The following is a 57,410-nucleotide window of genomic DNA, read 5'->3' on the forward strand; positions in this document are numbered from 1 at the left end:
TAATGATACGGCGACCACCGAGATCTACACCTCTCTATTCGTCGGCAGCGTCAGATGTGTATAAGAGACAGCCCCCATCCCCTCCCGCTTGCGGGAGGGGCGTGCTTGGTGGCAGCGACAGGCCACCGTCGCGATGGTGGGAAACGCTCTTCCGGTAACGCACCCCTCCCGCAAGCGGGAGGGGATGGGGGAGGGCAGGGCCGCAAGGGCCGCCGCCCGAGAGGATCACCCCAACTGAACGATCGCATCCACCTCGACCGCCGCACCGAGCGGCAGCACCGGCACGCCGACCGCCGAGCGCGCATGACGCCCGGCATCGCCGAACAGCGACACCATCAGCTCCGACGCGCCATTGGCGACCTTGGGCTGGTCGGTGAAGTCACCGGCCGAGTTCACGAACACGCCCAGCTTCACGATCCGCTTCACGCGGGCGAGGTCGCCGCCCAGATATTTCTTGATCTGCGCGACCAGCATCAGGCCGCACGCCTGCGCCGCCTTCTGCCCATCCTCCAGCGAGACGCCGTCGCCCAGCCGCCCGGTGACGAGCTGGCCGTCGATAAAGGGCAGCTGCCCCGAAATGTGGAGAAGCCCGCCCGCCTCGACGACGGGGACATAGGCGGCGACGGGGGCGGCAGCCTCCGGCAGGGTGAGGCCGAGCTGCTCGAGCGCGCGATCGATATGCGTGGTCATGGCGCGAGACATGGCGCGCCCGCCCCGTTTCCGTCAAGCCGTCGGATCAGGCGTCGGCAAGCTGCCCTTCGGCAAAGCGGGCGGCGATCCAGCGTTCCGCCATCCGCCAGTCGTCGATCCGGGCATGGGCATCGGGCGCGGGCGGCACATGCGGTGCCATTTCCGGCTCCGATACCATGTGCAGCCGGTGGACCTGCGGCGCATGTTCGGCGACCGAGGCGTGATGCTGCGGGAGGTCGTCGACGAAGACGGTGACGGGGTTGCCGTGCTCGGCGACCAGCTTCGCCACCGGCTCGCCCTTGCCGCCCGAATTGCACTGGACGCGGTGATGGATGCCGAATCGCGCCAGCTGCTCGATGCGCGGGCTGCGGCATTCCTCGATCAGATTGGTCAGGATGACGATGTCGGCGGTTTCGGCCAGCACTCCCAGCGCTTCGGCGGCATGGGGAACGAGCGTCTGGCGCTCCATCTGGCCGGGGAAGAAGCCGTGGAGCAGGTCCCAGGTCTCGGCATGGCTCAATTCCGGCCCGCCGCTCCGCCGGGTCATCGCGCCGAAAAAGTCATGCCGGTCGAGCGCGAAGTCGATGTCGTGCGATTCGTCCAGCCAGGTGCGGAAATGGCGGACCATATGGACGAGCACCTCGTCGCAGTCGCAGATCAGCAGCGGCTTCATGCGGCCTCCAGCGTCCGGCGCGCGGCGACCAGCGCCTCGGGGCGGACGCCCAGCGAATCGGCGCATTCGATCAGGTCGGCCTCATGCCCCTCCAGGAACGACAGGATCGCGGCCAGCACGCCCGGCTCGCCCGCCCCGCCGCGCAGTTCCTCGACCGACAGGCCGGTCAGCGCCAGCAGCCGCTCGGCCCGCGACGGGCTTTGCAGCGTCCAGACCAGTGCCTGAAGCGCCAGCGGCATCGCGCGCTCGATTGTATCCGGTCCGGGCATTGCCTATCGTCCCCTCGCTAAATGGTGGAGCCCGCGTGACAAGAAAGGTGCTCGTTGTCGAGGACAACGAACTCAATCTGAAACTCTTCTGCGACCTGCTGCGCGCCCACGGCTTCATCGCCGAGCCGGTGCGCGACGGGCGCGAGGCCGTCGCGCGCGCGCGCGAGGTGCAGCCCGACCTGATCATCATGGACATCCAGATGCCGCATGTGACCGGATACGAGCTGATCCTGGAGCTGAAGGCCGACGAGGACCTGCGCCGCATCCCGGTGATGGCGGTGACCGCTTATGCCGGCCGCGACGACGAGGACCGGATCCGCGCGGCGGGGGCGGATTCCTATGTGTCCAAGCCGATTAGTCTGATGCGCTTCATGGAGGCGGTGAACGGTTTGTTGTGAGGGGCCCCCACTGCGCCTGTCTCACTCCCACCGCCCGTTCGCACTGAGCGAAGTCGAAGTGCACGCCCCGAACCTATGCCGCGCGCGTCATCCCATGGCCTTCGACTTCGCTCAGGCTGAACGGGGGGTGGGGCGAGCAAAATGCCCGCTATGGTGGTTAGCGGGCATAAAGCGGCCGACGAACAACCGTGCCCAAGATTGCCAATAGAATTACAAGGACTGCACATGAGATAATGTACGGTCTTGGATGTGACGAGTTCGTCAAGAAGCCGATCACCATGTACGAAATTGCCAAGCTTAGAGGCGGGAGAACGCGAGAGCGGGTGAGGATTAAAGACGAAAGGCTGCCCACGGAGCCTAAAGCAAAGATAGCGCGCAATGTTGGGATTTTTCCGTCATTGAACGGCCAGACATTTGTGAGCTCGAACGCCAACCAGCCGGCAAAGAGGAGCGCGAGGGCTAAAGCGATGCAGATCAGGCGCGCCATGCCCCACTTTGCCCTCAGTGCGATAAGTCCGCAACTGGGCGATTGTGTTGAAAAACTCCACCGGGGATCGACCATCGTCGATGGTGCACAATTATGCTGTGCCAACGACAATGTCACCGCAGTTAGATTGCGCTTCGCGGCCGTTCGATAATCGATAGTTTTGCTGTGGGGCTCACCATCCGGACCGCGGGAGTTTTTCAACACAATCGGGCGAAAGCGGACCCCGCCGCCCCACCCTCAGTCCTCCGAATCATCCTCGACCACCGCCGCCTTCCGCCCCTTGAACCCCTGCGCCACGACGAACCATTCCACCGAGCCCTTGCGGCTCGACGGCGGCTTGGCGTGCTTCACGGTCGCGAAGTGGCGCTTCATTTCGGCGACGAGTTGCGAGTCGGCGCCACCCGCGAACACCTTCGACACGAACACCCCGCCGGGCGCCAGCACGTCGCAGGCAAAGGCGAAGGCCGTCTCGACCAGGCCCATGGTGCGCAAAGCATCGGTCTGCGGATGGCCGACGGTGTTGGCCGCCATGTCCGACATCACCAGATCGGGCGTCCCCCCCAGCGCTTCCATCAGCTTGCCCGGCGCGGCATCGTCCATGAAGTCCATCTCGAAGATGGTGACGCCGTCGATCGGGTCGACCGGCAACAGGTCGATGCCGACCACGCTGGCGTTGGGCAGCTTGCGTCGCACCACCTGGCTCCAGCCGCCCGGCGCGATGCCGAGGTCGATGATCCGCTTCTTGCCGCGCAGGAAGCCGAATCGTTCGTCCAGTTCGATCAGCTTGTACGCCGCACGGCTGCGATACCCCTCCGCCTTGGCACGGCGGACATAGGGGTCGTTCAGCTGGCGCTCGAGCCAGCGGGTCGATTGGGCGGTCCGCTTCCGGGCGGTGCGCACGCGCTGGTGCAGCCCTGCATTGCCTCTGCTCACGGTCTGGCGATTCCCATCAAACGGCGCAGGATTCCCTCGCGAATCCCACGGTCGGCGATCCCTAGCCGCTCGGCGGGCCAGAGGTCCAATATCGTCTCCAGGATGGCGCAGCCCGCCACCACCAGATCGGCGCGTTCGGGGCCGATGCACGCCACCTTGCCGCGCGCGGCCAGGCTCTTCTTCGACAGGTCGGCGCTGATCTCGCGCATCGCGGAGGTCGGCACGATCAGCCCGTCGACCGCGTTACGGTCATAATGGCTGAGCCCCAGATGCACGCTGCCCAGCGTCGTCACCGTGCCGCTGGTGCCGAGTAGCCGCGGCCGCTTCAGATTCTTCGGCAGCCGCGCGGCGAAATCGGCGAAGCTGTCCGCAACGATCCCGCGCATCCGCCCATAGGCGGCCAGTCGCCCCGCCTCGCCCTCGCCGCCGCCCGCGCTTTCGGTCAGCGAGACGACGCCCCAGGGCGCCGAATGCCAGTCGAGGATACGCGGCACTGCCCCGCGCGTGTCGACCAGCACCAGTTCGGTCGACCCGCCGCCGATGTCGAAGACCAGGGCCGGATCCTCGCCCGGCTCGATCAGCGCGTGGCAGCCGAGCACCGCCAGCCGCGCCTCTTCCTCGGCGGAGATGATGTCCAGATGGATGCCCGTCTCCGCCAGCGCGCGCGCGATGAAGGCCGGGCCGTTGGCGGCGCGGCGGCACGCCTCGGTCGCAACCGCGCGTGACAAGGTGACGTTGCGGCGCTTCAGTTTGTCGGCGCAGACGCGAAGCGCGGCGATGGTCCGGTCGATCGCCGCGTCGGACAGCCGGCCGGTCGTCGCCAGCCCTTCGCCTAGCCGTACGATCCGCGAAAAGGCGTCGACGACGGCAAAGCCGCCGCCCTGCGGCCGCGCGATCAGCAGGCGGCAATTATTGGTGCCCAGGTCGAGCGCGGCATAGGCCTGCGCATCCGACCACCGGCCACGCTGGGGCCGGGGAGGCGGTGCCGAACGGGCAGGGGGCTTGGCCTGCCGGTACGGCCTTCGGGTGGGAACATCCCCCATCGCCGTATCTCGCTTATTCTGTTCTATCCGTCACGAACATGAGCGTTCGCCGGTGCTTGGTCCCCAAGGTAGCGAGTCGGCACCGCCGCGACAAGACGGGTGGAGCCCCAAGCCCCGCAAATCGGGTTGACATCCCCGATTCGCCCGCCTAGAGGCACGCCCCTGTCCGATGCCCCGTCGTCTAAAGGTAAGACCACGGACTCTGACTCCGTTAATTGAGGTTCGAATCCTCACGGGGCATCCAGATCCTTCCGAAAAATCCAGATCGCATCTTGCTCTGATCCAGGGCAGCCGATCCGTGCGTCGGTCAGATGGTGCGGCATTGTTCCCGCGGGTCGCTATCGTATCTAGGGATCGCGATCCGGGCCGAATGAAAGCCGGGAGCGAAAATCGGTTCGCCACGGGCAAGCCGTCTTCCGCGAGAGCCGCTATGGCGATCCTGCCCCCCATAAGAATTTGTGACCCGGTCGACGCGCGCTGCCAAGACGATGCGCCTGCGTGATTCGACAAAGGACAGGACCTGCGCAGTCCTTGGGCCGTGTTCCGAAAGCAACGCGACAAACACGTGTCGGCGGCTGTCTTTCGACAGCCGCCTCACATTTTCCACCAATGTTGGAAAGTGGTGCCCAGAAGAGGACTCGAACCTCCACGACCTTGCGATCGCCAGCACCTGAAGCTGGTGCGTCTACCAATTCCGCCATCTGGGCACGGGGTAGGCCCGCGCCTTTAGGGTAGGGTTCGAATCCTTGTCAACGGCTTTTTTGCGGGGCAAAGGGGCGGGGCACAAAAAATTTGGCGAATAAGGACGGGCATGACGAACAAGCTGGTGACGTTGATCGGCGGCGGGGGGTTCCTGGGTCGCTATGTCGCACGCGAACTGATGCGCGATGGAACCCGGGTGCGGGTGGCGCAGCGCGATCCGCGCCAGGCCTATTTCCTGCGCACCCAGGGCGGGCTGGGCCAGACCCAGTTCGTCGCCGTCGATATCGCCCGGCCGGATACGGTCGCGCGCGCGGTCGAGGGCGCGGATGCGGTCGTCAATCTGGTCGGCGTGATGGGCGGCAATATGCAGGCCATCCATGTCGAGGGCGCGCGCACCGTGGCCGAGGCGGCGTACAAGGCGGGCGCGCAGGCGCTGGTCCATGTCTCGGCGATCGGCGCGGACGAGCATGGCGCGGCCGCCTATGCGCGGTCCAAGGGGCAGGGTGAGGCCGCCGTGCGCCAGGCCTTTCCGAACGCCACCATCCTGCGCCCCTCGATCGTGTTCGGGCGCGAGGATCAGTTCGTGAACCGGTTCGCGGGTATGGTCTCGGCGCCGATCGTGCCGATCCTGCGCCCGGGCGTGAAATTCCAGCCGGTGTTCGCCGGCGATGTCGGCGAGGCGGTGGCGAATGCGCTGCGCGATCCCGAATCGCATGGCGGCAAGACCTATGAGCTGGGCGGGCCGGACGTGATTTCGATGGGCGAGCTGGTCCGCTGGATCGCCAAGACGCTGGGTCGCAAGCCGAACTTCGTCGAGCTGCCGGACGTTGCGGGCGCGCTGCTCGCCCGGCTGCCGGGCTCGCCGATCAGCCGGGACCAGTGGCTGATGCTGCAGGCGGACAATGTCGTGTCCGCCGGTCAGCCGGGCCTGGCCGAGCTGGGCGTGACGGCGGAGCCGCTGGCGACCGTGGCGCCCGAATATCTGATCCGTTTCCGCAAGGCGGGTCGGTTCGGGCGACGGGCCGAGACGCTGGCGGCCTGAACCGTCCCACCTTAACAGTCTTTATCATTTCGCTGACAGCCCCGTCGCCTTATGGCGGCGGGGCTTTATTGCTGGGGGACCCCTCGTGAACGACCTGATAGCCGCCATCATCCTCGGGATCGTCGAGGGTGTCACCGAATTCCTGCCGGTGTCCTCCACCGGCCACCTCATCCTGGCGGGCGCGCTGCTCGGCTATGACGATGCGCGGTGGCAGATGTTCAACATCGTCATCCAGCTGGGCGCGATCCTGGCGGTCGTCGTCCTCTACTGGCGGACCTTCTGGACGGTCATGGTGGGGCTCGCCAAGGGTGATCCCGGCTCGATCCGCTTCGTGCGCAACCTGCTGATCGCCTTCATTCCCGCCGCGGTCATCGGCGTGCTGGCGAAGAAACATATCGAGGCGCTGCTGCTCCAGCCCAAGGTGGTCGCGATCGCGCTGATCGTCGGCGGCATCGCGATCCTGGTGATCGAGCGGCTGGTCAAGCCCGGCAATACGCGCGGCATCGCGGCGGTCCCGGCGAAGACCGCGCTGGGCGTCGGTTTCCTTCAGTGCCTGGCGATGATCCCGGGCGTCAGCCGTTCGGGCGCGACGATCCTGGGTGCGCTGACCCTGGGGGTCGAGCGGCGCACGGCGGCCGAGTTCAGCTTCTTCCTCGCCATCCCCACCATGCTGGGCGCGAGCGTGGTCGAGACGGCGGGACATCTCGACCAGATGCGGGCTGGGAACAGCGTCGGGCCGCTGGAGATCGCGATCGGCTTCGTCGTGGCGTTCATCGTCGCCTTGCTGGTCGTGCGCTGGTTCGTCGGGATCGTCGGCAAGCATGGCTTCGGGCCCTTTGCCTGGTATCGAATCGTCGCGGGCAGCATCGCTCTCGCCCTGCTGACGCTGCATTGATGCCGAAGCGGCCCTAGTTTATTGCGTTCCACTCGCAATAAGGGGGTGGCTGGTCCAAAATGCTAGTTAAATAGGGCATATAGACTGTCTCATATGTCGATTTGCCGGTGACATAGGGTCGTTCGCGCAATATCCGCATCTTCGGAGGCGCATATGGCGAACGATTCTATGCTGAAGTTTGTAGGCCGTGATCAGGCTTATCCTGCGAAGCGGGCTGCGACGGTTCGTGCGGAGGATTTCCGCGAGATCGCCGAACGCTATGCGCCCCCGGCGGCGGAGGATCAGGCCGGGCGCTGCTCGCAATGCGGCGTACCTTACTGCTCGGTCCATTGCCCGCTGCACAACCATATCCCCGACTGGCTGCGCCTGACGGCCGAGGGGCGGCTCCGCGAAGCCTATGAACTCTCGAACAGCACCTCGACCATGCCCGAGATCTGCGGCCGCATCTGCCCGCAGGACCGGCTGTGCGAGGGCAATTGCGTCATCGAATTTTCGGGCCACGGCGCGGTCACGATCGGCTCGGTCGAGAAGTTCATCACCGACACCGCCTGGGAAGAGGGCTGGGTCGAGCCGCTGGTGCCCGGACCCGCGCGCGGCCAGTCGGTCGCGGTGATCGGCGCGGGGCCTGCCGGCCTGACCGCGGCCGAATATCTGCGCGTGTCGGGTTATGAGGTCCATGTCTATGACCGGCACGACCGGGCGGGCGGGCTGCTGACCTATGGCATCCCCGGCTTCAAGCTGGAAAAGCCCGTCGTCATGCGCCGGGTCGAGCGGCTGAAGGCGGGCGGCATCGTCTTCCATGAGGGCTTCTCGGTCGGTGAGGACGCGACGCTGGAGGAGCTGCGCCGCCGTCATGACGCGGTGCTGATCGCGACCGGCGTGTACAAGGCGCGCAATGTCGATGTGGACGGTGCGGGCGCGAACGGCGTGATCGCCGCGCTCGACTATCTGACCGCGTCCAACCGCAAGAGCTTCGGCGATACGGTCGAGGCGTTCGAGAATGGCTCGCTCAACGCCGAGGGCAAGAATGTCGTCGTGATCGGCGGTGGCGACACCGCGATGGACTGTGTCCGCACCGCGATCCGCCAGGGCGCCAAGTCGGTGAAGTGCCTCTATCGCCGTGACCGCGCCAACATGCCGGGCTCGCAGCGCGAAGTCGCCAATGCCGAGGAAGAGGGCGCCGAGTTCGTCTGGCTCTCCGCCCCGCTCGGCTTCGAGGGTGGCGAGACGGTGACGGGCGTGCGCGCGGCCAAGATGCGCCTGGGTGCCCCCGACGCCAGCGGCCGCCGCGCGCCGGAGGCCGAGCCGGGTGCCGACCATCTGCTGGAAGCGGACATGGTCATCAAGGCGCTGGGCTTCGATGCCGAGGATCTGCCCAGCCTGTTCGGCACCGCCGAACTGGGCGTCAGCCGCTGGGGCACGGTGCTGGTCGATGGCCGCACGCTGATGACCAGCCTGGACGGCGTGTTCGCGGCGGGCGACATCGTGCGCGGCGCCTCGCTGGTCGTCTGGGCGATCCGCGACGGCCGCGACGTGGCGCAGGCGATGCACAAGTGGCTGAAGGCGCGGGCGAAGACCGCCGCGCGCGAGAAGGTGGCAGCATGATGCGCGACGCCACGATGCAGGACGTTCCAGCAGGACAAGACATGATGACCGACCAGCGCCAATATCTCGCCGAGCATGGCATGTACCGCCCCGAGTTCGAGGGCGATGCGTGCGGCGTCGGCATGGTCGCGGCCACCGATGGCCGGCCCTCGCGCCGGGTCGTCCAGTCGGCGATCGACGCGCTGAAGGCCGTATGGCATCGCGGCGCGGTCGATGCGGACGGCAAGACCGGTGATGGCGCAGGGCTCCATGTCGACCTGCCGCACCGCTTCTTCGACGATGCGATCGCCGCATCGGGGCACAAGGTGCTGCCCAACCGCCTGGCGGTCGGCATGATCTTCATGCCGCGCACCGATCTGGGCGCGCAGGAGACCTGCCGCACCATCGTCGAGAGCGTCATCATCGAGGCGGGCTATACCATCTATGGCTGGCGCCAGGTGCCGGTCGACGTGTCGGTCATCGGCCTGAAGGCGCAGGCGACCCGGCCCGAGATCGAGCAGATCATGATCGCCGGGCCGATGCCCGACGAGGTCGACGCGGCCGAGTTCGAGAAGAATCTGTACCTGATCCGCCGTCGCATCGAAAAGCGGGTGATCGCGGCGCAGATCAGCGGCTTCTATATCTGTTCGCTGTCCTGCCGCTCGATCATCTACAAGGGGCTGTTCCTCGCCGAGAGCCTGTCGGTCTTCTATCCCGACCTGCAGGACCACCGGTTCGAGAGCCGCGTCGCGATCTTCCACCAGCGTTATTCGACCAACACCTTCCCGCAATGGTGGCTGGCGCAGCCCTTTCGCTGCCTGGCGCATAACGGGGAGATCAACACGATCCGTGGCAACAAGAACTGGATGCTCAGCCACGAGATCCGCATGGCCTCGATCGCGTTCGGCGACAATTCGGAGGACATCAAGCCGGTGATACCGGCGGGCGCGTCCGATACCGCCGCGCTGGATGCCGTGTTCGAGGCGATCTGCCGCTCCGGCCGCGACGCGCCGACCGCCAAGCTGATGCTGGTGCCCGAGGCGTGGCAGAAGGACCTCGACGCGCCCAAGGCGCATGCCGACATGTACCAGTATCTCGCCTCCGTCATGGAGCCGTGGGACGGTCCCGCCGCGCTCGCCATGACCGATGGCCGCTGGGCGGTGGCGGGCATGGACCGCAACGCGCTGCGTCCGCTACGCTATACGCTGACCGCCGACGGCCTGCTGATCGTGGGTTCGGAGAGCGGCATGGTCGTGGTGCCGGAATCGACCGTCACCGCCAAGGGCCGTCTGGGGCCGGGGCAGATGATCGCGGTCGATCTGGCGCAGGGCAAGCTGTACGACGACCGCGCGATCAAGGACAAGATCTCGGGCGAGCAGGACTATGCCGCGATGATCGGCGAGTTCCTGACCATGGACCAGCTGCCCCAGCCTTCCGAGGAAGAAGCGCTGGTGCGGATGCCGCGCGCGGAAATGCTGCGCCGCCAGGTCGCCGCCGGCCAGACCATGGAGGATATGGAGCTGATCCTGTCGCCCATGGCCGAGGGCGGCAAGGAAGCGATCGGATCGATGGGTGACGACACGCCGCTGGCCGTCATCTCCGACAAGCCGCGCCTGATCAGCCAGTTCTTCCGCCAGAATTTCAGCCAGGTGACGAACCCACCGATCGACTCGCTTCGCGAGCGCTATGTGATGTCGCTCAAGACCCGGTTCGGCAATCTCGCCAACATCCTCGACACCGAGGATCGGCGTGAGCGCGTGCTGGTCCTGCCGTCCCCGGTCCTGACCGGCGCGGACTGGCACCGCCTGAAGACGCATTTCGGACGTTCGGCCGCCGAGATCGACTGCACCTTCGAGGCGGATGGCGGCCCAGACCGTCTGCGCGCCGCGATCCAGCGTATCCGCAACCAGGCCGAACAGGCGGTGCGTGAGGGCCGGTCGGAGCTGTTCCTGACCGACGAGCATGTCTCCGAGGGCCGCGTCGCGATCGCGGGCGTGCTGGCGGCGGCGGCGGTGCACACGCATCTCGTCCGGCGGGGCCTGCGCAGCTATGCGTCGATCAACGTCCGCTCGGCCGAGTGCCTCGACACCCATTATTATGCGGTGCTGATCGGCGTCGGTGCGACCACGGTGAACGCCTATCTGGCCGAGGCTGCGATCGTCGACCGTCATGGCCGTGGGCTGTTCGGCGACCTGACCATCGACCAGTGCCTGACCAACCATCGTACCGCGATCGAGGACGGGCTGCTCAAGATCATGGCCAAAATGGGGATCGCGGTGATCTCCAGCTATCGCGGCGGCTATAATTTCGAGGCGGTCGGCCTGTCGCGCGCGCTGGTCAACGACCTGTTCCCCGGTATGCCCGCCAAGATTTCGGGCGAGGGCTACAACTCGCTCCATTACTCGGCGATGCTGCGCCACGAAGCGGCCTGGGACCAGCATGTCGCGACGCTGCCGATCGGCGGCTTCTATCGCCAGCGCGACGGTGGCGAGACCCATGCCTATTCGGCGCAGCTGATGCACCTGCTCCAGACGGCGGTGGCGACCGACAGCTATTCGACCTATCTGCAATTCGCACGCGGGGTCGGCGACCTGCCGCCGGTCTATTTGCGCGACCTGCTCCAGTTCAACTTCCCGAACGAGGGCGTGCCCGTCGATCAGGTCGAGGCGATCACCGAAATCCGCAAGCGCTTCGTGACGCCGGGCATGTCGCTGGGCGCGCTGTCGCCGGAAGCGCATGAGACGCTAGCGATCGCGATGAACCGGATCGGCGCCAAGGCCGTGTCGGGCGAGGGCGGCGAGGACAAGCTGCGCTATCAGCCCTATGACAATGGCGACAACGCCAACTCGACGATCAAGCAGATCGCGTCGGGTCGTTTCGGCGTGACGGCGGAATATCTGAACGCCTGTGACGAGATCGAGATCAAGGTCGCCCAAGGTGCCAAGCCGGGCGAGGGCGGGCAGCTGCCCGGCTTCAAGGTGACCGAGTTCATCGCCAAGCTGCGCCATGCGACGCCGGGCGTGACGCTGATCTCGCCGCCGCCGCACCACGACATCTACTCGATCGAGGATCTCGCGCAGCTCATCTATGACTGCAAGCAGATCAACCCGCGTGCGCGCGTCTGCGTGAAGCTGGTGTCCTCGGCAGGCATCGGCACGGTCGCGGCGGGCGTGGCCAAGGCCCATGCCGACGTCATCCTGGTGTCGGGCCATGTCGGCGGTACGGGTGCCTCGCCCCAGACCTCGATCAAATATGCCGGCACGCCCTGGGAAATGGGCCTGTCGGAGGTCAACCAGACGCTGACCCTGAACGGTCTGCGCGGGCGCATCCGCCTGCGTGCGGACGGCGGCCTCAAGACCGGGCGCGACATCGTGATCGCGGCGATCCTGGGCGCCGAGGAGTTCGGTATCGGCACGCTCAGCCTCGTCGCGATGGGCTGCATCATGGTGCGCCAGTGCCATAGCAACACCTGCCCGGTCGGCGTCTGCGTGCAGGACGAGCGGCTTCGCGCCAAGTTCACCGGCACGCCGGAAAAGGTCATCAATCTGATGACCTTCATCGCCGAGGAAGTCCGCGACATCCTGGCGCGCCTGGGCGTGCGCTCGCTGGACGAGGTGATCGGGCGGACCGAGTTGCTGCGCCAGGTCAGCCGTGGCGCCGAGCATCTCGACGATCTCGACCTCAACCCGGTGCTGGCCAAGGTCGATGCGACCGATGCCGAGCGGCGGTTCAGCCTGTCGACCTTCCGCAACGAAGTGCCCGACAGCCTGGATGCGCAGATCATCAAGGACGCGGCCGCGGTCTTCTCGCGCGGTGAGAAGATGCAGCTGACCTATTCGGTGCGCAACACGCACCGCGCGGTCGGCACCCGCCTGTCGTCGGAGATCACGCGCAAGTTCGGCATGAGCAAGCTGGCCGACGGGCACGTCACCGTGCGGCTGCGGGGGAGCGCGGGCCAGTCGCTGGGCGCGTTCCTGTGCAAGGGCGTGACGCTGGAAGTGTTCGGCGATGCCAACGACTATGTCGGCAAGGGCCTGTCGGGCGGCACCATCATCGTGCGCCCGGCGGTCAGCTCGCCGCTGGCCAGCCAGAAGAACACGATCATCGGCAACACCGTCCTGTACGGCGCGACCTCCGGCAAGCTGTTCGCGGCGGGCCAGGCGGGCGAGCGCTTCGCGGTCCGCAATTCGGGCGCGACGGTGGTGGTCGAGGGCTGCGGCGCGAATGGCTGCGAATACATGACCGGCGGCACCGCGGTGGTGCTGGGCGAGGTCGGCGCGAACTTCGGTGCGGGCATGACCGGCGGCATGGCGTTCATCTACGACCCCGAGGAACGCTTCCCCCGCCGTGCCAACCCCGAGAATATCGTGTGGCAGCGCATCGCCTCGGCGCATTGGGAAGGTGTTTTGCGTGGCCTGGTCGAGGACCATGCGGCGCGCACCGACAGCAAATGGTCGAAGGGCCTGCTGGAGGACTGGGACCGGGTCGCGGGGCATTTCTGGCAGGTGTGCCCGAAGGAAATGCTGACCCGCTTGGCGCATCCGCTGGACGACTCGGTCGAGGCGGTCGCGGCGGAGTAAGGTGCCCTTTCCTCCCCTGTAAGGGGAGGTGGCAGGTCGAAGACCTGACGGAGGGGTGTCGCGGTTGGTGCGTGAGGGATTTCCTCGCGACCGGCGACACCCCTCCACCAGCTTCGCTGGTCCCCCTCCCCTTGCAGGGGAGGAATTTCTCCTAACCTCCGTTCAGCCTGAGCGAAGTCGAAGGCCAAGGGGCTCCCTTGCCACAGGGATGGGGGAGAGGTTCTGGCGTGGCCTTCGACTGCGATCAGGCTGAACGGAGGGTGGGGCAGCTGGACTTCCGCATGACATCCCCGTCATCCCATGAACCGCCCTCACGGAACCGTTGCGTGACCGTGACGGTTACGCCGCGATGCAGAAAGGGGAGGGGCCAGTGACCATCGACCGCCAGAAAATCGAACGCGGAGGATTCATCCTCTTCCTCGCGCTCATCACCATCGGGTTGATCGCGGTCGTTTCCAGCTTCCTGGTCGCGCTGCTCTGGGCGGCCCTTGCGGCGATCCTGTTCCGGTCGCTGTTCCAGTGGCTGCTCACCAAGACCGGCGGGCGGCGCAATCTGGCGGCCGGGCTGACCATGCTCATCATCACCTTTGCGGTGGTGGTGCCGACCCTGCTGATCGGCAGCATGGTCGTCGACCAGGCCTCCGGCGTCTATCTGAAGATGCGCAGCGGCCAGATCGACTTCGCGCAATATTTCCAGCAGGTGCGCGACGCTTTGCCCCAGCGGCTGCGCCAGGCGATGGACAATTCGGGCATCGGCAGTTTCGAGGGGCTGCAACAGCGCGTCTCGCGCACGCTCAGCAGCAGCGTCAGCCAGATCGCCTCCCAGGCCCTGTCGATCGGCCGCAATGCCTTTGCCTTTGCGCTGGCGTTCGGCGTCGGGCTCTATGTCGCCTTCTTCCTGATCCGTGACGGCGAGCGGCTGGGGCCTGTCTTTGTCCGCGCCTTGCCGCTGGAGCAGGGCGTCGCCGCCCGGCTGGCCGACACCTTCGTCGCGGTGGTGCGCGCGACCATCAAGGGGTCGGTGATCGTCGGGCTGGTGCAGGGCGCGCTGGGGGCGATCACCTTCTGGATCGTCGGCGTGCCCGCCGCGCTGCTCTGGGGCGTGCTGATGGCGATCGCGGCGCTGCTGCCCGCGATCGGCCCGGCGATCATCTGGGGGCCGGTCGCCATCTATCTGCTGGCGACCGGCGCGGTGTGGCAGGGGGCGGTGGTCGTCGCTTCGGGCGTGCTGGTCATCGGTCTTGCCGACAATATCCTGCGCCCTATTCTGGTCGGGCGCGATACCGGCCTGCCCGACTGGATCGTGCTGCTGGCCACGCTGGGCGGGATCGAGCTGCTGGGGCTGAGCGGGATCGTCGTCGGCCCGGTGGTCGCCGCGCTCTTCCTGGCGGGCTGGCGGATCCTGAGCGAGGAGCGCGGCGTCACGCTGCCGCCGGTCGACCCGGCCTGATCCGCCCCTTCGGCCATGCCTGCGCCCCATTATGGGGAGGTGGGGCGCAAAGCCGATTTGCAGTGCAGCAATCGGCTCCCTAAGGTCCGCGCCCGGGCGGGTGGCCGGATCGTGGCCGGGCAGGGGGGAAGCGAATGCGGATGCGATCGGGGACTGGGGCGACGACGATCGCGCTCGCCTTGATGCTGGTCGGGTGCGACAAGGGCGACGGGGTGGTCGCGCGCGCGGCGGGTACGAACGGCGCGACGATCGAGATGCCGGTCCCCGATCCTTCGCCCTCATCCGGCGGCAAGCCCGGCCTGGCCGCCGCATCTCCCCCGGCCGACACGATGCCCGGCGCGATCGCCGCGCATCCGGGGGCGACCCTCGCGACGATCGGCTTTCCGGACGGCGGCGCGGTGCTGAACGGCGCGGCGAAGGCGATGCTCGACCGGCTGGCCAGTGATGCGACGGTCAAGAAGGCCGGCCTGGTCCTGCGGGGCAATTCGGACAGCGAGGGTGATGACGCGGCCAATCGCATCACGTCGCGCAAACGGGCGGAGGCGGTGCGCGACTATCTGGCCCGCAAGGGGCTGTCGCGCGACCGGATGAAGGTCATCGCGCTGGGCGAGACGCGCCCCATTGCCCCCAACGCCAAACCCGACGGCAGCGACGACAAAGCGGGTCGCGCTCGTAACCGCCGGGTGGAGATCGAGTTGCTGCCCGCAGCGTGAGGGCGTGCGTCGAGCGGCGATTGCCGACCCGGCCTTCCCCGTCCTATGGCACGGCCATGGCCAAGGGTGATCGACTGGCGCGGCTCGACGCGCTCCGCGAGGACATGGAACGCGATTATCGCGTGGCACTGATCGCGGCGCTGCGGACGACGGCGGCAGGCAGATGGGGACTGTTCGACCACCGCAAGGACCGGATCGCGCGCGCTGCGGCCCAGCCGATCGTGTCGGCTCTGACCGAGATGGGCGAGGAGATCGACGCGGCCCGCGCCCAGCTGGGCCTGCCGCCATTCGATCTGCATGCCGAATTCCTCGCCTCGCGCGGGCCCGTGGGGCCCGAAGCCGTCGGCGAACCCAAACAGGCGCAGGCCTGGCTGGATCGCCTGGCTGTAACGACGCCCGACGCCTAGGTCGGATCGACATTCGGCCATACCCATCCTTCCCTCGCCCCTCTCTGAGGGGAGAGGGGTGCGCAGACTTAGGCTTTGCAAAAGCAAAGGCTTAGTCGGAGCTGGGTGAGGGGTGGGCGCTCGGGAACCGAGCGCGCGAGCCCTTCGGGCTCGCTCAACCCCTCACCCAAGCTGCGCTAGCCAGTAAACTGGCAAGCTCCGCTAACCCTCTCCCCTGTCCAGGGGCGAGGGAAAGAAAAAGCGTTATGAATGTCGATCGGCCTTACGCCGCCTGCGCCGCGCCCGCAGCGACGGCAGCGATGTCGTCGCCCAGCTGGTCGACCCGCGCCGGGTCGGCGTCCCAGGCGAACATGAAGCGCGCGCCGCCGCCGATGAAGGTATAGAAGCGCCAGCCCCGCGCGCGCAGGCCATCCAGCACCGCCGCCGGGGCGCTCAGGAACACGGCATTCGCTTCGACCGGGAACATCGGTTCGATACCGGGCAGCCCGGCAACCCGCGCCGCCAACGCTCGCGCACAGGCATTGGCGTGGGCCGCGTTGGACAGCCAGGCGCCGCTGTCGAGCATCCCGATCCAGGGCGCGGCCAGATAGCGCATCTTGGACGCCAGCTGCCCCGCCTGTTTGCAGCGATAGTCGAAATCCTGCGCCAGCACGGGGTCGAAGAACAGGATAGCCTCGCCGACCGCCATGCCGTTCTTGGTGCCGCCGAAGCACAGCACGTCGACGCCCGCGCGCCACGTCATGTCGGCGGGCGAGCAGCCCAACGCCGCGCAGGCATTGGCGAAGCGCGCCCCGTCCATGTGCAGGCGCAGGCCCAGCTCGCGGCACACTGCCGACAGTGCGTGGATCTCGGCCAGGCTATAGACCTGGCCCGTCTCGGTCGGCTGGGTGATCGTCACCGCGCGCGGCTTGGGGAAGTGGATGTCCGAGCGGCCCGTAGCCAGCGCACGCACCGCGTCGGGGGTCAGCTTGCCGTCCTCGGTCTGCGCGACGAGCAGCTTGGACCCATTGGAGAAGAATTCGGGCGCGCCGCACTCGTCGGTCTCGACATGGGCGGAGGCCGAGCAGATCACGCTGTGATAGCTCTGGCAGAGCGCCGCCAGCGCCAGCGAGTTGGCCGCCGTGCCATTGAAGGCGAAGAACACCTCGCACTTGGTCTGGAACAGCGTGCGGAAGGCGTCGGCGGCGCGCTCGGTATAGGGGTCCTCGCCATAAGCGGGCACGTAACCGCGATTGGCCTCGTCCATCGCAGCCCAGGCTTCGGGACAGATGCCGGCGTAATTGTCGCTTGCGAACTGCTGGGGTGCGGGCGTTTCCATCACAAATCCTTCGTCCATTCGGGCGAGTCGGATGAGGAAAGTGGCGGTTCGTCCCGTTATTGCCGGTTCGGCCACATCCCCCTCCATGGAGGGGCACCACCTTGCCGGGAGGCAGGTTGGTGCCGGGCAATGGCCCGACTCTTGATGCTGGCGCGGGCGTTAGCGCCCCGTACCGGGATTCGCAAGCGCCGTGACCGCAGTGCACCGACTTTCGGCCCGCAAAGCATTGCGTATCGGCCGTGAAAGGTGGAAGCGTAGGGGACATGACTATCAGGACTTCGCGCCGCGGCAGCAGCGCTCCCACCATCAGCGATGTCGCGCGCGCCGCCGGCGTCTCGTTGATGACCGTATCGCGCGTCATCAATAACGAGGCCAATGTCCGCCCCGCGACCCGCGAAAAGGTCGAGGCGGCGATCGCGCAGCTGAACTATGCCCCCAACCCCGCCGCGCGCAGCCTGGCGGGCGCGGCGCAGATCCGGGTCGGCATGCTCTACAGCAATCCCAGCCAGGGCTTCCTGAGCGAATTCCTGCTCGGCACGCTGGACCAGGCGTCGCGGCTGGACGTGCAGATGGTGGTCGAGAAATGCGAGATCGGCGACCATGAGGTCGAGGTCGCGCGGCATCTGATCAAGGGCGGGATCGACGGCGTCATCCTGCCGCCGCCGCTATGCGAGGCGGGACCCGTGCTGTCGCTGCTGCACGCGGCGGGGGTGCCGACGGTGGTCGTCGCGACCGGTCGTTCGCCCGAGGAGATGCCCGACTCGGCGATGGCGGTGCAGATCGACGACCGCGCCGCTGCCGAGGAAATGACCCGCCACGTCATGACGCTGGGCCATCGCCGCGTCGGCTTCATCTGCGGCAACCCCAATCTGACCGCCAGCGCCCGGCGATATGAGGGATTTCGCGCCGCGCTGGACGCGGTGGGCGTGCCGTTCGACGAGGAACTGGTCGCGCCGGGGCTCTACACCTATCGCTCCGGCCTGGACGCGGCCGAGCGGTTGCTCGACCTGGCCGAGCCGCCGACCGCGATCATCGCGTCGAACGACGACATGGCGGCCGCGACCGTCGCGGTGGCGCATCGCCGGGGGCTGGACGTGCCGAGCGACCTGACCGTGTGCGGCTTCGACGACACGACCCTGTCGACGACCATCTGGCCCGAGCTGACCACCATTCACCAGCCGATCGCCGACATGGCGCGCGCGGCGGTGGAGATGATTGCGACCGTGATCCGCCAGAAGAAGATCGACGCCGCACCCCACCGGAGGCTCGACTATAGCCTGATCCGCCGCCAGTCGGACGCCGCGCCGCGTCGGCGACCGCGCGGGATCTGACGCCATGGTTCGATCCCGCCTTTGGGCACGAACCGCATACGCACCCGCTTGACGGGGCGGTGTTTTAAGATAGCGTTACCATTCAGAGCCGTGCGCATGTGCGCTGGTGACAGGACAGAAACGTGCGGATAGGCGAAGACGCTACCGTGCGGATGAGGAGAGGGCCCGAAGTGACCGATACGACCAGAAATGGGGGCGCGGAAAGCGTCAACCATGGATTCATCGCCGCGATCGTCGTTGTCGCGACCATCGGCGGTTTCATGTTCGGCTATGACTCGGGCGTGATCAACGGCACCCAAAAGGGGCTGGAAGCCGCGTTCGACCTTGGCCGTCTGGGCGTAGGCGTCAATGTCGGCGCGATCCTGGTCGGCTCGGCGATCGGTGCGTTCGGCGCCGGACGGCTGGCCGATGCGATCGGCCGCCGCAACGTCATGATGCTGGCCGCCGGGCTCTTCCTGGTCAGCGCGCTGCTCGCCGGTGCCGCCAGCAGCTCGGCGATCTTCATCCTGGCGCGCATCATCGGCGGCCTGGGCGTCGGCGCGGCCAGCGTCATCTCGCCCGTCTATATCTCCGAAGTGACCCCCGCCTCGATTCGCGGACGGCTGTCGAGCGTGCAGCAGGTGATGATCATCACCGGCCTGACCGGCGCCTTCGTCGCGAATTTCGCGCTGGCCCGCTATGCCGGTGGCTCGACCGCCGAGTTCTGGCTGGGCTTTCCGGCGTGGCGCTGGATGTTCTGGCTTCAGGCGATCCCGGCGGCGATCTATTTCCTGGCGCTCTCGATCATTCCGGAGAGCCCGCGCTTCCTGGTCGCCAAGGGTCGTGAGGCCGATGCGCACATCGTGCTGACCAAGCTGTTCGGCGAGGCCGAGGCGACCCGCAAGGTGGCGGACATCCGCCGCTCGCTGGCCGCCGACCAGCACAAGCCCAAGCTGTCCGACCTGGTCGACAAGACCACCGGCAAGATCCGCCCGATCCTGTGGGCGGGCATCGGCCTGGCCGTGTTCCAGCAGCTGGTCGGCATCAACGTCGTCTTCTATTATGGCGCGACCCTGTGGGAAGCGGTCGGCTTTTCGGAGGATTATGCGCTCCAGACCAACATCCTGTCGGGTGTGTTGTCGATCGGCGCGTGCCTGTTCACCATCGCGACCGTCGACAAGATCGGCCGCAAGCCGCTGCTGCTGATCGGTTCGGCGGGCATGGCGGTGACGCTGGCGATCGTCGCCTATGCCTTTTCGACCGCCGTCACCGGCGCGAACGGGGCGGTCAGCCTGCCCGGCAATAATGGCGTGATCGCGCTGGTTGCGGCGAATCTGTACGTCATCTTCTTCAACGCCAGCTGGGGCCCGGTCATGTGGGTGATGCTGGGCGAGATGTTCCCGAACCAGATCCGCGGCTCGGGCCTGGCGGTGTCGGGTTTTGCGCAGTGGATCGCCAATGCCGCGATCTCGGTCAGCTTCCCCGCGCTGGCGGTGTCGCCGGGGCTGAGCGTGACCTATTTCGGCTATGCCTTCTTTGCGGCGGTGTCGTTCTTCTTCGTCCGCGCGATGGTCAACGAGACGCGGGGGCGCGAGTTGGAGGACATGGCGGGCTGATCATCCCGTCGCTGAGAGCCGACAAGGCCCGCTTCCCACGAGGAGGCGGGCCTTTTTTCTTTGGCTTCCCTCGCCCCGTTCCGCCTGCGCGAAGTCGAAGGCCAAGGGGACATGTTGGCCAAAAGCCCGCGGAGAGGGGCCGGCCTGGCCTTCGACTTCGCTCAGGCGGAACGGAGGTTCGGGGGTGGGGCTTTAACCCCGCCCGGCCTGGATCAGGATCGAGTCCGACGGCAAGAGCTGGTCCATGAAGGGCAGCATCGCCGCGCCGATCGCGGGGGCGTCCTGCGCGCTGCGGGCGGGGCGGATCGCGGGACGGGCGGGCAGTTCGATCCCGGCCAGCGCCATGCTCAACCCCTCGGTCAGTCGGTGGAGCAGCCAGCCGGGCAGGCGCCCGCCGATCAGGATCGCATGGGGATCGAATAGCGTGGTGACCGCGACGATGGGCTGGAGCAGCGACGCGATCGAATCCTCGATCCACCGGTCGATGACCGAACACAGCATCGGGTCGTCGCCATCGCCCAGCGTCTCGGGCGAATCGAGTCGGTAGCCCGCCGCCTTCAGCCGCACCTCCAGCCCCGCCAGCGACACCGTATCCTGCACGATCGCGCCGGGTCGCCCCGCCGTGGGGTCGGGAATCAGCCCGATCTCACCCGACCGGTGATGCGCGCCGCGATGATAGGTGCGGTCGATGACCAGCCCGCCGCCCAGCCCCGCGGTGATCAGCAGGTAGAAGAAGCTAGGGCTGGCAAAGTCATGGTCGTGCTGTGCCTCGCCCAGTGCGGCGGCGGCGGCGTCGTTGTCGCGGTACATCGGCCAGGGCAGCAACGGTGCCAGCAACGTCTCCAGATCGACCCCGACCCAGGCGTCGTAACCCCGTGTCTGGTTGGGGAGCGAGCGGTCGACCCCGTCGGGCATCGCGACGCCGACGCCCAGCACGCGAGCCCGGTCGACCGCCCCCCCGGCCAGCGCCGGTTCCAATGCGTCACCGATAAAGGCGAGCACGTCATCCGGGCTGGGAAAGGCGATCTCGCGCGTGGCACGGGCGCGCACCGCGCCGCTCAGGTCGAGGATCGCGATGGCCAGATGGTCACGGTCGATGGTCAGGCCGATGCCATAGGCGCCGTCCGGGCAGAGCTCGATGCGCAGTGCCGGTTGCCCGCGCCCGCGATGCAGTCGTCCGGCGGTGCGGATCAGCCCCATCTCGATCAGCCGCCCGGTGATGTTGGCGATGGTTGGCGGGGTCAGCCCGGTCTGGTTGGAAATGGCGATCCGCGTCGTTTCGCGGTGCAGGCGGATGACCTGCAGGACGGTGCGCAGATTATAGTCGCCCGCGCGTTCCAGATTGGTGCCGGACAATCCCCGCGACAGGCGCGAGTCGCGCGAATGGGCCTCGACGGCAAGCTCCCGCTCGGGCGGCATGGGCTGCGGCGGTCGCATATGATTCGTCTCCCTAGGGTGGAGCGAATCCCGGATCGCCCGTCTTTTCCTCAGGATCGCCGCGCGGGGCGCGTGAGGTCAAGACCTATTGTAAGACCAAAAGAAAACCGCCCCGGCGATGATGGCCATGCCGGGGCGAAGGGCGCTCAGGCGGGTGTCAGCCGGATGAGGCGCCCCTGCGATTCGCCGCCATCCTCCAGGACATAGATGGCACCGTCGGGGCCCTGTTCGACCTCGCGGATGCGGGCGCCCATATCCCACTGGTCGCCCTTGCTCGCCTCGGTACCGTTCAGGTCGACACGGACCAGCGACTTGCTCGACAGGCCGCCGATGAACGCATCGCCGCGCCATTGCGGGAACAGCGATCCCGAATAGATCATCAGCCCGCCTGGCGAGATGACCGGGTTCCACCAGACCTTGGGCGCTTCATATCCGTCGCCCGCGCGGTGGTCGGGAATGTCGCGGCCGTCATAATGCGATCCGTTGGAGGCGTTGGGCCAGCCATAATTGCGGCCCGGCAGGATCAGATTGACCTCGTCGCCGCCCTTGGGCCCCATTTCCTGCTCCCAGAGATTACCCGAAGCATCGAAGGCGAGGCCGAGCAGGTTGCGATGGCCATAGGACCAGACCGCCGGGTCGAACCCCTGCGCCGCCAGCGGATTGCCGGCGGCGGGCTTGCCGTCCGGGGTCAGGCGAAGGACCTTGCCCAGCGTCGCCTTGGGATCCTGGGCGGGCGTGAATTTCTGTCGCTCGCCTGCCGTGAAGAACAGATATCGGCCATCGGGGGAGAAGGCGATGCGGCCCGAATAATGGCCGTCGCCGGTGACGGCGGGGCTCGCGCCCCAGAGCGTCTCGATGCCCGTCAGCTGGGCCGTACCGTTCGCCTCCTGCAGGCGACCGCGCGCCAGCACGACATGTTTGCCGCCATCGGTCGCGGCCGAATAGCTGAAATAGACGCGGCCCGACTGCGCGAAGTCGGGGGCAAGGACCACGTCCATCAATCCGCCCTGGCCCGCCGAATCGACCGCGATCCGCGCGATCGTCTGGCGCTGTTGCCCGTCCGCGCTGACCAGCAGCATCCGCCCGTCCTTCTCCGTGACCAGCATCCGTCGGTCGGGCAGGAAGGTCATCGCCCAGGGTGCATCGAAATCGGCGATCACGGTGCGTCCAAAGGGCTGGCCGTCGACCACCGTCGCGGGCGGCGTGGCGGTGGCGGACGGCGAGGGGGACGGCGTGCCCCCGGGCGTCACGGCCACGGGAGGCGTGCCCCCGGCCTCATCGGGCACGGGCCCGTTGCCCGAACAGGCGAGAAGGGCCACCGGCAGGGCGGCAAACAACGGCAGTTTCATGATCAACTCTCCCGGTGGGCCCCTGACCGGCCCGATGGGCCGCCAACGCTTCGACAGGGACGCTTGTTTCGTCAGCGCTTCACGTGTATAGACTGCGGCATTCTCTTACATCGTCGGGTGAAAGAGGCTGCGGGACGGGTTCCGCGGCGGCGCACCGGCACATCTGGAGCTTTCATGGCGGACATCGCCCTTCTGACGCAACTCATCGAACCCGAGGCGAAAGCGCTCGGCTTCGAGCTCGTGCGCGTGAAGATGTATGGCGGCACGTCGGACCCCACGCTGCAGGTGATGGCCGAGCGTCCCGACACGCGCCAGCTCAACATCGACGACTGCGCCGACCTGTCGCGCCGCATCTCGGACGTGATGGACGCGCTGGAGGAGCAGGGCCGCGATCCGATCGACCATGCGTACCGGCTGGAGGTCTCCTCGCCCGGTATCGACCGCCCGCTGACCCGGCTGAAGGATTTCGCCGACTGGTCGGGGCATGAGGCGCGGATCACGCTCGCCGAGAAGCTGAACGGCCGCAAGCAGTTCAAGGGTGATCTGGCCGGGGTCGAGGGCGACACCGTTATCATCGTCGACGGGGAAGAGGTTCGCCACGAACTGCCCTTCGCCGCCATTGAGGACGCCAAGCTCGTCATGACCGACCGGCTGATCGCCGCGACGGTGCCGCTGTCCTTCGAGGGCGCGGAAGAGGTTTATTATCAGGACGCGCCCGAACAGGACGGCGCCACCACGGAAGGACGGCACTGATGGCTACCGCCATTTCCGCCAACAAGGCGGAACTGATCGCGATCGCGAATGCGGTCGCCTCGGAAAAGATGATCGACAAGGGCATCGTCATCGAGGCGATGGAGGACGCGATCCAGCGCGCCGCCCGTGCCCGCTACGGTGCCGAGAACGACATTCGCGCCAAGCTCGATCCGAACTCGGGCGACCTGCGCCTGTGGCGCGTCGTCGAGGTGGTCGAGCAGGTCGATGACTATTATAAGCAGATCGACCTGAAGGGGGCCGAGAAGCTGCAAAAGGGTGCCGCGATCGGCGACTTCATCGTCGATCCGCTGCCCCCGATCGAATTCGGTCGCATCGCGGCGCAGGCGGCCAAGCAGGTCATCTTCCAGAAGGTCCGCGACGCCGAGCGCGACCGTCAGTATGATGAGTTCAAGGACCGCCAGGGCGAGATCATCACCGGCGTCGTCAAGCGCGTCGAGTTCGGCCACATCGTCGTCGATCTGGGCCGCGCCGAGGGCGTGATCCGTCGCGACCAGCAGATCCCGCGCGAAGTCGTCCGCGTGAACGACCGCATCCGCTCGCTGATCCTGAACGTGCGTCGCGAGAATCGCGGGCCGCAGATCTTCCTGTCCCGTGCGCATCCGGACTTCATGAAGAAGCTGTTCGCGCAGGAAGTGCCCGAAATCTATGACGGCATCATCGAGATCAAGGCCGCCGCGCGCGATCCGGGCAGCCGCGCCAAGATCGGCGTGATTTCGCACGACTCGAGCATCGACCCGGTTGGCGCCTGCGTCGGCATGAAGGGCAGCCGCGTGCAGGCCGTCGTGCAGGAAATGCAGGGCGAGAAGATCGACATCATCCCCTGGTCGCCCGACACCGCAACCTTCGTGGTCAACGCGCTTCAGCCCGCGAACGTCAGCCGCGTCGTGATCGACGAGGAAGAGGACCGGATCGAGGTCGTCGTTCCCGACGATCAGCTGTCGCTCGCCATCGGCCGTCGCGGCCAGAATGTCCGCCTCGCCAGCCAGCTGACCGCCAAGGCGATCGACATTCTGACCGAGGCCGATGCCTCCGAGAAGCGTCAGAAGGAGTTCGTGGCGAACTCCGAGCTGTTCCAGAACGAACTGGACGTGGACGAGACGCTGGCCCAGCTGCTGGTCGCCGAAGGCTTCGGCGCGCTGGAAGAGGTCGCCTATGTCGAGCTCGACGAGCTGGCCGCGATCGAAGGCTTCGACGAGGACCTGGCGCAGGAGCTGCAGAGCCGGGCGCAGGAAGCGCTCGACCGCCGCGAGCAGGCTGCGCGTGATGAACGTCGTGCGCTGGGCGTCGAGGACGCGCTGGCCGAGATGCCTTACCTGACCGAGGCGATGCTGGTCACGCTGGGCAAGGCGGGCATCAAGACGCTCGACGATCTCGCCGACCTCGCGACCGACGAACTGGTCGAGAAGAAGCGTACCGAGCCGCGTCGTCGTGGCGACGATACCCCGCGCGCCGCGCCGAAGGGCGGCATCCTCGCCGAGTACGGCCTGAGCGACGAGCAGGGCAACGAGATCATCATGGCCGCGCGCGCCCACTGGTTCACCGATGAGGAAGAGCCCGTTGCCGAGGCGGCCGAAGCGGAGGGCGACGAAGCCTGATGCCGTTCGTCTCGATCCGTCTGGCGGGCACCGCCTCCAAGCAGCAAAAGGCCGAGATCGTCGCCGACGTGACTCGTTCGCTGGTGGAGCGGCTGGGCAAGAACCCGGCCGCCGTCCAGATCGTGATCGAGGAGGTCTCTCCTGAAAATTACGGCGCGGGCGGTCAGCTGATCGCCGACCGTGATGCGCCCACTAGCCCCCGGGGAGACGCACATGCGGAACCGGGACAATGAGCGCGCTGGCGTAAACGATACTCCGGCCTCCAAGGGCCGGAGCCCCCGCAATGCCGCGAAGGCCGCCCGCGACTCGATCGACGGGCCGGTCCGCCGCTGCATCCTGTCGGGCGAGCATGACGCACGGCCGCACCTGATCCGTCTGGCGCTGGCGCCCGACGGTCGGGTGCTGCCCGATGTTCGGGCGAAAGCGCCGGGGCGGGGCGGCTGGATCGCCGTGACCCGTGCCGAGCTTGAGGCGGCCATCGCCAAGGGCAAGTTGAAGGGGGCACTGGCGCGCGCGTTCAAGACGGGCGAGTTCACCATCCCGGACGACCTGCCCGCGCTGATCACCGCCGCGCTGGAGCGCAACGCGCTCGACCGGCTGGGACTCGAGTCGCGTTCGGGGATGCTGTTGACCGGATCGGACAAGATCGCGACGGCGGCGCGCTCGGGGCAATTGCACGCGCTCTATCATGCGGCGGATGCGGGCGAGGATGGCTGTCGCAAGCTGGCGCAGGCGTGGCGCGTGGGATCGGGGCGTGAAGGTTCCGATCTCAAGGGGTTGGCACTGCCCGCCACACGCCCCATATTGTCAATGGCGTTGGGCCGCGAAAATGTGGTACACATCGGCCTGACAGATCGTAACGCGGCAAAGCGGGTGAGCGAAGCGCTCGACCGCTGGCTGCATTTTATCGGACCCGACCCTGTGGCAACGCCTTGCGAAACGGCCTCGCAAGGCGCATCGGCGTCCGACCTTACTGGTGACCGACCGGCCGTGACCGTACACGAGGATTTTGAGTGAGCGAGACCGACAACGACAAGCCGAAACTCGGAATGCGCCAGCCCCTGGGGCTGAAGCGCACGGTCGAGACCGGCAAGGTGAAGCAGAGCTTCAGCCACGGCCGCTCGAACACCGTGATCGTCGAGACGAAGCGCCGTCGCGTCCTGGGCCCGCAGGGTGGAGCGCCCGAGGCGGCTGCCCCTGCGCCGACCCCGGCACCGGTGGCCGCGCCTGCGCCCGCACCGGTCGCCCCGCCGCGCCCGGTTCCGTCGAACGAGACGGCGCAGGAGCGTCAGGCCCGTCTGCTGCGCGAGGCCGAGGAGCAGCGCCTGGCGATGCAGGAAGAGATGCGTCGCCGCGAGGACGCCGAGCGTCAGCAGCGCGCCGAGGAAGAGCGTGCCCGTGCCGAGGAACGCGCCCGCGCCGAGGCGGAAGCCGCCAAGGCGCCTGCGCCCGCTCCGGAGCCGACTCCGGCCCCTGCGCCCGAGCCCGTCGCCGAAGTGCCGGTCGAAACCCCGGTACAGCCGGTGGAGGCCGCGCCGACCATCTCGGTCCAGGCGCGTCCCTTCCGCCCGGTCGAGCGTCCGGTGATCCCGGCGCCCGAGCCCAAGGTCGAGGAACCGAAGGTCGCGGTATCCGCACCGGCACCGGCACCGGCGCCCGCCCCCGCGCCGGTTGCGGCAAAGCCCGCGCCTGCGCCCGCTCCGGTCCCTGCGCCCGTGGTGCAGACCCCGCCGGTCCTGGGTCGCGATCCGTCGATGCCCGCGCCGCGCCGCTTCTCGCCGGTGCAGCGTCCCGAAATCCCGAAGCCCGCGCCCAAGCCCGCGCCTGCTCCGGCCGCCGCGGCGGCTCCGGCGGCGCAGCCGGCCAGCAACACCGCTTCGGCCCCGTCGGGCGGCGCGCCGCGTGCCATGCCCGCAGGCCAGCCGACTCCGCGCAATGCGCCACCCAGCCGTCCGCAGCAGCGTGATCGCAAGGGTGACGAGCGTCGCGGCGGCAAGCTGACCGTCACGCGCGCTCTGAACGAGGACGGCGCCCGCGCCCGCTCGCTCGCTGCGCTGAAGCGTGCCCGCGAAAAGGAAAAGCGTGGCTTTGGCGGCCCGCGTGAGCCGCAGGTCAAGCAGGTCCGCGACGTGCAGGTGCCGGAAGCGATCACCGTCCAGGAACTGGCCAACCGCATGGCCGAAAAGGGCGCGGACCTGGTCAAGGCGCTGTTCAAGATGGGCATGCCCGTCACGATGACGCAGACCATCGACCAGGACACGGCCGAGCTGCTGGTGACCGAATTCGGTCACAACATCGTCCGCGTCTCGGACAGCGACATCGATCTGGCGCTCGACACCAGCGAGGATGCGGCGGAATCGCTGCGCCCACGCCCGCCGGTCGTGACGATCATGGGCCATGTCGACCATGGCAAGACTTCGCTGCTCGACGCGCTGCGCGGCACCGACGTGGTGCGTGGCGAGGCCGGTGGCATCACCCAGCATATCGGCGCCTATCAGGTCACGCTGAAGGACAAGTCGAAGATTACCTTCCTCGACACGCCGGGCCACGAGGCCTTTACCCAGATGCGTGCCCGTGGTGCCGACGTCACGGATATCGTGGTGCTGGTGGTCGCGGCCGATGACGGGCTGATGCCGCAGACGATCGAGGCGATCAACCACACCAAGGCGGCGGGCAAGCCGATGATCGTGGCGATCAACAAGATCGACAAGCACGACGCCAATGCCCAGCGCGTCCGCGAGCGCCTGCTCGAGCATGACGTGCAGGTCGAGGACATGGGCGGTGAAACCCAGGACGTCGAAGTCTCGGCGCTCAAGAAGATCGGTCTGGATACGCTGATCGAGAAGATCCAGCTTCAGGCCGAACTGCTCGAACTGTCCGCCAACCCCGACCGTCCTGCCGAAGGCAGCGTGGTCGAGGCCAAGCTCGACAAGGGCCGTGGTCCGGTCGCGACCGTGCTCGTCACGCGCGGCACGCTGAAGGTCGGCGACGTGTTCGTCGTCGGCGCGGAAAGCGGGAAGGTCCGCGCGCTGGTCGACGACAAGGGCCGTCAGGTGAAGGAAGCGGGTCCGGCGATGCCGGTCGAGGTTCTCGGCCTGTCGGGCGTACCCCAGGCGGGCGACCTGTTGCAGGTCGTCGAGAACGAGGCGCGCGCTCGTGAAGTCGCCGAGTATCGCCAGAGCGTTGTGCTCCAGAAGCGCACCACCTCGGCCCCGGCCAGCCTGGAGTCGATGTTCTCGGCACTGAAGGCGAACCAGGCCAAGGAATATCCGCTGGTCGTGAAGGCGGATACGCAGGGCACGGTCGAGGCGATCGTGGCGTCGATTACCAAGATCCAGTCGGATCTGATCAAGGCGCGCATCCTGCACTCGGGCGTCGGTGGTATCACCGAGTCGGACGTGACGCTGGCGGCGGCTTCGGGCGCGCCGATCATCGGCTTCAACGTCCGTGCCAATGCCAAGGCGCGCGAGATCGCCGAGCGGAACAAGGTGGCGTTGAAGTACTACGACGTCATCTACGACCTGATCGACGAGATCCGGGCGGGCATGGCCGGTGAGCTGGGCCCCGAGGCGTTCGAAACGGTCGTCGGCCGCGCCGAAATCCGCGAGGTCTTCTCGGCGGGCAAGATCGGCAAGGCCGCCGGTCTGCTGGTCACCGAGGGTGTCATCCGCAAGGCGCTGAAGGCCCGCATCACGCGCAACGACGTCATTATCTACCAGGGCGAGATCAACTCGCTCCGCCGGTTCAAGGACGATGTCGCCGAGGTTCGCGCCGGTCTGGAGTGCGGTGTGACGTTCACGCAGAACTTCACCGACATCAAGCCGGGCGACTATCTCGAAACCTTCGAGGTCGAACTGCGCGAGCGTTCGCTCTGATGATCGCGGGGCGGCAGGACAGGTCCTGCCGCCCACGCTTCATGCCGGAATGAATCGCGGTCGCCCGTCCGGCGGCCGCGATTTTCGTTTGAGAAGAAACATATGGTCCAGTCCAAAAACCCCGCCGAACCCTCGGTCCGCCTGCTGCGCGTGGGCGAGCAGGTCCGTCACATCCTGTCTGAAATCCTCGCGCGCGGCGACGTGCATGACGATACGCTGGCCAAGCACATGGTCAGCGTGACCGAGGTGCGCATGTCCCCCGACCTGCGCCACGCGACCGTCTTCGTGAAGCCGCTGCTGGGCAAGGACGAGGAGGTGGTGATCAAGGCGCTGCGCACCAACACCGCCTATTTGCAGCGCGAGGTCGCGCACCGGGTAAAGATGAAATATGCCGCAAAGCTGAAATTCCTGGCGGACGAGAGCTTCGACGAGGGCAGCCATATCGACTCGCTGCTCCGCTCGCCCAAGGTGTCGCAGGATCTGGAAGAGGATGCAGGGGAGGCGTGATCGCTTTCCGGCCCGGAATTGTGACTTTGGCCTATCCCTACCTCCGTTCAGCCTGAGCGAAGTCGAAGGCCAAGGGAAAAGGTTCGCGCAGAGGCGCGGAGTGCGCAGAGAAGAAGCACCCCACGTTTAAACGTCGCCCCACCCCGGCGAAGGCCGGGGCCCAGTCTCCCTGTCGTAGATGGCGCGCTGCGCCGAGGGAGGCAATCGCTCTGCGCCTCCGCCTGTCCATAGCAACTGGACCCCGGCCTTCGCCGGAGTGGGGCACTGGGGGGATTCGGAGAAAGCTCCTCTGCGTCCTCTGCGCCTCTGCGCGAACCAAGATTGGACCGAAACCCTTCACCGTCGAGTACGCTAAGGCCGAACGGCCATTGGGGCCGGCTCTATTCCCGCCCAGGCACCAGATCGGCGTCGATCATGATCGTCACCTGTCGCCCGACGATCAGCGGATAGGCGGCCATCCCGAAGTCCCGCCGGTCGATCCGCGTAGATGCCGCGATATGCACCGGCTCCCGCCCCGTCATCGCGGCGAAGTCGCGCGAAAAGTCGACGGCCAGCGTCGCGGGGCGGGTCACGCCGCGCGCCGCGATGGTCCCCGACACTTGCGCGCTGTGCGGTCCGGTGCGAGTCATGGTCGCGCCGTGAAAGATCACCTGCGGATAGCGATCGACATCGAAGAAATCGGGCCCGCGCAGCCGCGAGCGGGTCAGCGAATCCCCCGCCTCCAGCGCCTGGGCGTCGATCCGCACGTCGAGCGTCACGCCTTGCGCATCCCGCTCGGACAGCGAGACTCGCCCGTCCAGCCTGGGGAAAAGCGCCGTCTTGCTGCCCAGGCCGAAAAACCCGACCTTCGCCTGCACCCGCGCACGGGTCGGGTCGATATGATAGGCGATGCCGCCGGTCGGCGCGGCACTGGTCGTCAGCAGCGCCGCCGCCATGGCCATACGCATCGCCCTGTTCATCCTTGATTCGCCCCGCTCGAAAAACGGGCCGCCTTCCGATAAGGGCGGCCTATGGCCAAGCTCTATTTCTACTATGCCAGCATGAATGCCGGGAAATCGACCATGCTGTTGCAGGCCGATTTCAACTATCGCGAGCGGGGGATGAACACGATGCTGTTCACCGCCGCGATCGATGACCGTTTTGCGTATGGCACGATCGCCTCGCGCATCGGCCTATCGCAGCCCGCGACGCCCTTTCAGGCGACGACCGATCTGGAGGCCTGCGCGCTCGAGCGGCATGGCCGGACGCCGCTGGCCTGTATCCTGGTCGACGAGGCGCAGTTCCTGACGCCGGATCAGGTGGACCAGCTGGCGCGGCTGGCGGACCGACACCGCATCCCGGTGCTGTGCTACGGTCTGCGCACCGATTTCAAGGGGCAGCTCTTCCCCGGTTCCGCGCGACTGCTGGCGCTGGCCGATGCGCTCAGCGAGATCAAGTCGGTGTGCGTTTGCGGCGCCAAGGCGACGATGAACCTGCGCGTCGACGGCGAAGGCCGCGCGATCGCCGAGGGCGCGCAAACCGAGATTGGCGGCAACGACCGTTATGTCGCGCTGTGCCGCCGCCATTTCGGCGAGGCGCTGGCAGGCGCGCCGGTGCTTGAGGGGATGGCGAAGCCCGACTAACGCCGTCCGATGCATGGATGGATCATTCTCGACAAGCCGCTGGGGCTCGGCTCGACGCAAGGGGTGAGCGCGGTCAAGCGCGTGCTGCGCCAGGGCGGCTATGGCAAGGGCATCAAGGTCGGCCATGGCGGCACGCTCGATCCGCTGGCGACCGGCGTGTTGCCGATCGCGGTGGGCGAGGCGACGAAGCTGGCCGGGCGGATGCTCGACAGCGACAAGGTGTATGATTTCACCATCCGTTTCGGCGAACAGACGTCGACGCTGGATGCGGAGGGCGAGGTAGTGGCGACCAGCGACGTGCGCCCCACGCGCGACGCGCTGGAGGCGGTGCTGCCGCGTTTCACCGGGCCGATCGACCAGGTGCCGCCCGCCTATTCGGCGCTGAAGATCGACGGCGAGCGCGCCTATGACCTGGCGCGCGCCGGGGAAGAAGTGGTGCTGGCGAGTCGCGCCGTGACGATTCATTCGCTCCAATCCTCCCCGGAACGGGGAGGGGGACCGTTCGCGCCAGCGAATGGTGGAGGGGGGAAGCCTCTAGGTGATTCCGTGGAGGAAGCCCCCCTCCACCATCCTTCGGATGGTCCCCCTCCCCGTGCCGGGGAGGAATTGTTTGAAATCACCCTCACCGCGCATGTCTCGAAGGGCACCTATATCCGCTCCCTCGCCCGCGACATCGCCCTCGCGCTGGGCACGGTCGGCCATGTCACCATGCTCCGCCGGATCAAGGCCGGACCCTTCACAATCGCCCCGGCAATAACGCTGGACAAATTGAACGAAATGGGGCAGGCGCGCACCCTTGAACAGATACTCCTGCCGCTGAGGGCGGGGCTGGACGACATCCCGGCTCTTGCTCTCGACCCCGACCAGGCAGGGGCGCTCCGTCAGGGGCGTGTGCTGGCCGGGATTGCCGTGGACGATGGCCAATATTTCGCGATGCTGGGTGCGAACCCGGTGGCGCTGGTAGAGGCGCTGGACGGAAACGTCCGGGTCGTGCGCGGCTTCAACCTCGATTGAAGAAAGGATCACGATGTCGATCACCGCTGAACGCCGCCAGGAAATCATCAAGGATCATGCCCGCGCCGAGGGTGACACGGGTTCGCCCGAAGTCCAGGTCGCGATCCTGACCCAGCGTATTCAGAACCTGACCGAGCACTTCAAGACGCACGCGAAGGACAATCATTCGCGCCGCGGTCTGCTGATGCTGGTCAACAAGCGCCGCTCGCTGCTCGACTATCTGCGTCACAAGGATGGCGACCGCTATCTGGCGCTGATCGCCAAGCTCGGCCTCCGCAAGTAAGAGCGGGGCGCTAAGCCACCCAAAAAGGGCACTCCCATCGGGGGGTGCCCTTTTTTTATCGGCTGGTGTATGAAGCACCGGGCCGACCGGATGCCGCAAAGGCGCATCCCCAAAGCCTCATGTCATCAAACCCGGTACAAAGGCCGGGTAGAGCAATCGGAAGGGCGGCAATTCGGCCGACCTCCAGAGCCAATTTTGGCTCAACCCATAGGCCCCGGCGGGATAGGCCCGTCGGAGTGAAGGATATTCCATGTTCAATACCAAGAAAGTGGCCATCGAGTGGGGCGGCAAGACGCTGACCCTCGAAACCGGCAAGGTGGCCCGTCAGGCCGACGGCGCGGTGATCGCGACGCTCGGCGAGACGGTGGTGCTGTGCGCCGTGACGGCCGCGAAGACCGTGAAGGAAGGCCAGGACTTCTTCCCGCTCACCGTTCACTATCAGGAGAAGTTCTCGTCGGCGGGCCGCATCCCCGGCGGTTTCTTCAAGCGCGAGCGCGGTGCGACCGAGCGTGAGACGCTGATCAGCCGCCTGATCGACCGTCCGATCCGCCCGCTGTTCCCCGAAGGTTTCTACAACGAGATCAACTGCATCTGTCAGGTGCTCTCCTATGACGGCGAGAACGAGCCCGACATCCTGGCGCTGGTCGCCGCGTCGGCCGCGCTCACCATCTCGGGCGTGCCCTTCATGGGCCCGATCGGCGCCGCGCGCGTCGGTTATGTCGATGGCGAGTATCAGCTGAACCCGACCGACGCCGAGGCGCTGGCCGGTGACCTGGACCTGGTCGTCGCCGCCACCCACAATGCGGTGATGATGGTCGAGTCGGAAGCCAAGGAGCTGTCCGAGGAAGTGATGCTGGGCGCGGTCATGTTCGCGCACAAGGCATCGCAGCAGATCATCGACGCGATCATCGACCTGGCCGAGCAGGCCGCCAAGGATCCGTGGGAGCTGAAGGTCGGCGACGACCAGAAGACCGTGAAGGCCGAGCTGAAGAAGCTGGTCGGCAAGGACATCACCGCCGCCTATAAGCTGACCGACAAGCAGGCGCGCCAGACCGCGCTGGGCGAGGCCCGCGCCAAGGCGAAGGCCGCCATGGCCGAGCGCACCCCGCAGGAGCAGCTGGTCGCCGCCAAGCTGGTCAAGAAGCTGGAAGCCGAGATCGTCCGCACCGCGATCCTGAAGGACGGCCGCCGTATCGACGGTCGCTCGACCACGCAGATCCGTCCGATCGAGGCCGAAGTCCACTTCCTGCCGCGTTCGCACGGCTCGGCGCTGTTCACGCGCGGCGAGACCCAGACGATCGCGACCACCACGCTGGGCACCCGCGACGCCGAGCAGATGATCGACGGCCTGAACGGCCTGTCGTACCAGCACTTCATGCTGCACTATAACTTCCCGCCCTATTCGGTCGGCGAAGTGGGCCGCTTCGGCGCGCCGGGCCGTCGCGAGATCGGCCATGGCAAGCTGGCCTGGCGTGCGTTGCACCCGGTGCTGCCGACCAAGGAAGAATTCCCCTACACCATCCGCGTGACCAGCGACATCACCGAGTCGAACGGCTCGTCGTCGATGGCCACCGTCTGCGGCGGCTCGCTGTCGCTGATGGATGCGGGCGTTCCGCTGAAGCGTCCGGTCTCGGGCATCGCCATGGGCCTGATCCTGGAAGGCAAGGACTTCGCCGTCCTGTCCGACATCCTGGGTGACGAGGATCACCTGGGCGACATGGACTTCAAGGTGGCGGGCACCTCCGAGGGCATCACCTCGCTCCAGATGGACATCAAGATCGCCGGTATCACCGAGGAGATCATGAAGGTCGCGCTGGCACAGGCCAAGGAAGGCCGTGCGCACATCCTGGGCGAGATGAACAAGGCGCTGTCGTCGACCCGCACCGAGCTGTCGGCCCACGCGCCGCGCATCGAGACGATGACGATCGACAAGTCGAAGATCCGCGACGTGATCGGCACCGGCGGCAAGGTGATCCGCGAGATCGTCGCCACCACCGGCGCCAAGGTCGACATCGACGACGAGGGCGTGATCAAGATCAGCTCGTCGGATGGTTCGCAGATCGAAGCCGCGATGAACTGGATCAAGGGCATCGTCGAAGAGGCCGAGGTCGGCAAGATCTACAACGGCAAGGTCGTCAACCTGGTCGATTTCGGTGCGTTCGTGAACTTCATGGGCGGCAAGGACGGTCTGGTCCACGTCTCGGAGATCAAGAACGAGCGCGTCGAGAAGGTCTCGGACGTCCTGAGCGAAGGCCAGGAAGTGAAGGTCAAGGTCCTCGAGATCGACCCGCGCGGCAAGGTTCGCCTGTCGATGCGCGTCGTTGACCAGGAAACCGGCGCCGAGCTGGAGGACAATCGTCCGGCGCGCGAACCGCGCGAACCGCGCGGCGACCGTGGCCCGCGCGGCGACCGTGAAGGCGGTCGCGGTCCGCGCCGTGACGGTGGCGACCGTGGTGGTGAACGCGGCGGCGAAGGCCGCAGCGGCCCGCGCCGCGACCGTGGCGACCGTCCCCGTCGCGAAGGCGGCGAGCAGGGGAATCCGGAATTCGCACCGGCCTTCCTGACCGGCGATCGCGACTGATCCTTTGCCGTGAGGTAGGAGAAGGGCTCGGGGGAAACCCCGGGCCCTTTTTCGTTTGGGGGATGCCCCTCCACCCCCCGGCTGCGCCGGGCGGTCCCCCTCCCCATCGGGGATGGGGAGGATTTGGAGAACCCATTCCTCCCCAAGCTATGCTTGGGGAGGGGGACCACCGCGCAGCGGTGGTGGAGGGGCGGGACCTTCCCGTGGCTCCTTCGGCTGCCTGCCAAGCCGGGCTCAGGACAGGCTTTGACTTCGCTCAGGCTGAACGGAGGGTGGGAATAGACTTGGCTCCAAAACCCCGTTCAGCCTGAGCGAAGTCGAAGGCCAAGCCCCATTCTCACCCCGAATGCGCGTCCATCCACTGCACGATCGCGCCCACCACCTTGTCCTCGATCCCGTAATAGCCATGCGGGGTCAGCGAGCCGCAGTCATTGTCCGACCGCGTCACCCCGCCCGACACGGTCAGCACCTTCACGTCCGGGCTGTGCGTCATCGCGGCGGCGATCCGCGGCGCATTGTCGGGCGGCGCGACCTTGCAGGCGTCGTCCCGATTGGCGACGACCAGCGCGGGCACGCTGACGCCGCTCGGATCGGCATCGAACACCGTCTCATGGCTGCCCCCCAGTACCGACACCGACTCGGTCAGCACGACGCCCGCGATACGCCCCGGCGCGGCGTGCGCAGCGCCGTTCATCGCCGCGATCGACCCCTGGCTGGTGCCCAGCAGGAAGACCGGTCCCACCCCCTGGCGATGGGCCAGCGTGACCATGCGGTCGATCATCTGGGCATAAGCGGGCGCACTGCGCAGGCCGCGCTGGTTGGTGCCGCCGATCGCATCGGGGATCACCACGCCATAGCCCTTCGCCGCCCAGAGCGTGCGGGTGCGCACGGTGAAATTGTCGCCATGCGCGATGCTACCGTCGCGCCCGATCCCGACCTCACCCGATCCGCCGGGCAGCATCACGATCATGCCGTGCGCGCCAGGGGGCACCGACACGAGCGCGCGCTGGGGCTGACCGCCGGATGGGGTCAGGTCGACCACCACGTCATGCGCCGGCTGCGCGGCGATCGCGGTTGCGGCCAGAAGAGTAAGGAGCGTCATCATCATGTCCCTCGAAGCGGTTCCCCCTTATCGACGGTCCTGGCTGAACACGGGCCGAAGATGGACAGGGCGAGCGGTGCCATCCTAAGCTGTACCCGGAAACCGACAAGATACGGGCAGGGGGACAGCGGGCCGCCGTGATCGAGACACTGGCCATATCCGGATACCGCTCGCTGCGGGACCTAGTCGTGCCGCTGGGGCCGCTGACCGTCGTCACGGGGGCCAATGGCAGCGGCAAGTCGAGCCTCTACCGGGCGCTCCGCCTGTTGTCCGATGTCGCGCAGGGGCGGGTGATCGCCTCGCTGGCGAGCGAAGGCGGATTGTCCTCCACCCTATGGGCAGGGCCGGAGAAGTTCAGCCGGGCGATGAAGAGCGGCGATATGCCGGTGCAGGGCACGCGGCGCGACGGACCGGTCAGCCTGAAGCTCGGCTTTTCCTCCGCCGATCATGGCTATGCGATCGACCTGGGCCTGCCGATTCCCGGCAATTCGCGCTTCGACCATGACCCGGAGATCAAGTTGGAGGCGCTGTGGATGGGTCCGGCGATCGGCCGGTCCAACCTGCTTGCCGAGCGGCGGGGCGATTTCGTGCGCTTACGCGACGCCGATAGCGGCAGCTGGCGCGACGGGGCGCGGTCGATCCCGGCGGTCGACTCGATGGTGACTCACTGCGCCGACAGTCGCGACGGCCTGGAACTGCTGCAATTGCGCGAGCGGATGCGCGGGTGGCGCTTCTATGACGATCTGCGTACCGATCGCGACGCGCCCGCCCGCCGGGCGCAGGTGGGGACTTTCACGCCGGTTCTATCGGGCGACGGTGCCGATATCGGCGCGGCGATCCAGACCATCTTCGAGATCGGCGAGCGTGAGGCGCTGGCCGATACCATCGCCGACGCCTTTGACGGCGCGACGCTCCAGGTCGGCGAGCGGTTCGAGGTGGAGATGCGCCAGCACGGCCTGTTGCGGCCGCTGTCCGTGACCGAGCTGTCCGACGGCACGCTGCGCTACATATTGCTTGCCGCGGCGCTCCTCTCCCCGCGCCCGCCCGAGCTGATGATCCTCAACGAGCCGGAGGCAAGCCTGCATCCCGATCTGCTCGGCCCCCTGGCGCGGTTGATCGTCAAGGCCTCGGCGCGGTGCCAGATCATCCTGGTGTCGCACGCCGCTCCGCTGGTCGAAGCGCTCGAGCGGAGCCCGGACGCGCGAAGCCTCCGCCTGCACAAGGAACTGGGCGAGACGCTGGTCGAGGATGTCGAACGCCCGCGCTGGACCTGGCCATCGCGATAGGGCGTCAGCCTAAGTCCTTGGCCCCCTCATGCGCGCTATAGCCCAGCCGCGCATGGCCCTGCACCGGCCCCACCACATCGGCGACGAGGTAGAGCGGCCGCCGCTTCGATTCGATGTAGAGCCGCCCCAGATATTCGCCGATCATGCCCAGCACGAACATCTGCACCGCGCCCAGGATCACGGTGACGAGCATGGTCGAGGTCCAGCCCTGCACCGCCGTGCCGGTCAGCCAGCCGATCGCGATATAGACGATCAACAACAGCGAGGCGGCCGTCAGCGCCAGGCCGATATGGCTGGCCCAGCGCAAGGGCGCGGTCGAAAACCCCGTCACCGCGTCGAAGGCGAGCGCGATCATCTTGCCCAGCGGATAATGGGTCTCGCCCGCATGGCGCTCGGCGCGATCATAGGGGAAGGGGACCTGGCGGAAGCCGACCCAGGCGACCATGCCGCGAATGAAGCGCGCCTGTTCGGGCAAGGACTGCAGGGCGTCAAGCGCGCGGCGGCTCATCAGGCGAAAATCGCCGGTGTCGAGCGGGATCGGCGTGTCGGTCAGCCGGTCGAGCATCCGGTAGAAGACCGCCGCCGTCGCCTTCTTGAACAGCGTCTCGCCCGCGCGCTTGCGCCGCACGGCATAGACCACGTCCGCCCCCTGCGCCGCCATCGTCGCGCGCATGTCGGTGAGGAGTTCGGGCGGATCCTGTAGATCGGCGTCGATGATCAGGATCTGCTCGCCCGCGCACAGGTCGAGACCCGCGGTCAGCGCCAACTGGTGGCCATGATTGCGCGACAGGTTGATCGCGACCAGATGCGGGTCGGCGGCGGCCAGCCGCTGCATCACCGGCCAGCTGTCGTCGCGCGAGCCGTCGTTGATGAAGACGATCTCATAATCCTCGCCCACCGCCGCGCGCGCCGCGCCCGAGATGCGCGCGTGCAGCACGTCCAGGCAGGCGGCTTCGTTATAGCAGGGGACGACGACGGACAGGGCAGGGCGCTTCATGACGCCGCCGGTTTAGCGGCGTCGAAGCCGTCCGTCACCCGTTCACGACCAACTTGACCAAACGACCCGGCACCAGCGCTTGTTCCGGGTCGAGCCCGTTCAGCGTCACGAACCGCTCGCGCCGGTAATCGGGATAGGCCATGCGCGCCGACAGGCTGTCGATCGTGTCGCCGGCCTTGACGGTGACGATGCTGATCTTCTTGCCGCGAATAGCATTGGCCTCGGCGGTGGAAAGTGGCGCGACCGAGGCGAGCAGCGGCTGGAACGGCCCGATGCCCGAGCCCGCAGGCGTGACCAGCGTGAAGGTATAGGTCGCCGAGGGGAAACGATACGCGACTACGGTCGCATCGACCGCACGGTTATTGGCGGCGGCGCGGGTCGTCACCCAGGCATAGGGAATGCCGTTCGCGGTGCCATTCTGGAGTTGGCCCGAGGGCGTGCCGGTGCCGAGCTGGCCGAAACGCTGGGTGATCGCCTGGGACAGGTCGCTGCTCTGGGCCAAGCGCATCTCGGCCTGTCCGCCCTGGCCGACGACGCTCACCGCGTCGCTGCCATTGGCGATGGCATAGCCGCTGGGCGCGGTGAATTTCAGCTTGAGGCCGGGATGGCGGAAGGTCTGGCCGTCGACGATACCCTCCTTGGGATCGTCGCCATAGGGCAGGCCGTCGAGCATCCGCAGGAAGGCGGTGTCCTGCGGCGGGGTGGTCTCCGGGCGGCCGGTCGCTTGCGCCAGCGCGGCGGCGCGGCGGACCCGGTCGGCGCTGTTGGGATGGGTGGAGGCCCAGGTCGGAATGGTGTTGGCGTCCTTGCCGGATGTGCGCGCGGCGAGGTTGCTCGACGCGGCCAGCGAGGTGAGCATGTCGGCCGAGGCATAGGGATCATAGCCGGCGGCGGTCATGTAGCGGATGCCCAGCCCATCGGCCTGATATTCCTGATCGCGGCCATATTTCAGCGTGTAGAGCTGGGCGCCCGTACCGACGAGCTGGGTCGCGATATTGCTGCCGGTCAACAGTCCCGCCCCCGCCGCCAGGATCGATCCGATGATCGAGCGGGTGTTGCGGCTCTGCGAATGGCGGGCGGCGACATGGCCGACTTCGTGGCCCAGCACCGAGGCAAGCTCGGCCTCGGAGTTCATCAGCGCGAGCAACTGGCGGGTGACATAGATATAGCCGCCGGGGATGGCGAAGGCGTTCTCGACCGGCGAGTTGAGCGTGGTGACGGTGAAGTCGCCCTGCGCATTCGACAGGCCCGACTGGACCGCGACCCGCTTGCCGACCCGCTCGACGAACGCCGCCTGCGGGCCGGTATAGCGACCGCCATATTGCTTCACGAGTTCCGGGTTGGCCTGCGCACCCTGCGCCTTGTCGGAGGCGGAGATCGACCGGGCTTGCTGCGCCGCGACGGGGGCCGCGACGAGCGCGAGCATGGCGGCGGCGGTGACGAAACGCATGTTAAGGCTCCCCTGTTTGGGGTCTCCAAAGCGTAGGCGCGTCGGGGGTTCCAGCTTTTTGTTACGCGGGCGTCATCCGGGTGTCAGGAAATCCAATGCCGCATTGTTCCCCGGCGAAGGCCGGGGTCCAGTTTCTTGGCGGCTTAGGAGGCACGAAACGATGCGGGGGAGGCATCCGCCCAGCACCTTCGATCGTGCACCGCAACTGGGCCCCGGCCTTCGCCGGGGAATACAGACGAATTTGTTCGGGCAGAGGCGCGGAGGACGCAGAGGGGTTCGTTCAACCACCTCGGCGACCGTCATCATTCAGCGTCGAAGATGACAGGATACGCGTTCCGCGCGCCGGACATCTCTGCGTCCTCCGCGCCTCTGCCCGAACCTAAACCCGCTCGACCGAACTCACCACATCGGCCGCGCGCAGGGCCGCGATCAGGCGCATCAGGTGTTGCAGATCATGCACCTCGACATCGATCAGGTTCGTGTGGAAGCGCGTGTCGCGCGTATCCAGCCGGACGTTGATGATGTTCGCCTTATGCTGGCCGATGATCGTCGCCAGGATGCCCAGCGCGCCCGGTTCGTTCTTGACCATCACCGAGATACGCGCGGTCGCGCCTTCGCTCTCGTCGCCCCAGGACACGTCGACCCAGTCGGTTTCCTCGTCGGTGCGGTCGGCCAGTTCGGCGAGCACCGGGCACTGGATCGCGTGCACCTCGATCCCCGCATCGGGGCGGCGCAGGCCGACGATGCGGTCGCCCGGCACCGGGTGACAGCATTGCGCCAGGTCATAGGCGACGCCGGGCGTCAGCCCTTTGATCGAGATCGCGCTCGACTGCGGCGGCAGCGCAGCGACATCCGCGCCCGCCGATCCGGGCATCAGCGCCTCCATTACCGCGGCATCCGACACCGTCCGCCTGGCGATCGCGATCATCAGATGCGCCTCGTCGGACATCTTCAGCCGTTGCAGCGCATGGGTCAGCGCGTCGGCGCCGATCTGGGCCGGCAGGCGGCGGACGATATCCTCATAGAGCTTGTGACCCAGCGTCACCTGCTCGGCGCGTTCGGCGTGGCGCAGATGGCGGCGGATCGCGGCCAGCGCCTTGCCGGTGATCGCCAGGTTCAGCCAGTTGGCCTGCGGTGTCTGACCCGCCGAGCGCAATATCTGCACCTGGTCGCCGTTCGAGATGACGGTCGACAGCGGAACGACGCGCCCGTTCAGCTTGGCTCCTACCGCCTGGTCGCCCAGATCGGTGTGCACGGCATAGGCGAAGTCGATCGGCGTGGCCCCTTTCGGCAGCTGGATCAGCTCGCCCTTCGGCGTGAAGGCGAAGATGCGATCCTGGTACATCGCCATCTTGGTATGCTCGATCAGCTCTTCCGGGCTGCCCGCGGTATCGAGAATCTCGACCAGATCGCGAATCCAGCTGACCTGCGCGTCGTGGCGGGTCGCCTGTTTGTAGGTCCAGTGGGCGGCGAGGCCGAAATCCGCCTCGGCATGCATTTCGGGCGTGCGGATCTGGATCTCGATACGCGCATTGTCGGCATGGATGACGGATGTGTGCAGCGATCGGTATCCGTTGCGCTTGGGGGTGGAGATATAGTCCTTGAACCGCCCCGGCACCATCGGCCAGCGGCGGTGGATCAGCCCCAGCGCGCGGTAGCAATCCTCCTCGGTCGGCACGATCGCGCGGAAGGCCATGACGTCGGACAGCTGCTCGAAGCTGATATGCCGCTCGTTCATCTTGCGGAAGATCGAGAAGGCGGACTTTTCGCGCCCGGTCACATCCGCCTCGACCCCGCCGCGCGACATGAGGAGTTTCAGGCCCGAGGCGATCCGCGAAATCCGGTCGCCGCCGCCCTCCTTCATCTGCGCCAGGCGCAGCGAAATCGACTCATACGCCTCGGGCTCGAGCTGCTGGAAGGCGAGCATCTGCATCTCCTTCATGAACTCGTACATGCCGATCCGCTCGGCGAGCGGGGCGTAGATGTCCATCGTCTCCTTCGCGATGCGGCGGCGCTTCTCCGGCTTCGCGATGTGGTGGAGCGTGCGCATATTGTGCAGCCGGTCGGCCAGCTTCACCAGGAGGACGCGGATGTCGTCCGACATGGCGAGCAGGAACTTGCGCAGATTCTCGGCGGCGCGCTCGCTCTCGGTCTGCGCCTCGATCTTGGACAGCTTGGTGACGCCGTCGACCAGCCGCGCGACATTGGGACCGAACAGGCGTTCGATCTCCTCATAGGTCGCGACCGTATCCTCGATCGTGTCGTGCAGGATGGCGGTGGCGATCGTCTCGTCATCCAGATGGATGTCGGTCAGGATGCCGGCCACCTCGATCGGATGGCTGAAATAGGGATCGCCCGAGGCACGCTTCTGGCTGCCATGCGCCTTCATCGAGAAGACATAGGCACGGTTCAGCAGCGCCTCGTCGGCCTGGGGGTCATAGTCGAGCACGCGGTCGACGAGTTCATACTGGCGGAGCACGGGATCAGATTTGCGTAAGGGGGATCGGCATTGCAACATTTTTGATGCGATCAGGGTGATCGAAATGCCGCGAGTGCGCCCTTCTGAAGCCCCTCCCGCAGGCGGGAGGGGTTTGGGGAGGGCAGGGTGTCTCACCGAGCTGGTCGCCTGTGGCTTTCCCTCCCCCATCCCCTCCCGCCTGCGGGAGGGGAGCGGCTAGAGGCGAGCGTTGGGGCGTGGCCTTCGACTTCGCTCAGGCTGAACGGATGTTTGAAAATTGGTCTTCCCCCGCTCCGTTCAGCCTGAGCGAAGTCGAAGGCCAAGGGACTCACTCTCCCATCGCCTCCGCCGCCATCGCCTCCGCCTCGATCAGCAGGTCGTCATCCGCACTCCCCGTCGCGACCCGCTCGCGCCCGATCAGCACCAGCACCGGCACGGCGAGCGGGCTCACCCGCTCCAGATCGACATGCAGCATCGTGCCGCCCGCCCGGTCGAGCAAATTCGCCAGCCGCCCCACATCGGTCATCCGCGCCCGCGCATCGTCCCACGCGGCCTGGAGCAGCAGATGGCCGGGCTCGTATTTGCGCAGGACGTCGTAGATCAGGTCGGTCGAAAAGGTCACCTGCCGCCCGGTCTTGCGCTTGCCGGGATGCTGGCGCTCGACCAGCCCGCCGATCACCGCCACCTCGCGAAAGGCGCGCTTGAGCAGGTGCGATTGCTGCACCCAGTCGACGAACTCGTTTTCGAGAATGTCGGGCGAGAAGAGGCTCGCCGGATCGGTCACCTTCTCCAGCCCATAGCACGCCAGCGCATAGTCGCTGGCGACGAAGCCCAGCGGTTTCAGCCCCTGCGCCTCCATCCGCCGGGTGATCAGCATCCCCAACGACTGATGCGCATTCCACCCCTCGAAGCTATAGGCGACCATGTAGTGCCGCCCCTCGCGCGGGAAGGTCTCCACCAAAAGCTGGCCGGGGCGGGGCAGGACCGAGCGGCGGTCCTGCATCTCCAGCCAGTCATGCACGTCGGGGGGAAAGCGATCCCATGCGCGCCGGTCGGCCAGGAATTCGCGGACCCGGTCGGCGAGACTCGTCGAAAGCGGCATCCGCGCGCCGCCATAGGTCGGGATGCGCGCGGGCCGGGAGGTGGCGCGGACGATCAGGTCCTCGCCGTCGATCGACTCCACCTCCAGGCTGAGCCCGGCGAAGAAGAAGGTGTCGCCCGGCGCGAGGGTGGCGGCGAATCCCTCCTCCACGCGGCCCAGTTGGCGGCCGTTGCGGAAACGGACCTTCAGCATCGTCGCCTCGACGATGATCCCGGCGTTCAGCCGGTGCTGCGTGACGAACTGCGGATGGGTGACGCGCCACGTCCCGTCCGGCTGCTGGACCAGCCGCTTGAAGCGATCATAGGCCTTCAGCGCATAGCCGCCATCCGCGATGAAGCGCAGCACCCGGTCGAAGGTCGCGTCGTCCAGCGCCGAATAGGGCATGGCCGAGCGGATTTCATCGAGCAGCGCACCCTGCTCGAACGGCGCGGCGCAGGCGCACGCCATGACATGCTGCGCCAGTACGTCGAGCGCGCCGGGACGGAAGAGGTCGGGGTCCAGCTCGCCCGCCTCCACCGCGTCGAGTGCGGCGCGCGCCTCCAGATATTCGAAGCGGTTGCCGGGGACGAGAATCGCGCGGCTCGATTCGTCCAGCCGGTGATTGGCGCGGCCGATCCGCTGGAGCAGCCGCGACGAGCCCTTGGGCGCGCCCATCTGGATCACGCAATCGACATCGCCCCAGTCGACGCCGAGGTCGAGGCTGGCGGTCGCGACCAGCGCCCGGAGCTGCCCGTCCGCCATCGCGCCTTCCACCTTCTGCCGCGCTTCCAACGAGAGCGAGCCGTGATGGACACCGATCGGCAGGCTCTTGTCGTTCGCCTTCCATAAATCCTGGAAGATGAGTTCGGCGAGGCTGCGCGTATTGCAGAAGACGATGGTGGTCCGGTTCGCCTCGATCACTCGCATCACCTGCGCGGCGGCGTAGCGGCCCGAATGGCCGGCCCAGGGGATGCGGTCCTCGGGCAACAGGATCGTTATGTCCGGCGGCGCGCCGGGCTCGCCGGTGACGAGGCCGACTGCATCGATGTCGCCATCGGGCGCCAGCCAGGCGCGATAACCGTCCGGGTCCGCCACCGTCGCCGACAGCGCGACGCGGCGTAAGCCGGGTGAAAGGCGCTGCAACCGCGCCATGCACAGGGACAGCAGGTCGCCGCGCTTGCCGGTGGCGAAGGCATGGACCTCGTCCACCACGATGGTCTTGAGGCCCGCGAACATCGTCGCCGCATCGGGGTAGCTGAGGAGCAGCGACAGCGATTCTGGGGTGGTCAGCAATATCTGCGGCGGCTTCACCCGCTGCCGCGCCTTCTTGTCCGACGAGGTGTCGCCGGTGCGCGTCTCGACCCGGATGTCGAGGCCCATCTCCTCGATCGGGGTCACGAGGTTGCGACGAATGTCGACCGCCAGTGCCTTCAGCGGCGAGACGTAGAGGGTGTGCAGCCCTTCGGTCGGCTGCTCGATCAACTCGGTCAGGGTCGGCAGAAACCCCGCCAGCGTCTTGCCCGCACCCGTCGTCGCGACCAGCAGCGCGTGGCGCCCGGCGCGCGCTTCCTCCAGCATGGCCAGCTGGTGCGAGCGCGGGTGCCAGCCCTTGGCGGCGAACCAGTCGGTCAGGGCGGGCGGAAGGGAACCGGGAGGCATATCCAGGGATATAGGTAGCATGGCCAAGCTCGGCGACTGGATACAGCCCCATAAACACGGGATTTACGTGGCCCCCGCCGATGTGTGGGTCGATCCGTCCGAGCCGGAGGCCAAGGCGCTGGTGACGCACGGCCATGCCGATCATGCGCGCGGCGGCCATGGCACGGTCTGGGCGACGCCCGAGACGCTGGCGATCATGGCGGCGCGCTATGGCCCGCAAAACGGCGTCGCGGTCGCCTATGGCGAGACGATGCGGCTGGGCGAGGTGGAGGTAGGCTTCGTGCCCGCGGGCCATGTGCTGGGATCGGCGCAGATCGTGCTCGACTATCGGGGCGAGCGGGTGGTGGTGTCGGGCGATTACAAACGCCGCGCCGACCCGACCTGTACGCCGTTCGAGCCGGTGCCGTGCGACGTGTTCGTCACCGAGGCGACTTTCGCGCTGCCGGTCTTTCGCCACCCGGAAACGGGGGACGAGATCGACAAGCTGATCGCGCGGCTCCACGCCAATCCGACGCGCTGCGTGCTGGTCGGTGCCTATGCGCTGGGCAAGGCGCAGCGGGTGATCGCGGAATTGCGGGTGCGCGGGCATGAGGCGCCCATCTATCTCCACGGCGCACTGGCGCGGTTATGTGCGCTCTATCAGGAATGGGGCGTCGATCTGGGCGAGCTTCGCATGGTGGCCGATACGCCCAAGGCCGAGATGGCGGGGCATGTCGTCATGTGCCCGCCCGGCGCGCTCAACGATCGCTGGTCGCGGCGGCTGCCCGACCCGATCACCGCCATGGCCAGCGGCTGGATGCGGGTGCGCCAGCGTGCGCGGCAGAAGAATGTCGAACTGCCGCTGATCCTGTCCGACCATGCCGATTGGGACGAGCTGACCCAGACCCTGACCGAGATCGCCCCGCGTGAGGTGTGGGTGACGCATGGGCGCGAGGAGGCGCTGGTCCATTGGTGCGAGACGCGGCAGATGAAGGCGCGGGCCCTGGCGCTGGTGGGGTTTGAGGATGAGGATGATTGATAGGGCGGGGCGTGGGCTTCGACTTCGCTCAGCCTGAACGGAGATTTGTCCCTTAACCCCGTTCAGGCTGAGCGAAGTCGAAGCCCAAGGGAATCACGCCAAGGCCAAAGGCCGAACCGGTTCCGCCACCACCGATCCCGGCACCACGAACACGCCCTTCTTGGCCAGTCGCTCCCCCGGTCGGACCTTCGCCGTCTCCATCGCCAGCCACGGCGCCAGCAGCAGCCCCAGCGTTACCGGCGACAGCCAAGCCCCCAGCATCGGGTTCAGGAACGACACGCCGAGCAGCGCGACCCCGATCGCCAGATGCCAATAATAACGCGGCATCGCATCCGCCGCCGCCAGCCCGTCGCGCACCCGGCTCTGCGGGCTCCAGCCCGACGGCTTGCCGCGCACGATGTTGATCAGGTCGATCGTCTGGGTCAGCGCGATCACCGGCGCGGTCAGGATCGACAGCGGCACGTCCAGCGCCACCGAGGCCAGGATGCCACGCACCCCGCCATAGCTCGCCCGCCGGTCGCGATCGGCCATCGCCCAGATCATGCTGAGCAGCTTCGGCCCGAACAACAGGACCAGCGTCACCCCCAGCACCTGCGCCGAGGTCACGGCGTGCACCGTGCGATCGTCGTCGGACAGGCTCTGCGCGATGGATGTCACGATCAGCACCAGCCAGGCGGGCGACATCAGATAGGCCGAGGCGCCGATCAGCAACTGCAACCGGCTGATCCCATGAAAGCCGCTCGCCACCAGAAGCTTCAGATGCTGGATATTGCCCTGCGCCCAGCGTCGGTCGCGCACCGCCTGGTCGATCAGGGTCGGCGGAAACTCCTCGAAACTGTCCTCGACCATCAGCATGTGCAGCCGCCAGCCGCGCCGCCGCAGCAGTGCCGCCTCGACCATGTCGTGGCTCATGATCGTACCCCCGAAGGGCGGCCGGCCGGGAAGGTCGGGCAGGCCGCAGCTTTCCGCAAAGGCCTGGATACGGATCAGCGCGTTATGGCCCCAGAAGGTTGATTCGGACCCCGACCACCAGACCAGCCCCGCCGTCGATACCGGCCCATAGAAGCGGCTGGCGAACTGCATCCAGCGCTGGAAGAAGGTCGTCGCGCCGATGATCATCGGTACGGTTTGAAGGAGTGCGATCGAGGGGCGCTGCTCCATGATCTGCGCCATGCCGACGATCGTATTGCCGCCCATCAGGCTGTCGGCGTCGAGCATCAGCATGAAGTCATAGGCACCGCCCTGGTTGCGCACCCAGTCGGCGACATTGCCGGGCTTGCGCCCGACATTCTCGGTCCGGCGGCGATAATAGAGCGGCACCTTCAGCCAGGGGGCGAGCCGCGCCCAGGCGGCGCGCTCCTCGACCTCGGCCGCCTCGCCCGAATCGGAGAGCACGAAAAAGGCGAAGCGATCGGCGGCCCCGGCACGGTCGATCATCGTCGCCATCCGCGCGATCCGGTCGAAGACCGCCTCGACATCCTCGTTATGCACCGGCACCAGCACCGCCGTCCGGGCAGAGGGCGGGGCGCTGCCCTTGGGCGCGGGGGTGATGCCGGGATGCGCGCCCGAAATCAGTAGGATGAAGCCGATCGCCGCCGTCACGAAGCCGAACGAGATCCAGGCGAACAGCGGAAAGAACAGCAGCAGCAACAGCGCGTCGAGCAGGCTCAACCCGTCGCTGAGCAACGCTTCCTTGACCGAAGCGGAGGCGGCGGTCGCCAGCAACCCGGTCAGCAGGATCAGCAGCAGCCGGCGCGTCAGGATGTCGTCGGGCGACAGGTTGACGCCGGGCCGGGGATCGGGCGCGGTGTGCGGCGGGGGCGGACCATCGAACCGCTGGACCGGCATGTCCAGCGGCGCGGGCGGCGGCATGATGGCGCGGGTGTCGGTCACGGTAAGAAAACCGGCATCAGCACCGTCTCGGTCAGCGCCTTGGAACCTCGCTTCAGGAACAGGCGGACATCGGCTGGGCCGGGTGCCTCGGGGGCGATGTCGGCGGTGACGCGCCAGCGATTCTGCTGGCCGACCACCGGATAGGCCGCCTGGGCCAGCAGCTTGCCGCGCGCCACGCCGATCTCGGCGGTGACGCCGCTCTGCCGGTCGAGCCCCGCCAGCGCCGGGCCGACAAAGTCGACCACCAGCTTGCGCGCGCCGGGTGTCGGCTCGGCACCGGGGCGTCCGGCGGCGCCGGTCCAGCTGTCGACCGCATGGGCAACGGCGGGCACGACGGTCGGGTCGGTCGACCCCCAGCTCAGCCGATAGTCGAACTGCCGCTTCTGCCCCGCCTTGGGCGCGTCGGCGGGGTTCCAGAAGGCGACGATATTGTCGACCGTCTCCGATGCGGTCGGGAAAGCATAGAGCATCACCTGCCCCCGGCCCCAATCGCCCTGAGGCTGCACCCACAGGTTCGCGCGCCGGTCGTAAAAGGCGCCGTCGTCCTGATAATGGTCGAAATCCCGGTCGCGCTGGAGCAGGCCGAAGCCGCGCGGATTGGTGTCGGCGAAGCTGTCGAGCGTGGGGCGCGGCGGATTGACCAGCGGTCGCCACAGCCGCTCGCCCGCGCCGGTCAGCAGCGCCAGGCCATCCGAATCATGGATCTCGGGCCGCCAGTCGCTGCCCGCCGCCCGGTTGCCCTCGCCATACCAGAACATGCTGGTCGCGGGCGCGATGCCCAGCCGCTCGACATCGCGGCGGAAGAACAGGACGGCCGAGACGCGTTGCTCGACCCCGCCCGCGCCCTTCACCGACTCGATGCGATAGGCACCGGTGACGCTGGGCCCGTCGAGCAGCGCATGGACGGTATAGGCTTGCGCGCCGGTCCGCTCGATCCAGAAATCGGTGAAGGCAGGAAATTCCTCGCGCCCATCGATGCCGGTGTCGATCGCGATACCGCGTGCCGACAGGCCGTACTGGTCCTGCGCGCCGGCGGTGCGGAAATAGGAGGCGCCCTGAAAGGCGAGCCAGTCGCTCTTGCCGTCCGCCGTCATCGCGCGGAAACCGGCGATGCCCAGCGGCGGCGCATGGCCCGCCTCGGCGGTGAACAGGCTGGTCGCGAAGGGAAGGTCGCGTGCCTGGCCGTTTTCGACGATGTGGATGCCGACCGGATTGGGGGCATAGCGGCCCAGCGGGAACAGGCGGATGCCGCCGAGCAGCGTCTTGTCGTCGCGGTAGCGGATGGTGCCCACCGCATCGTAATCGATCGCGGCGGCCGCCGCGACCTTGGCCTGGGCGCGGTAGGGCTGGCGGGCGAGCGCCTCGGCCCGGGTTTGCAGGGCCGCCCAGGAAAAGGGCCTGGCCGCGCCTAGCATCACGCCATTCGGCATGGCTTGCGCGGCGGCGCGCAGGGCGACGGTCGGGGCAAGGCCCAAGGCGGCAAAGGCCGCGACGAGTTCTCGACGATTGGCCTGTATCATCGGCTGCGGCATCTCCCATGGCGAACCGGACAGGCGCTGCGCGCCCGGCATGACTGTTGCAACGCAACATGCGGCGATCGGTTGCCGGGGCGCTTTCAAATGCCGAAACGGGGCGGGGCGTTCGGGATCGCCACTTATTCCCTCGCCCCTCGCAAAGGGGAGAGGGTTGCGCAGACTTAGGCTTTGCGAAAGCAAAGGCTTAGTCGGAGCTGGGTGAGGGGCGTGCGCTCGCATGTGCGAGCGCGCGAGCCGATGGCTCGCTCAACCCCTCACCCAAGCTGCGCTAGCCAGCAAAGCTGGCAAGCTTCGCTAACCCTCTCCCCTATCCAGGGGAGAGGGAAAGCAGGGGCTACCTCAAGCCTCGGCCAGCAATTTCCCCGCCTCGGCACCGGCCCAGTCGAACCCGCCGGTCACGCGCCAGATCTCCTTGCCGTCCGCACCGTAAAGGATCGTGGTCGGCAGGTTCGCCTTGTAATGGACGCTCAGGGTCAGCTTGGGGTCGAGATAGATGGGCAGTGCGCCCAGCGTCTTGCCCGCGAGGAAGGGCTTCACCTTCGTCGCATCGTCCTGCGCCACCGCGATCACCGCGATCTTGCCCTTCAACCGATCCGCCGTCGCGGCAAGCGTCGGCATCTCGGCGATGCACGGCCCGCACCAGGTGGCCCAGAGATTGACCAGCACCGGCTTGCCCCGGAAATCGGCGAGGCTGGCGGGCTTGCCGTCCAGCGTGGTGAAGCCCAGCGTCGGGGCGGCCTCGCCCTTGTGGCTGCGGTCGACGGCACCGGCCGGCTTGGGGGCTTCGGTCGCGGGGGTGGTGGCCTCGCCGCTGGTCACTTCGCCGCTTGAAACTTCCCCGCTGGTGGTGTTGGCGGCTTGCTCCGGGGCGGGGCTTTGCTTATCGCACCCGGCGACCATCAGCCCCAGGAGACAGGCGATCACGGTACGCGACGACATGGGCGGCTCCAACGCAATGTGGGGCGGGCGCTTCGCAGAAGGTCCCGCCGCGGTGATGCGCGAGATAAACGCGTCCATCCCCTTCGACAAGCGACTGTGGAAACAGGACATCGCCGGATCGAAAGCGCATGTCGCCATGCTGGGCAAACAGGGCATCGTCTCGGCCGAGGACGCCGCGACGATTTCCGCCGGGCTGGACAAGGTGGCCGAGGATTATGCCGCGAACGGCGTGGCCGAGGACCTGACCCTCGAAGACATCCATATGCAGACCGAGGCGAAGCTGGCCGCACTGATCGGCCCGGTCGCGGGACGTCTGCACACCGCACGGTCGCGCAACGACCAGGTGGCGACCGATTTCCGCCTGTGGGTGCGCGACGCGATCGACGAGACGCTGACTGCATTGGGTGCCCTGCGCGAGGCGTTGCTGACCCGCGCCGAGGATCATGCCGACAGCGTGATGCCCGGCTTCACCCATCTTCAGTCCGCGCAGCCGGTGACTTTGGGCCATCACCTGATGGCCTATCACGAGATGATCGTGCGCGACGCCAGCCGCTTTGCCGATGCGCGGGCGCGGATGAACCAGTGTCCGCTGGGCTCGGCGGCGCTGGCGGGGACGGGCTTCCCGGTCGACCGCCACATGACGGCCGAGGCGCTGGGCTTCGACGCGCCGACGCGCAACTCGCTCGATGCGGTCAGCGACCGGGACTTCGCGATCGACTATCTGCAGGCGGCGACCAACTGCTCGCTGCATCTGTCGCGGCTGGCGGAAGAGTTCGTGCTCTGGGCGTCGCAGCCCTTCGGCTTCGTGGCGCTGTCCGACCAGTGGTCGACCGGCAGCTCGATCATGCCGCAGAAGCGCAACCCGGACGCGGCCGAGCTGGTGCGCGGCCATGCCGGGCGGATCATGGGCTGCATGACCAGCCTGATGGTCACGATGAAGGGCCTGCCGCTCGCCTATTCCAAGGACATGCAGGACGACAAGCCGCCGGTGTTCGAGGCGCACGACCTGCTGGCGCTGTCGATCGCGGCGATGACCGGCATGGTTGAGAGTGCGACTTTCCGGACGGAGCGGATGCGCGCGGTCGCGGAGGCAGGCTTCTCGACCGCGACCGATCTGGCCGACTGGCTGGTGCGCGTCGGCGGCGTCCCCTTCCGCGAGGCGCACCACATTACCGGGCGCGCGGTGAAACTGGCCGAGGAGAAGGGCGTGATGCTGCACCAGCTGTCCATCGACGACCTGACCGGCATCGACGCGCGGATCAACGACAGCATCTATGATGTCCTGTCGGTCGATGCCTCGGTCGCCAGCCGGATCAGCTTCGGCGGCACCGCGCCCGCCAATGTCCGCGCCGCCATCGCGACCGCGCGGGGCTTGCGGGCATGAAGCCCGCCATCGCCCTGCTGGTCGCACTGGCGCTGACCGGTTGCGGTGCCGCCAACCGGCTGCAACCGGCCAAGGGCGAGAGCCTGCCCGTGGCACCGCGCGGCGCGACCGCCACTCCGACGCCGCAGCAATTGCTGACGGCCACCCCCCAACAACGCCCGCAGCGCTCCGACGAACTGATGACCCAGTCGCAGGACCGGCGCTCGGACGAATTTGATTTGCCCCCCCGCTGATGGACCATTTTCATTTCTCGAACGGCGAACTCCATGTGGAGGATGTGCCCGTATCCCGGATCGCGGCGGAGGTCGGTACGCCGGTCTATATCTATTCCGCCTCGACCTTCCGTCGTCATGCGCAGGTGTTCCGCGAAGGGCTGAGCGCCCTGCCGCGCGTCCACCTGGCCTATGCGATCAAGGCGAACCCGAACATCGCCGTGCTGCGCGTGCTGGCGGACGAGGGATATGGCGCGGACGTCGTATCGGTCGGCGAGATGCGCCGTGCGCTGGCGGCGGGCATGAAGGCGGAGGACATCGTCTTCTCCGGCGTCGGCAAGACGCGCGCCGAACTGATCGCCGCACTGGAGGCCGGGATCGGCCAGTTCAACCTGGAGCTGGAGGAAGAGGGCGCGGTCCTTGCCGAGCTGGCGCATGAGCGTGGCCTCGTCGCGCCTGCCACGTTGCGGGTGAACCCGGACGTGGATGCGGGCACCCACGCCAAGATCTCCACGGGCCGCAAGGAGAACAAGTTCGGCGTGCCGATCGACCAGGCGCTCGGCATGTTCGACCGTCTGGCGGGCCTGCCCGGCATCGACCTGAAGGGTGTCGCCTGCCACATCGGCAGCCAGCTGGGCGACCTTGCCCCGCTGGAGGCCGCGTATAAGCGCGTCGGCGAGCTGGTCGCCGAGCTGCGCGGGGCGGGGCACCGTATCACCCGCGTCGACCTGGGCGGTGGCCTGGGCGTGCCGTACAAGCCGGGCGACGTGATGCCCGCCCCCGCCGCTTATGGCGAGATGGTGGCGCGCGTGACCAAGGACTGGGATGTCGAGCTGATGTTCGAGCCCGGCCGGGTGATCGCGGGCAATTCCGGGATCCTGGCGACCGAAGTCGTCTGGGTGAAGCCCGGCGTCGCCAATCCCTACGTCATCGTCGATGCGGCGATGAACGACCTGATGCGGCCCGCGCTGTATGACGCCTATCACGATTTCGTCGCGGTGAAGCCGACCGGCGAGCGGATGATGGCGAATATCGCAGGTCCCGTGTGCGAGACCGGCGACACCTTTGCGATGAACCGCGAGATCGACGCGGTGCAGTCGGGCGACCTGGCGGTGTTCCGCACGGCGGGCGCATATGGTGCGACCATGGCGTCGACCTATAACAGCCGCCCGCTGGTGCCCGAGGTGATGGTCGAGGGCGACCGCTTCGCCATCGTCGCCGACCGCATCGCCGCCGAGACGATCATCGCCGCCGAGCGCGTGCCGGAGTGGCTGAAGAAGTGAACCTGACGGCCCCATTCCTCCCCATCGGCGATGGGGAGGGGGACCGCGTCCGCAGGGCGTGGTGGAGGGGCAGGGGACATTTGCCCCTCCGCCACCGCTTCGCGGCGGTCCCCCTCCCCAAGCATAGGTTGGGGAGGATTTGGTGAGCCTCGCCAGCCTGCCCTTGTTCGTCCGGCTGGGCGGTCGCCCGGTGATCCTGCTGGGCGAGGGCGAACCCGCCGATGCCAAGCGCCGTCTGCTCGATCGGGCGGGAGCGCATGTCGTGGGCGAGGAGGCGGAGGCCGCGCTCGCCATCGTCGCGATCGAGGAGGAGGAAGAGGCGCAAGCCGCCATCGCCCGGCTGAAGGCGCGCGGGATATTGGTCAACGCGGTCGACCGTCCGGCGGCCTGCGATTTCACCCTGCCCGCCATCGTCGAGCGCGGGCCGGTGATCGTCGCGATCGGCACCGGCGGCGTGTCGGCGGGGCTGGCGGCGGCGCTGCGCCAGCGGCTGGAGACGTTGCTCCCCGCCGGACTGGGCGCGCTGGCCGAGGGGCTGTACGCCGCCCGCGCCGCCCTGCGCGCGCGCTTCCCCGACGGGGCGGAGCGGCGGCGGGCGATCGGAGCGGCGCTGTCGCCCGGCGGTGCGCTCGATCCGCTGGTGAAGGACAGCGATGTCGCGGACTGGCTGGCCAGTGCCGAGCGTCCGGCGGCCAATGTCGCGGCCTTTGTCCTTGCCTCGCCCGATCCCGACGACCTGACCCTGCGCCAGGCACGCGCGCTGGCGGCGGCGGACCGGGTCTATCACCGCGCCGACGTGCCGCCCGCAATCCTGGACCGCGCGCGCGCCGATGCGGTGCGAATCGAAAGCGAGGCGCTGCCCATGGAACCGGGCGAGGGGCAAATCGTCGACCTGACCATGGACGCGCGCGCATGACCGGTTTCGCCTATCGCATCGAGGGCGGCGAGGCACAGGCTATCCCGATCCGCGAGGCGGTCGAGGCCAAGGCGCGGCTGGTCTGGGTGCATCTGGAGACCAATGACGCGGTCGCGCAACGCTGGCTGCGCGACGCGGCGCATCTGGCCGACTATGTCATCGACTCGCTGACCGCGACCGAAACGCGGCCGCGCTGCGAAGCGGTGGGCGAGGGGGCGTTCCTCAACCTGCGCGGGCGGAGCAGCGAGCCGCTCGACGGATCGGACATGCTCGCCTCGGTCCGTATCTGGGCGGTGAAGGGCAAGGTCTATTCGGTCACGCGCCGCCCGCTCCTCGCAGTGGATACGGTGCGGCAGGAGGTGGAGAAGGGCATCGTCACCGATCCGGGCGACCTGATCACCGCCTTCGCCACCGCGATCACCAGCGACATGGACCCCGATGTCGCCAATCTGGGCGACGAGCTGGACGGGTGCGAGGAGCAGCTGGACGAACACCGCGTGTTCCAGCTGCGCCGCACGGTCAGCCGGGTGCGCGTCGCCGCGATCGGCTATCGCCGCTTCCTCAATCCGCAGCGGGCGGCGCTGGAGAAGCTGGCGGCGTTGCCCGGCGACTGGCTGGCCGATGACGACCGGCTGCATTTGTCCGCCGCCGCCGATCGCGCCGCGCGCATGGCCGAGGAACTGGAGTCGATCCGCGAACGCTCCGCGCTGATCCACGAGACGCTCAGCGACATGCGCGCCGAGCAGATCGACAATCGCGCGCTCGTGATCTCGATCGTGGCGATGGTGTTCCTGCCGCTGACCTTCATCACCGGCCTCTACGGGATGAACGTCAAGACCCTGCCCTATGCCGAGGAACCCTGGGCCTTCGACGCGATCCTGGGCGCCTGCGCGCTGATCGCGGCGGGGATCGTGGTCTATTTCGTGCAGAAACACTGGTTCCGGCGGTAACGCGAAACCAAGGCTATGCGCCGTGCGAACGGTGCGTGGGGAAAGGGCGTGCCCCTTACTTCCCCTTCTTGTTCATCTGCCGCACCGTTTCCCAGGCCTCGGCGATGTCGGCGATGTTGGTCGCCACGTCGCGGAACACCTGCGGGTTCTTGTCGAGCGATCCGTCGACGATCTGGCGCCGTGCACCGGCATAGAGCCGGGCGAAGGTGATCGAGATATCGCCGCCATTCTCGAAGTCGAGCCCCGCCTCCAGCGCGAACAGGATTGCGGTGGCGCGCGTCACCCGCTCGCTCTTGCGCGCCAGCTGGCCATGTTCGGTCGCCCAGGCCGCCGAGCGCAGCGCGGAGATCAGTTCCTCGTACAGCAACTGCACGAGTTCGGGGCCGTCCGCCATGGCGGTCCGGCCGACGACGTCGATCTGGCGATAGGTGGCCGCGGGATCCGCGAGCAGTCCGGTTGCATAGGCCATGTCAGTTGCTGCTCTTCGTCCACATATTGACCTGCTGCGTCAGGAAGGCCTGGACCGACTTGTAGTTGGAGACACGGGCGTTCATCGCGGCGAACTGTGCCGTCATCCGGTCCTGCGTCGCGCTCTGGTCGTCCGCCAGGTCGGCCTGGGCGGTCGTGTTCGCGCTCTGGTCCTGGGCCAGCTGCTTCGCCGACGCGCCCAGGCCGGAAAAGGTGCTGGTCGCGTTCATCTGGATGGTGTTCATCTGTGCCGACAGGCCGATGATATTGTCGCCGCTGGCCTGGAACATCTGTTCGACCGCGTCGGGATATTGCGCCATCACCTGCGACAATCGCGTCGTATCGACGGTCAGCGTGCCGTCCTTGTTGGTGCCGACGCCCAAATCCGCCAGCGTCTTCGGCCCGGGCGCCGAATCGTCGCCCGGTACGATCTTCGACGTGGTCAGCCGCCCCAGCGACTGGGCCAGCGAGCGCGCCGACAAATTGCTCCGCAAGTCGCCCGACTTGGGATCGAGTGCCTTGTTCAGCTCGGTGATCTTGTCGTTGAACGTCGTGACGAAGTCCGACACGATCTGCGACAGCGCGGCGGTGGGGCGCGTACCGGTCAGCGAGACGGGCGCGGTCGAAACCGCGTTCAGCGTCATCACGACGCCGGGCACCAGGTCGCTGAAGCTGTTGCTGGCGCGCTGGATCGACACGCCGTCGACGGTCATCTGGGCGTTGCCGGCGGTCGACACGCTGTTGGTGACGGTGGCGCCGTTGCCGACCGCGAAGTTGGACAGTCCCGCCTGCGCGCCTTCGGTCGCGCTGATCGTGAAGCTGTTGGCCGTGCCGGTCGGGCCGGTGAACGACAGATAGGCCTTGCCGTCGACATCGGAGATCACCGAGGCGGTGACGCCGGTCTTGGCCGCGTTGATCTGCGCGGCGACCTGGTCGATCGTCGGGTTGCTGCCGTCGGCGAAGGTGATGTCGACGGCGGCGTTCGAGCCGACCTTGATGCTCAGCTTGCCGCTGCCCATCGAGGCGGTACGGTCATAGCTGGCCTTCGTCACATTGGTCTGCGCCGTCGCCAGCGCCGACACGGTGATCGACTTGGACAGGCCCGCCAGCTTCGCGCCCGCCTGGGTCGACACGCTCAGCACCGCGCTGTTGCTGCTGGTCGCCTGGGTCGCCAGCGAGCCGTCCCTCGTCCGCGTGGCGAGCGAGCTGGCGAAGTCGGTGATCGAGCTCATGACCGTGGAGGTCGCCGAGATTTGCGCGGTCAGCGTGTCGCCCTTGGCCTTCAGCGCCGCGACGCGTGCGGCGAACTGCGCCTGGACCAGCGAGGGGACCAGCGACGACAGGTCGATGCCCGAGCCCGTCTGCAGCGAGGTGAAAAGCGATTGTGCGGCGCTCTTGGCGGCATCCGTCGCCGACGGCGTCGTGCTCGACGTCGAACTGCTGGACGTCGATGACGTCGATGAAGTCGAGGAAATGGTCGTCATCGACAGGGCTCCGACACGGGTACACCATCGTTAACGGCACCGGACCGCCAGGATTTAGCGCGATGCGGTAAGCTGAGCGCAAAACACATCATGGCTGGGGCGCGCCATTCTCGTCGAAGCGGGCGCCGACCGGCACGTCGACCGGCGG

47 protein-coding genes, 2 tRNA genes and 1 riboswitch (1 of these 50 running past the window's edge) are annotated in these 57,410 nt (G+C 67.4%); of the genes, 28 read left to right on the forward strand and 21 right to left on the reverse strand.

Annotated elements, in window-relative coordinates:
• Nucleotides 1–225: 225 nt before the first annotated feature.
• Genes QZ546_RS10610 through QZ546_RS10620 form a run of 3 tightly spaced genes read right to left on the reverse strand, consistent with a single transcriptional unit; the run spans nt 226 to nt 1,632 of the window.
• On the reverse strand, nt 226–690 hold the full coding sequence (locus QZ546_RS10610; RefSeq protein WP_294237219.1) for a RidA family protein: 465 nt from the start codon (nt 688–690) through the stop codon (nt 226–228).
• A gap of 46 nt (nt 691–736) precedes the next feature.
• A complete protein-coding gene (locus tag QZ546_RS10615) occupies nt 737–1,363 on the reverse strand; it encodes an HAD family hydrolase (protein WP_294236963.1) in 627 nt (208 codons plus the stop codon).
• Nucleotides 1,360–1,632 (reverse strand): DUF3572 domain-containing protein, encoded by a 273-nt coding sequence (locus QZ546_RS10620; RefSeq protein ID WP_294236966.1) that lies wholly within the window; start codon nt 1,630–1,632, stop codon nt 1,360–1,362. Before QZ546_RS10620 ends, QZ546_RS10615 begins: the two co-directional genes overlap by 4 nt.
• 35 nt (nt 1,633–1,667) lie before the next feature.
• Here QZ546_RS10620 and QZ546_RS10625 point away from each other — a divergent pair, with 35 nt between their 5' ends.
• Nucleotides 1,668–2,030 (forward strand): response regulator, encoded by a 363-nt coding sequence (locus QZ546_RS10625; RefSeq protein ID WP_294236969.1) that lies wholly within the window; start codon nt 1,668–1,670, stop codon nt 2,028–2,030.
• Between the two features lie 724 nt (nt 2,031–2,754).
• Here QZ546_RS10625 and QZ546_RS10630 read toward each other — a convergent pair.
• Both QZ546_RS10630 and QZ546_RS10635 read right to left on the reverse strand, forming a co-directional pair.
• The gene (locus QZ546_RS10630) at nt 2,755–3,450 is read right to left on the reverse strand and encodes an RlmE family RNA methyltransferase (protein ID WP_294236972.1); all 696 of its coding nucleotides are present in this window, start codon (nt 3,448–3,450) and stop codon (nt 2,755–2,757) included.
• The gene (locus QZ546_RS10635) at nt 3,447–4,493 is read right to left on the reverse strand and encodes a Ppx/GppA phosphatase family protein (RefSeq protein WP_294236975.1); all 1,047 of its coding nucleotides are present in this window, start codon (nt 4,491–4,493) and stop codon (nt 3,447–3,449) included. The genes QZ546_RS10630 and QZ546_RS10635 overlap by 4 nt, the downstream gene beginning before the upstream one ends.
• Nucleotides 4,494–4,663: 170 nt before the next feature.
• Here QZ546_RS10635 and QZ546_RS10640 point away from each other — a divergent pair.
• Nucleotides 4,664–4,737: transfer RNA gene (locus QZ546_RS10640), tRNA-Gln, on the forward strand.
• A 376-nt stretch (nt 4,738–5,113) separates the two neighbouring features.
• Here the strand turns inward: QZ546_RS10640 and QZ546_RS10645 are convergent.
• Nucleotides 5,114–5,200: transfer RNA gene (locus tag QZ546_RS10645), tRNA-Leu, on the reverse strand.
• Between the two features lie 104 nt (nt 5,201–5,304).
• On the opposite strand from QZ546_RS10645, the gene QZ546_RS10650 reads away from it, so the two are divergent.
• The 7 genes from QZ546_RS10650 (at nt 5,305) to QZ546_RS10680 (ending at nt 15,866) form a co-directional block, all read left to right on the forward strand.
• Nucleotides 5,305–6,237 (forward strand): complex I NDUFA9 subunit family protein, encoded by a 933-nt coding sequence (locus QZ546_RS10650; RefSeq protein ID WP_294236977.1) that lies wholly within the window; start codon nt 5,305–5,307, stop codon nt 6,235–6,237.
• 85 nt (nt 6,238–6,322) lie between these two features.
• Nucleotides 6,323–7,132, forward strand: a complete 810-nt coding sequence (locus QZ546_RS10655) for an undecaprenyl-diphosphate phosphatase (RefSeq protein ID WP_294236979.1) — start codon at nt 6,323–6,325, stop codon at nt 7,130–7,132.
• A gap of 153 nt (nt 7,133–7,285) precedes the next feature.
• A complete protein-coding gene (locus QZ546_RS10660) occupies nt 7,286–8,737 on the forward strand; it encodes an NAD(P)-dependent oxidoreductase (RefSeq protein ID WP_294236981.1) in 1,452 nt (483 codons plus the stop codon).
• A 41-nt stretch (nt 8,738–8,778) separates the two neighbouring features.
• Entirely contained in the window at nt 8,779–13,296 is a 4,518-nt protein-coding gene (gene gltB / locus QZ546_RS10665) for a glutamate synthase large subunit (RefSeq protein WP_294236984.1), read from the forward strand.
• Between the two features lie 370 nt (nt 13,297–13,666).
• Nucleotides 13,667–14,746, forward strand: coding sequence for an AI-2E family transporter (locus QZ546_RS10670; RefSeq protein WP_294236987.1), 1,080 nt, complete (start codon nt 13,667–13,669; stop codon nt 14,744–14,746).
• A 140-nt stretch (nt 14,747–14,886) separates the two neighbouring features.
• Nucleotides 14,887–15,459, forward strand: coding sequence for an OmpA family protein (locus QZ546_RS10675; RefSeq protein ID WP_294236989.1), 573 nt, complete (start codon nt 14,887–14,889; stop codon nt 15,457–15,459).
• A 56-nt stretch (nt 15,460–15,515) separates the two neighbouring features.
• Nucleotides 15,516–15,866, forward strand: coding sequence for a hypothetical protein (locus QZ546_RS10680; protein WP_294236992.1), 351 nt, complete (start codon nt 15,516–15,518; stop codon nt 15,864–15,866).
• Between the two features lie 262 nt (nt 15,867–16,128).
• Here QZ546_RS10680 and QZ546_RS10685 read toward each other — a convergent pair whose 3' ends face one another.
• On the reverse strand, nt 16,129–17,184 hold the full coding sequence (locus tag QZ546_RS10685) for a low specificity L-threonine aldolase (RefSeq protein WP_294236994.1): 1,056 nt from the start codon (nt 17,182–17,184) through the stop codon (nt 16,129–16,131).
• A gap of 45 nt (nt 17,185–17,229) precedes the next feature.
• Nucleotides 17,230–17,337, reverse strand: a riboswitch (SAM-I-IV-variant riboswitch).
• 110 nt (nt 17,338–17,447) lie between these two features.
• Here QZ546_RS10685 and QZ546_RS10690 point away from each other — a divergent pair.
• A complete protein-coding gene (locus QZ546_RS10690; protein ID WP_294236997.1) occupies nt 17,448–18,515 on the forward strand; it encodes a LacI family DNA-binding transcriptional regulator in 1,068 nt (355 codons plus the stop codon).
• A 170-nt stretch (nt 18,516–18,685) separates the two neighbouring features.
• Nucleotides 18,686–20,110: a sugar porter family MFS transporter gene (locus QZ546_RS10695; RefSeq protein ID WP_294237000.1), complete on the forward strand. Its 1,425-nt coding sequence runs from the start codon at nt 18,686–18,688 to the stop codon at nt 20,108–20,110.
• Nucleotides 20,111–20,302: 192 nt separating this feature from the next.
• Here the strand turns inward: QZ546_RS10695 and QZ546_RS10700 are convergent, their stop codons facing one another.
• Nucleotides 20,303–21,547 carry an ROK family protein gene (locus tag QZ546_RS10700; RefSeq protein ID WP_294237004.1) on the reverse strand — a complete coding sequence of 415 codons (1,245 nt, stop codon included), beginning with the start codon at nt 21,545–21,547 and terminating at the stop codon, nt 20,303–20,305.
• Between the two features lie 146 nt (nt 21,548–21,693).
• Entirely contained in the window at nt 21,694–22,896 is a 1,203-nt protein-coding gene (locus QZ546_RS10705; RefSeq protein ID WP_294237008.1) for a PQQ-dependent sugar dehydrogenase, read from the reverse strand.
• A gap of 174 nt (nt 22,897–23,070) precedes the next feature.
• On the opposite strand from QZ546_RS10705, the gene rimP reads away from it, so the two are divergent.
• The 6 genes from rimP to rbfA all read left to right on the forward strand — a co-directional run bounded on the left by rimP (nt 23,071) and on the right by rbfA (nt 29,647).
• Nucleotides 23,071–23,649, forward strand: coding sequence for a ribosome maturation protein RimP (rimP, locus tag QZ546_RS10710; protein ID WP_294237011.1), 579 nt, complete (start codon nt 23,071–23,073; stop codon nt 23,647–23,649).
• Nucleotides 23,649–25,265 carry a transcription termination factor NusA gene (gene nusA, locus QZ546_RS10715; protein WP_294237013.1) on the forward strand — a complete coding sequence of 539 codons (1,617 nt, stop codon included), beginning with the start codon at nt 23,649–23,651 and terminating at the stop codon, nt 25,263–25,265. Before rimP ends, nusA begins: the two co-directional genes overlap by 1 nt.
• Nucleotides 25,265–25,498 (forward strand): 4-oxalocrotonate tautomerase family protein, encoded by a 234-nt coding sequence (locus QZ546_RS10720; RefSeq protein WP_294237016.1) that lies wholly within the window; start codon nt 25,265–25,267, stop codon nt 25,496–25,498. The genes nusA and QZ546_RS10720 overlap by 1 nt, the downstream gene beginning before the upstream one ends.
• Nucleotides 25,479–26,282, forward strand: a complete 804-nt coding sequence (locus QZ546_RS10725; RefSeq protein ID WP_294237019.1) for a DUF448 domain-containing protein — start codon at nt 25,479–25,481, stop codon at nt 26,280–26,282. The genes QZ546_RS10720 and QZ546_RS10725 overlap by 20 nt, the downstream gene beginning before the upstream one ends.
• Entirely contained in the window at nt 26,279–29,140 is a 2,862-nt protein-coding gene (gene infB / locus QZ546_RS10730; protein WP_294237021.1) for a translation initiation factor IF-2, read from the forward strand. Before QZ546_RS10725 ends, infB begins: the two co-directional genes overlap by 4 nt.
• A 102-nt stretch (nt 29,141–29,242) precedes the next feature.
• Nucleotides 29,243–29,647 carry a 30S ribosome-binding factor RbfA gene (gene rbfA / locus QZ546_RS10735; protein WP_294237023.1) on the forward strand — a complete coding sequence of 135 codons (405 nt, stop codon included), beginning with the start codon at nt 29,243–29,245 and terminating at the stop codon, nt 29,645–29,647.
• A 380-nt stretch (nt 29,648–30,027) separates the two neighbouring features.
• Here rbfA and QZ546_RS10740 read toward each other — a convergent pair whose 3' ends face one another.
• Nucleotides 30,028–30,594 carry a YceI family protein gene (locus QZ546_RS10740; RefSeq protein WP_294237026.1) on the reverse strand — a complete coding sequence of 189 codons (567 nt, stop codon included), beginning with the start codon at nt 30,592–30,594 and terminating at the stop codon, nt 30,028–30,030.
• 63 nt (nt 30,595–30,657) lie between these two features.
• Between QZ546_RS10740 and QZ546_RS10745 the strand changes: the two genes are divergently transcribed.
• The 4 genes from QZ546_RS10745 to pnp all read left to right on the forward strand — a co-directional run bounded on the left by QZ546_RS10745 (nt 30,658) and on the right by pnp (nt 35,147).
• Nucleotides 30,658–31,269, forward strand: a complete 612-nt coding sequence (locus tag QZ546_RS10745) for a thymidine kinase (RefSeq protein WP_294237029.1) — start codon at nt 30,658–30,660, stop codon at nt 31,267–31,269.
• A gap of 9 nt (nt 31,270–31,278) precedes the next feature.
• On the forward strand, nt 31,279–32,283 hold the full coding sequence (gene truB / locus QZ546_RS10750) for a tRNA pseudouridine(55) synthase TruB (RefSeq protein WP_294237032.1): 1,005 nt from the start codon (nt 31,279–31,281) through the stop codon (nt 32,281–32,283).
• Nucleotides 32,284–32,296: 13 nt separating this feature from the next.
• On the forward strand, nt 32,297–32,566 hold the full coding sequence (gene rpsO, locus QZ546_RS10755; RefSeq protein WP_007406197.1) for a 30S ribosomal protein S15: 270 nt from the start codon (nt 32,297–32,299) through the stop codon (nt 32,564–32,566).
• Between the two features lie 250 nt (nt 32,567–32,816).
• Complete coding sequence (gene pnp / locus QZ546_RS10760) at nt 32,817–35,147, forward strand: polyribonucleotide nucleotidyltransferase (protein WP_294237035.1); 2,331 nt, start codon at nt 32,817–32,819, stop codon at nt 35,145–35,147.
• A gap of 337 nt (nt 35,148–35,484) precedes the next feature.
• Here pnp and QZ546_RS10765 read toward each other — a convergent pair whose 3' ends face one another.
• Complete coding sequence (locus tag QZ546_RS10765) at nt 35,485–36,255, reverse strand: alpha/beta hydrolase (RefSeq protein WP_294237038.1); 771 nt, start codon at nt 36,253–36,255, stop codon at nt 35,485–35,487.
• Between the two features lie 131 nt (nt 36,256–36,386).
• Here QZ546_RS10765 and QZ546_RS10770 point away from each other — a divergent pair, with 131 nt between their 5' ends.
• Entirely contained in the window at nt 36,387–37,535 is a 1,149-nt protein-coding gene (locus QZ546_RS10770) for an AAA family ATPase (RefSeq protein WP_294237041.1), read from the forward strand.
• Nucleotides 37,536–37,539: 4 nt separating this feature from the next.
• On the opposite strand, the gene QZ546_RS10775 is transcribed toward QZ546_RS10770, so the two are convergent.
• The 4 genes from QZ546_RS10775 to QZ546_RS10790 form a co-directional block, all read right to left on the reverse strand.
• Nucleotides 37,540–38,532, reverse strand: coding sequence for a glycosyltransferase family 2 protein (locus tag QZ546_RS10775; protein WP_294237043.1), 993 nt, complete (start codon nt 38,530–38,532; stop codon nt 37,540–37,542).
• Nucleotides 38,533–38,566: 34 nt separating this feature from the next.
• Nucleotides 38,567–39,982, reverse strand: coding sequence for a M48 family metalloprotease (locus QZ546_RS10780; RefSeq protein WP_294237045.1), 1,416 nt, complete (start codon nt 39,980–39,982; stop codon nt 38,567–38,569).
• A 379-nt stretch (nt 39,983–40,361) separates the two neighbouring features.
• Complete coding sequence (locus QZ546_RS10785) at nt 40,362–42,461, reverse strand: bifunctional (p)ppGpp synthetase/guanosine-3',5'-bis(diphosphate) 3'-pyrophosphohydrolase (protein WP_294237048.1); 2,100 nt, start codon at nt 42,459–42,461, stop codon at nt 40,362–40,364.
• Between the two features lie 307 nt (nt 42,462–42,768).
• A complete protein-coding gene (locus tag QZ546_RS10790; protein ID WP_294237051.1) occupies nt 42,769–45,180 on the reverse strand; it encodes a ligase-associated DNA damage response DEXH box helicase in 2,412 nt (803 codons plus the stop codon).
• Nucleotides 45,181–45,199: 19 nt separating this feature from the next.
• On the opposite strand from QZ546_RS10790, the gene QZ546_RS10795 reads away from it, so the two are divergent.
• The gene (locus tag QZ546_RS10795) at nt 45,200–46,198 is read left to right on the forward strand and encodes a ligase-associated DNA damage response exonuclease (RefSeq protein ID WP_294237055.1); all 999 of its coding nucleotides are present in this window, start codon (nt 45,200–45,202) and stop codon (nt 46,196–46,198) included.
• A 93-nt stretch (nt 46,199–46,291) separates the two neighbouring features.
• Here the strand turns inward: QZ546_RS10795 and mdoH are convergent, their stop codons facing one another.
• From mdoH to QZ546_RS10810, 3 genes are all read right to left on the reverse strand, one after another.
• Nucleotides 46,292–48,091, reverse strand: a complete 1,800-nt coding sequence (gene mdoH / locus QZ546_RS10800; RefSeq protein ID WP_294237058.1) for a glucans biosynthesis glucosyltransferase MdoH — start codon at nt 48,089–48,091, stop codon at nt 46,292–46,294.
• Nucleotides 48,088–49,623, reverse strand: coding sequence for a glucan biosynthesis protein (locus tag QZ546_RS10805; RefSeq protein WP_294237061.1), 1,536 nt, complete (start codon nt 49,621–49,623; stop codon nt 48,088–48,090). The genes mdoH and QZ546_RS10805 overlap by 4 nt, the downstream gene beginning before the upstream one ends.
• A gap of 342 nt (nt 49,624–49,965) precedes the next feature.
• Nucleotides 49,966–50,565 (reverse strand): TlpA disulfide reductase family protein, encoded by a 600-nt coding sequence (locus QZ546_RS10810; RefSeq protein ID WP_294237062.1) that lies wholly within the window; start codon nt 50,563–50,565, stop codon nt 49,966–49,968.
• Nucleotides 50,566–50,581: 16 nt separating this feature from the next.
• On the opposite strand from QZ546_RS10810, the gene argH reads away from it, so the two are divergent.
• The 5 genes from argH (at nt 50,582) to QZ546_RS10835 (ending at nt 55,310) form a co-directional block, all read left to right on the forward strand.
• On the forward strand, nt 50,582–51,949 hold the full coding sequence (gene argH, locus QZ546_RS10815) for an argininosuccinate lyase (protein ID WP_294237233.1): 1,368 nt from the start codon (nt 50,582–50,584) through the stop codon (nt 51,947–51,949).
• On the forward strand, nt 51,946–52,182 hold the full coding sequence (locus QZ546_RS10820) for a hypothetical protein (RefSeq protein WP_056432321.1): 237 nt from the start codon (nt 51,946–51,948) through the stop codon (nt 52,180–52,182). Before argH ends, QZ546_RS10820 begins: the two co-directional genes overlap by 4 nt.
• Entirely contained in the window at nt 52,182–53,444 is a 1,263-nt protein-coding gene (gene lysA, locus QZ546_RS10825) for a diaminopimelate decarboxylase (protein WP_294237065.1), read from the forward strand. The genes QZ546_RS10820 and lysA overlap by 1 nt, the downstream gene beginning before the upstream one ends.
• A gap of 142 nt (nt 53,445–53,586) precedes the next feature.
• Entirely contained in the window at nt 53,587–54,360 is a 774-nt protein-coding gene (locus QZ546_RS10830) for an NAD(P)-dependent oxidoreductase (protein ID WP_294237068.1), read from the forward strand.
• Nucleotides 54,357–55,310, forward strand: coding sequence for a zinc transporter ZntB (locus QZ546_RS10835; protein ID WP_294237071.1), 954 nt, complete (start codon nt 54,357–54,359; stop codon nt 55,308–55,310). The genes QZ546_RS10830 and QZ546_RS10835 overlap by 4 nt, the downstream gene beginning before the upstream one ends.
• Nucleotides 55,311–55,365: 55 nt before the next feature.
• Here the strand turns inward: QZ546_RS10835 and QZ546_RS10840 are convergent, their stop codons facing one another.
• The 3 genes from QZ546_RS10840 to QZ546_RS10850 all read right to left on the reverse strand — a co-directional run.
• A complete protein-coding gene (locus QZ546_RS10840) occupies nt 55,366–55,779 on the reverse strand; it encodes a flagellar protein FliS (protein WP_294237074.1) in 414 nt (137 codons plus the stop codon).
• A 1-nt stretch (nt 55,780) separates the two neighbouring features.
• Nucleotides 55,781–57,262, reverse strand: a complete 1,482-nt coding sequence (gene fliD / locus QZ546_RS10845; RefSeq protein ID WP_294237079.1) for a flagellar filament capping protein FliD — start codon at nt 57,260–57,262, stop codon at nt 55,781–55,783.
• An 88-nt stretch (nt 57,263–57,350) separates the two neighbouring features.
• Nucleotides 57,351–57,410: the 3' portion of a flagellar biosynthesis protein FlhB gene (locus QZ546_RS10850; RefSeq protein ID WP_294237082.1), read on the reverse strand. 1,068 nt of this gene lie beyond the right edge of the window; only the last 60 of its 1,128 coding nucleotides appear in the window; its start codon lies beyond the right edge, outside the window — the gene reads right to left on this strand; its stop codon occupies nt 57,351–57,353.

Source organism: uncultured Sphingomonas sp. (assembly GCF_913062585.1).
In the GTDB taxonomy this organism is placed as follows: Bacteria; Pseudomonadota; Alphaproteobacteria; order Sphingomonadales; family Sphingomonadaceae; genus Sphingomonas.

What these genes read in the sequence shown, in the direction of transcription:
- QZ546_RS10610 (WP_294237219.1), bottom strand. Translation starts at nt 690, where the DNA reads ATGACCACGCATATCGATCGCGCGCTCGAGCAGCTCGGCCTCACCCTG.
- QZ546_RS10615 (WP_294236963.1), bottom strand. Translation starts at nt 1,363, where the DNA reads ATGAAGCCGCTGCTGATCTGCGACTGCGACGAGGTGCTCGTCCATATG.
- QZ546_RS10620 (WP_294236966.1), bottom strand. Translation starts at nt 1,632, where the DNA reads ATGCCCGGACCGGATACAATCGAGCGCGCGATGCCGCTGGCGCTTCAG.
- QZ546_RS10635 (WP_294236975.1), bottom strand. Translation starts at nt 4,493, where the DNA reads ATGGGGGATGTTCCCACCCGAAGGCCGTACCGGCAGGCCAAGCCCCCT.
- QZ546_RS10650 (WP_294236977.1), top strand. Translation starts at nt 5,305, where the DNA reads ATGACGAACAAGCTGGTGACGTTGATCGGCGGCGGGGGGTTCCTGGGT.
- QZ546_RS10660 (WP_294236981.1), top strand. Translation starts at nt 7,286, where the DNA reads ATGGCGAACGATTCTATGCTGAAGTTTGTAGGCCGTGATCAGGCTTAT.
- gltB (WP_294236984.1), top strand. Translation starts at nt 8,779, where the DNA reads ATGATGACCGACCAGCGCCAATATCTCGCCGAGCATGGCATGTACCGC.
- QZ546_RS10675 (WP_294236989.1), top strand. Translation starts at nt 14,887, where the DNA reads ATGCGATCGGGGACTGGGGCGACGACGATCGCGCTCGCCTTGATGCTG.
- QZ546_RS10680 (WP_294236992.1), top strand. Translation starts at nt 15,516, where the DNA reads ATGGCCAAGGGTGATCGACTGGCGCGGCTCGACGCGCTCCGCGAGGAC.
- QZ546_RS10685 (WP_294236994.1), bottom strand. Translation starts at nt 17,184, where the DNA reads ATGGAAACGCCCGCACCCCAGCAGTTCGCAAGCGACAATTACGCCGGC.
- QZ546_RS10690 (WP_294236997.1), top strand. Translation starts at nt 17,448, where the DNA reads ATGACTATCAGGACTTCGCGCCGCGGCAGCAGCGCTCCCACCATCAGC.
- QZ546_RS10700 (WP_294237004.1), bottom strand. Translation starts at nt 21,547, where the DNA reads ATGCGACCGCCGCAGCCCATGCCGCCCGAGCGGGAGCTTGCCGTCGAG.
- QZ546_RS10705 (WP_294237008.1), bottom strand. Translation starts at nt 22,896, where the DNA reads ATGAAACTGCCGTTGTTTGCCGCCCTGCCGGTGGCCCTTCTCGCCTGT.
- rimP (WP_294237011.1), top strand. Translation starts at nt 23,071, where the DNA reads ATGGCGGACATCGCCCTTCTGACGCAACTCATCGAACCCGAGGCGAAA.
- nusA (WP_294237013.1), top strand. Translation starts at nt 23,649, where the DNA reads ATGGCTACCGCCATTTCCGCCAACAAGGCGGAACTGATCGCGATCGCG.
- QZ546_RS10720 (WP_294237016.1), top strand. Translation starts at nt 25,265, where the DNA reads ATGCCGTTCGTCTCGATCCGTCTGGCGGGCACCGCCTCCAAGCAGCAA.
- QZ546_RS10725 (WP_294237019.1), top strand. Translation starts at nt 25,479, where the DNA reads ATGCGGAACCGGGACAATGAGCGCGCTGGCGTAAACGATACTCCGGCC.
- rbfA (WP_294237023.1), top strand. Translation starts at nt 29,243, where the DNA reads ATGGTCCAGTCCAAAAACCCCGCCGAACCCTCGGTCCGCCTGCTGCGC.
- QZ546_RS10740 (WP_294237026.1), bottom strand. Translation starts at nt 30,594, where the DNA reads ATGCGTATGGCCATGGCGGCGGCGCTGCTGACGACCAGTGCCGCGCCG.
- QZ546_RS10745 (WP_294237029.1), top strand. Translation starts at nt 30,658, where the DNA reads ATGGCCAAGCTCTATTTCTACTATGCCAGCATGAATGCCGGGAAATCG.
- truB (WP_294237032.1), top strand. Translation starts at nt 31,279, where the DNA reads ATGCATGGATGGATCATTCTCGACAAGCCGCTGGGGCTCGGCTCGACG.
- rpsO (WP_007406197.1), top strand. Translation starts at nt 32,297, where the DNA reads ATGTCGATCACCGCTGAACGCCGCCAGGAAATCATCAAGGATCATGCC.
- pnp (WP_294237035.1), top strand. Translation starts at nt 32,817, where the DNA reads ATGTTCAATACCAAGAAAGTGGCCATCGAGTGGGGCGGCAAGACGCTG.
- QZ546_RS10765 (WP_294237038.1), bottom strand. Translation starts at nt 36,255, where the DNA reads ATGATGATGACGCTCCTTACTCTTCTGGCCGCAACCGCGATCGCCGCG.
- QZ546_RS10775 (WP_294237043.1), bottom strand. Translation starts at nt 38,532, where the DNA reads ATGAAGCGCCCTGCCCTGTCCGTCGTCGTCCCCTGCTATAACGAAGCC.
- QZ546_RS10780 (WP_294237045.1), bottom strand. Translation starts at nt 39,982, where the DNA reads ATGCGTTTCGTCACCGCCGCCGCCATGCTCGCGCTCGTCGCGGCCCCC.
- QZ546_RS10790 (WP_294237051.1), bottom strand. Translation starts at nt 45,180, where the DNA reads ATGCCTCCCGGTTCCCTTCCGCCCGCCCTGACCGACTGGTTCGCCGCC.
- QZ546_RS10795 (WP_294237055.1), top strand. Translation starts at nt 45,200, where the DNA reads ATGGCCAAGCTCGGCGACTGGATACAGCCCCATAAACACGGGATTTAC.
- QZ546_RS10805 (WP_294237061.1), bottom strand. Translation starts at nt 49,623, where the DNA reads ATGCCGCAGCCGATGATACAGGCCAATCGTCGAGAACTCGTCGCGGCC.
- QZ546_RS10810 (WP_294237062.1), bottom strand. Translation starts at nt 50,565, where the DNA reads ATGTCGTCGCGTACCGTGATCGCCTGTCTCCTGGGGCTGATGGTCGCC.
- argH (WP_294237233.1), top strand. Translation starts at nt 50,582, where the DNA reads ATGTGGGGCGGGCGCTTCGCAGAAGGTCCCGCCGCGGTGATGCGCGAG.
- QZ546_RS10820 (WP_056432321.1), top strand. Translation starts at nt 51,946, where the DNA reads ATGAAGCCCGCCATCGCCCTGCTGGTCGCACTGGCGCTGACCGGTTGC.
- lysA (WP_294237065.1), top strand. Translation starts at nt 52,182, where the DNA reads ATGGACCATTTTCATTTCTCGAACGGCGAACTCCATGTGGAGGATGTG.
- QZ546_RS10835 (WP_294237071.1), top strand. Translation starts at nt 54,357, where the DNA reads ATGACCGGTTTCGCCTATCGCATCGAGGGCGGCGAGGCACAGGCTATC.
- QZ546_RS10840 (WP_294237074.1), bottom strand. Translation starts at nt 55,779, where the DNA reads ATGGCCTATGCAACCGGACTGCTCGCGGATCCCGCGGCCACCTATCGC.
- fliD (WP_294237079.1), bottom strand. Translation starts at nt 57,262, where the DNA reads ATGACGACCATTTCCTCGACTTCATCGACGTCATCGACGTCCAGCAGT.